The organism is Azospirillum halopraeferens DSM 3675 (assembly GCF_000429625.1).
GTDB lineage: Bacteria > Pseudomonadota > Alphaproteobacteria > Azospirillales > Azospirillaceae > Azospirillum > Azospirillum halopraeferens.
In genome coordinates this window covers 277,133-332,868 of sequence record NZ_KE386927.1, presented here as the reverse complement: position 1 = coordinate 332,868, position 55,736 = coordinate 277,133, and the positions used below count along the sequence as shown (strand labels likewise).

The window sequence follows — 55,736 nt, the reverse complement described above, 5'->3', positions numbered from 1 at the left end:
CATCGCGGCCGGCCGGGTGACGCTGGCGTTCCGCCGCTGGCGGCGGCCGACCGTGCGCGCCGGCGGCACGCTGCGCACGGCGGTCGGCGTCCTCGCCATCGACGCCGTGGACGCGGTGGAGCCGGACGCCGTTGATGAGCGGGACGCGCGCGCCGCCGGCTATGCCGGCCGGGAGGCGCTGCTCGACGACCTGCGCGCCGGCGACGGCACGCTCTACCGCATCGCCCTGCGCCCGGCCGGCCCGGACCCGCGGTGGGACCTGCGTTCCCGTCCCCCGGGGGACGACGAGGCCGAGGCGCTGCGGCAAAGGCTGGAGCGCCTGGACCGCGCCGGCCCCGGCGGCCCCTGGACGGGACCGGCGCTGGCGGCGGTGGCCGACCATCCCGGCCGGCCGGCGGCCGAGCTGGCCGCCGCGATCGGTCTCGCGAAGGACCGCTTCAAGGCCGGGATGCGCCGGCTGAAGGACCTCGGCCTGGTGGAAAGCCTGGCCGTCGGCTACCGCCTGTCACCGCGCGGGCGGAGCTGGCTGGACCGCGGCCGCCTCAATCGAGCTGCAGGACCATCGCCTTGAGGTAGGCGGATTCCGGCAGGTGCGGGTGCACGGGGTGGTCGGGGCCGGCGCCGGCGAAGCGCAGGATGCGGCCGCTGCGGCCGGCGTCCACCAGGCCGCGGGCGACCTGCTCGGCGAAGGTGGGCGGGTCGACGTTGTGGCTGCACGAGCCGGCCAGCAGGATGCCGCCGGGCGCGGTGATGCGGGCGGCCAGCCGCGTCATCTTGCGGTAGGCGCGGCAGCCCACCGCCAGGTCCTTCTTCGATTTCACGAAGGCCGGCGGGTCGGCGATGACCACGTCGAAGGTCTCGCCGGCGTTGGCCAGCCGGTCCAGCTCGTTGAAGGCGTCGGCGCGGCGCGCTTCGAAGGCGCCGGCCACGCCGTTGGCCTCGGCCGCCCGGGCGGCGTTGTCGAGGGCCGGCTGCGAGCGGTCGACGGCGATGACGGAGGCGGCGCCGCTCACCGCGCAGGTGACGGCGAAGCCGCCGTTGTAGCTGAAGAAGTCGATGACCCGGCCGCCCCGCGCCAGCGACGCGACGAAGGCGCGGTTGTCGCGCTGGTCGTAGAACCAGCCGGTCTTCTGGCCGCCCAGCGGATCGGCGAAGAAGGCGGCGCCGTTCTCCTCCAGGCGGATCGGCCCGTCCACGGCGCCCTTGGCCAGCCGGCTTTCCTCCGGCAGCCCTTCCATGGCGCGCTGGGTGCTGTCGTTGCGCAGGATGACCGCGGCGGGGTCCAGCACGTCGTCGAGGGCGGCCAGCACGTCGGGCAGGTGGCGGTCCATGAAGACGGAGTTGGCCTGCACCGTCACCACGTCGCCGTAGCGGTCGACGATCAGCGCCGGCAATCCGTCCGCCTCGGCGTGGACCAGGCGGTAGAAGGGGCGGTCGTAGAGCCGGCTGCGCAGGGCCAGCGCGCTGCGGATGCGGCCGGCGAGGAAGGCGCTGTCGATGGTGGCGCCGGGGTCGCGCGTCAGCACCCGCGCGGCGATCAGCGTGTGCGGGTTGAAGGTGGCGAGGCCCAGCGCGGTGCCGCCGGCGTCGAGCAGGCGGACGACGCTGCCGGGCGGTATCGCCTTGGCCGGCGCGTCCATCTGGACCTCGTTGGAATAGACCCAGGGGTGCCCGAGGCCGATGCGCTTGTGGCGTCCGGGGTGCAGGCGGATGACGGGGAGACGGGGCGTGTCGGTCATGATGGGCGCATCCTACCCGCCCCGGCGCGGCGCGCAACCCGCAAGGGCCCGGTTTGGCACGTCCGGGACCGATCCGCCGACACCCCGGAGATCCCCTTTCCATCGCCTCCGCCTCACAAGCTCGGGCCACCGTCAAGGTTCGGGAGCGTGGGAACGAGCACGCATGGCGCCTCCTCCGTCGGCCATCACGCTGATACATGGCGAACGGTATAGAGGCATTCCAATCGTCCGCTCGACCGTCCCCGCGTGAAGCGATGGATGCGAGGGGTGATTTCCACTCCATCGTTTAGATTGCAAATCCTCCCGGGAAGAGGAGAAAAAAGCGCTGCAGGTGCAAGGTGCGCCGACCGGGTGATATCGTAAGCGCAAGCAGTGCGGGATCGGACGCGTTGTCGACCACCGGCGTCGCGTACCGAGTCGCTGCAGAGAGGGTTTTGCACGCTCGCCTGCAGGGCGCATCGACAGGCGCCGGCTGGCGGAACGGCGGTGTGGCGGAGGGGACGAGGGAGGATGACGGGGCCTGCGTGCAAATGCCGCGCCCCCCGGCCCTTGCCGTCGCCGACCGGCAAACCGGGGTGGGGCGGGGTGGAACCGGCAGCGGCGCGGCACCGGACCGCGAGGCCGGCGCGGCGACGATCAGACCCCGTCGCCGGCCTCGGCCAGGGCATCCGCGGGGCCGGGGGCGGAGGCGCCGGGGGGCTTGCACAGGCGTGCCGCTTCCACCCCGTGCCCCGCCGCCCGGAAGACGCTGAGGATCGATCGGCAATGTTCCGTCGTGCCGCGGCAGCTTTCCGGGAGATCGGTGAAAACAGCGTCGCAGTCCAGGTCGTGCGCAATGGTCTCCATGGCCCGCACAAGCACCGCCGCCGCCGCCGCCGGATCGAATATGTCGAGAACGATGAACATTTCGACTGCCAGCGCCCGGCCGTACCGGAAGTGCTCGGTCACCGAATACGAGAACAGGCCGTGGATATAACCGCGATCGTTCTGTGCGGTGATGATCCCGCAGGCGGGCGAAGTGCCGTCCCCGGGGCCGCACCGGGGTGCGGCGAAGGCACGCCATCGTTCGACCGGCAGCTCCGGCGCGAGGGCGCTGACCAGCGGGAAGGCCTGGTCGATCTGGCGCTCTCCCAGGGGTTTCGCAATGAAGCCGTCGTCCATGCCCGATCCGCTGGCTGAAGCGTCGGCCGAACGATGACAGCGGGTGGTCACAAGGGGCGTTGACGTAGATCAATGTTGCCCCGGCTGGCCCTACACATAGTGGCGATATTGGCGGCAGGCGGTTCGGCGTCTGCTGACGGGCCGTCGTGCGCTCGTCTGCCGCCCTCCTAAACGAAGTACCCACGCGGTGGTGCAACCTCTAGGGAGCGGCCCAAGCCGCCCGGGGCAAACGGGAGAGATTGTATGGCATCAGCGACTCTGACCCCAGGGGCCGCCCTGGGCAGCCAGCGGGTGTCGGAGGACGTCCGGTATTACGAGGACGTCATTCGGCTCTTCACGATCGCGGCAGTGTTCTGGGGCGTGGTCGGCTTCCTGGCCGGCACCTTCATCGCGCTGCAGCTTGCGTTTCCGGCGCTCAACCTGGGCCTTGAGTGGACCAGCTTCGGGCGTCTGCGGCCGGTTCACACGTCGGCCGTGATCTTCGCCTTCGGCGGCAACGTGCTGTTCGCCACCTCGCTGTACGTGGTGCAGCGCACCTGCCGCCAGTTTCTGTTCGGCGGCGAAGGGCTGGCGAAGTTCATCTTCTGGAACTACCAGATCTTCATCGTGCTCGCCGCCCTGTCCTACGTCCTGGGCTACACCCAGGGCAAGGAATACGCCGAGCCCGAGTGGATCCTGGACCTTTACCTGACGGTGATCTGGGTCCTGTACGCGGTGAGCTACATCGGCACGGTGATGACCCGCAAGGAGTCGCACATCTACGTTGCCAACTGGTTCTTCATGGCGTTCATCCTGACCGTCGCCATCCTGCATCTCGGCAACAACGTCAACTGGCCGGTCTCGCTGTTCGGCATGAAGAGCTACACCTTCGTGTCGGGCGTGCAGAGCGCCATGGTGCAGTGGTGGTACGGCCACAACGCCGTCGGCTTCTTCCTGACCGCCGGCTTTCTGGGCATCATGTACTACTTCGTGCCCAAGCGCGCCGAGCGGCCGGTGTATTCGTACCGCCTGTCGATCGTGCACTTCTGGACGCTGATCTTCCTCTACATCTGGGCCGGCCCGCACCACCTGCACTACACCGCTCTCCCGGACTGGGCGCAGACGCTGGGCATGACCTTCTCGGTGATGCTGTGGATGCCGTCGTGGGGCGGCATGATCAACGGCATCATGACCCTGTCGGGTGCCTGGGATAAGCTGCGCACCGACCCGGTCCTGCGCTTCCTGGTGACCTCGGTCGCCTTCTACGGCATGTCGACCTTCGAGGGTCCGCTGATGTCGGTGAAGCCGGTCAACGCCCTGTCGCACTACACCGACTGGACCGTCGGCCACGTGCACTCCGGCGCGCTCGGCTGGGTGGCCTTCGTCAGCTTCGGCGCCATCTACTACCTCGTCCCCGTCCTGTGGAAGCGGGCGCAGCTCTACAGCATGCGTCTGGTCAGCTACCACTTCTGGACCGCCACCATCGGCATCGTCCTCTACATCACCGCCATGTGGGTGTCCGGCATCATGCAGGGCCTGATGTGGCGCGCCTACGACAACCTGGGCTTCCTCCAGTACTCGTTCGTGGAGACGGTGGCAGCGATGCACCCGTTCTACGTGATCCGTGCGCTGGGCGGCGTCCTGTTCGTCGTCGGTTCGCTGATCATGGTCTACAACCTGTGGCGTACGGCCAAGGGCGACGTCCGCATCGAGAAGCCTTACGTCACGGCGCCGCACAAGGCAGCCGTGGGTGCGGCCTGAAGCCGAGAGGACCTGAGATATGGCTGAGGAAAAAAAGGGCTTTAGCCACGACACGATCGAGCGGAACACGCTCCTGCTCGTCGTGCTGATCCTGATCACGGTGTCGATCGGCGGCCTGGTGCAGATCGTTCCCCTGTTCACGATCGAGTCGACGGTGGAGAAGGTGGACGGGGTGCGCCCCTACTCGCCGCTCGAACTGGCCGGCTACAACATCTACGTCCGCGAGGGCTGCTACAACTGCCACAGCCAGATGGTGCGTCCGTTCCGCGACGAGGTGGAGCGCTACGGCCACTACTCGCTGGCGGCGGAGAGCATGCACGACCGGCCGTTCCAGTGGGGCTCCAAGCGCACGGGTCCGGACCTGGCCCGCGTGGGCGGCAAGTATTCCGACGAGTGGCACGTCGCCCACCTGGTCGATCCCCGCGCGGTGGTGCCGGAGTCGATCATGCCGGGCTACGCCTGGATGAAGGACCGTCCGCTGAAGGCCGACGACATCGCCGACCATCTGCGCGCTCTGACCGTCGTCGGTTCCGCCTACACGGCCGACCAGATCGCCAACGCCAAGGCCGATCTGATCGCCCAGCAGAACCCGGACGCCGATCACGACGGTCTGCTGAGCCGCTATCCGAAGGCCGTGGTGAGCAACTTCTCCGGCGACCCCAAGGTCGTCACCGAGATGGACGCGCTGGTGGCCTACCTGCAGGTGCTGGGCACGATGGTGGACTTCACCAAGTACCAGTCGCCCGCACAACTCCAGCAGTGAGCGGGAGGGATCCATGGATTTGGATCAGATCACCGTAGCCCTGCGGTCGTTCTGGACGGTGTGGTTGATGCTGCTGATGACGGGAATCCTGGTCTACGCCATGTGGCCGGGCAACCGCAGCAAGTTCGACGATGCCGCACGGATCCCGCTCAAGGATGATGGTCAGGAGTTTTAGGCCATGGCGAACAAACCGGAAAAGGACGCCCTGTCGGGCGTCGAGACCACGGGCCACGAGTGGGACGGCCTGCGGGAACTGAACAACCCGCTGCCGAAGTGGTGGCTCTACATCTTCTATGTGACGATCGCCTGGTCGCTGGTGTACTACGTGTTCTATCCGGCCTGGCCGCTGGGGACCACCTACACCAAGGGCGTGCTGGGCTGGTCCCAGCGCGAGGAGATCGTCGAGAAGCTGGCCGAGGCGAAGGCGGCCCAGGGCAAGTTCCTGACCGCTATCGCCGCCAAGTCGGTGGACGAGATCCAGAAGGACAAGGAGCTTCTGGCCTTCGCGATGGCCGGCGGCCGCACCATGTTCAACGAGAACTGCGCGGCCTGCCACGGCGCCGGCGGCCAGGGGGCCAAGGGCTTCCCGGCGCTGGCCGACGACGTGTGGCTGTGGGGCGGCACCACCGCCGACATCTACCAGACCATCCGCCACGGCATCCGTGCCGACGACGCAGAGACCCGCGGCGTGGTCGGCATCGGCATGACCGCCTTCGGGCGTGACGGCATCCTCGACCGCACCCAGATCGACCAGGTGGCGGAGTACATCCTGTCGCTCAACGGCAAGCCGTCCGACGCCACCAAGGCGGCCGCCGGCAAGACGGTGTACGAGGAGAACTGCGTGGCCTGCCATGGCGAGAAGGCGGAGGGTTCCCTCGCCGCCGACCTGACCGACATCGGCGCCCCGCCCCTGATCACCGCCAACTGGATCTGGGGCGGCGACAAGGCGTCGCTGGTGGAGACCATCACCAACGGCCGCGCCGGCGTGATGCCCAACTGGGCGGCTCGCCTGGAAGACACCACGATCAAGCAGCTCGCGGTGTACGTCCACAACCTGGGCGGCGGCAAGTAATACAGGCGGTACCTGAAGGCGCCGGGATGGCAACGTCCCGGCGCCTTTGTTTTGCGCGCGATCGGCCGGGCCCGCTTATCGCTTGACTTTTTCCGAACAGGCCATTGATCCATCGCAATGCCCATGCGGCGACATGTCGCCATAGTCGCGCGACCGGTCTCGGGCCATCTCGCCCGACGACGGCTGCGATCCGACCAAGCAAGGCAGGCCCATGAGCATGGCGACCGAGACCCGGGACAAACCCGGCGCCGAACCCTCCCCCGTTCCACCCCCTGCGGCCGACCGGGCGCAGCCGGAGAAGCGGGCCTCCAGCTCCCTCTACGCCAAGCACAGCAAGATCTACCCCAAGTCCGTTGTCGGCCGTTTCCGCAATCTGAAGTGGGCTGCGGTCGCCGTCCTGCTGGGCATCTACTACGCGCTGCCGTGGCTGCGCTGGGACCGCGGGCCCAACGCGCCGGATCAGGCGGTGCTGCTGGACCTGCCGGGTCGCCGTTTCTACCTGTTCTTCATCGAGCTGTGGCCGCAGCAGATCTACTACCTGACCGGCGCCCTGATCGTCGCCTCCATCGGCCTGTTCCTGGCGACGGCCGTGGCCGGTCGCCTGTGGTGCGGCTACGCCTGCCCGCAGACGGTGTGGACCGACCTGTTCGTTTGGGTGGAGCGGCTGGTCGAAGGGGAGCGCGGGGAGCGCATCCGCCTTGACAAGGGCAAATGGACGTTCGACAAGCTGCGCAAGAAGGCGCTGAAGAACCTGATCTGGATCCTGATCTCGCTGGCCACCGGCGGCGCCTGGATCTTCTACTTCGTCGACGCCCCCACCTTCATGGGCGAGCTGCTGCGCTTCGAGGCCAGCTCCACCGCCGTCGGCTTCATCCTGCTGTTCACCGGCACCACCTACCTGCTGGCCGGCTTCGCGCGCGAACAGGTGTGCATTTACATGTGCCCCTGGCCGCGCTTCCAGAGCGCCATGATCGACGAGGACAGCCTCGTGGTCACCTACGAGGAATGGCGCGGCGAGCGGCGCGGCCACGTGCGCAAGTCCCAGACCTGGGAGGAGCGTCAGGCCGAAGGCTACGGCGACTGCATCGACTGCCACGCCTGCTATCACGCCTGCCCCACCGGCGTGGACATCCGCAACGGCTCGCAGCTCGCCTGCATCGGCTGCGGTCTGTGCATCGACGCCTGCGACGAGGTGATGATCAAGATCGGCCGGCCCACCGGGCTGGTCCGCTTCGACACCCACAACAACCAGGTGGCCGCCGCCGCCGGCACCCCGCCGGTGGGCATGCGCCTGCTGCGGCCGCGCACCATCATCTACACGCTGATGCTGACGGTGGTCAGCGCCATGATCGTCGCCGGCCTGGTGTTCAAGCCCAGCCTGGACGTCAGCGTGCTGCGCGACCGCGCACCGCTGTTCGTGGCCCTGTCCGACGGGTCGATCCGCAACGCCTACACCATCAAGATCTCCAACATGACGCGCGACCCGCGCGCCTACACGCTGACCGTCGTCGACCTGGCCGGGGCCCGGCTGGCGGTGGCCGGCGAGGACCAGACCGACGAGGCCGCCGCCGTGCACCTCACCGCCGCCCCCGACACCGTCGCCACCTACAGAATCTTCGTGACCGTGCCGCGCGGTGCTTTGCACGACACGTCGCGTCCCCTTAACTTCACGCTGACCGCCGCATCCGGCGAGGCCGTCACCTACGAGACGGTCTTCATGGGGCCGGGAGGCTGATCCTTTCCCTTCACGCCGAGGATTGAACGGACGATGAGCATGTCCACGGACGTCCGCAATGAACTGCCGTCGCACCGGGGGCGCCGCCGCGCCCCCGGCTGGTACATCCCCTGGCTTTTCGTCGCCTTCTTCGGCCTGGTGTTCACGGCCAACGGGGTGATGGTGTACATCGCCACCTCCACCTACACCGGGCTGGAAACCGAGAACCACTTCATCAAGGGGATCAAGTACAACGATTCCCTGGACGGGGCCCGCGCCCAGAGCGAGCGGGGCTGGCGGGTCGATCTCGGGTTCGAGCGCACGGAGCCGCAGAAGGGCATCGTCGCCGTCACCCTGCACGACAAGCACGGCAACCTGCTGAAGGACAGCACCGTCACCGTGCGCTTCATCCGCCCGACCATGCAGGGCCACGACGTTGAACTGGAACTGCCCTACCTGGGCGAGGGCCGCTACGCCATGCCGGTGGAGCTGCCGCTGCCCGGCCAGTGGGACATGCGCCTGACCATCGCGCACGCCACCGGCGACTACCAGGACCAGCAGCGCATCCACGTGAAGTGAACGGGTCAAGGCCGATGGGCGATTGCCTCCACTGCGGACAGCCGCTTCCCCCCGGCGCGGAGCCGGTGATCGGCGGGGATGGCGGTGCGTTCTGTTGCACCGGCTGCGCCGCCGCCTACGACACGGTGCGCGGGCTGGGACTGGAACGCTATTACGAGCGGCGCTGCGTCGATCCGTCGGCGCGGCCGCTGCGCCCCGATGCCGACGCGCCGGCCATCGACTACGCACCCCACGCCCGGGCGGAGGCGGACGGCACCGCCACCCTGCACCTGATGATCGACGGGCTGCAGTGCGCGGCCTGCGTCTGGCTGATCGAGACGGTGCTCGGCCGCCGGCCGGGCGTGGAGCAGGCCCGCCTCAACATGACGACCCGCCGCCTGACCATCCGCTGGCGGCCGGCGGAGACGGACGCCAACGCCCTGGTCGGCGCCATCACCGGCCTCGGCTACCGCGCCGTGCCCTTTGATCCCGAACGCCTCGGTTCCGCCCAGAAGAAGAGCGAGACCGAACTGCTGCGCGCCATGGCGGTGGCCGGCTTCGCCGCCGGCAACGTCATGCTGCTGTCGGTGTCGGTGTGGGCCGGGCACAGCCAGGGCATGGGCCCGGCGACCCGTGACCTGATGCATTGGCTGTCGGCCCTGATCTGCCTGCCGGCCATCGCCTACGCCATCCGGCCCTTCGCCCGCTCCGCCTTCGCGGCGCTGGCGCGCCGGCGCACCAACATGGACGTGCCGATCACCGTGGGCGTGGTGCTGGCCACGGCCATGAGCCTGTTCGAAACCATCAACAGCGGCCCCCACGCCTATTTCGACGGCGCGGTGATGCTGCTGTTCTTCCTGCTGATCGGCCGCTACCTGGATCAGCGGGCGCGCGGCCGGGCGCGCTCCGCGGCGGAACAACTGCTGGGGCTTCAGGCGACCGCGGTCACCGTGGTGCAGCCCGACGGCCGTACCGCCGTGCTGCCCCCGGAACGGGTGGAGACGGGGGCCACCGTGCTGATCGCGGTGGGCGAGCGCATTCCCGTCGACGGCCGCGTCCTCGACGGCGTCTCGGACCTGGACACCTCGCTGATCACCGGCGAGAGCGTTCCGGGGGCGGTGCGACCCGGCGACGGCGTGTTCGCCGGCATGCTGAACCTCACCGCGCCGCTGCGCCTGACGGTGACGGCGGTGGGCGAGGGCACGCTGCTGGCCGAGATCGTGCGCATGATGGAGGTGGCGGAGCAGGGCCGTGCCCGCTACGTCGCCATCGCCGACCGGGTGTCGCGCGGCTATGCGCCGGTGGTCCATCTGGCGGCCCTGGTCACCTTCCTCGGCTGGACCCTGCTGATGGAGGCGCCCTGGCAGGTGGCCCTGATGAACGCCGTCGCCGTGCTCATCATCACCTGCCCCTGCGCCCTGGCCCTGGCGGTGCCGGTGGTGCAGGTGGTGGCGTCGGGTCGGCTGATGCGCCAGGGCATCCTGATGAAGACGGCGACGGCGCTGGAGCGTCTGGCGACCGTCGACACCGTGGTGTTCGACAAGACCGGTACCCTGACCGAAGGCCGGCCGGTGCCGCGCCTGGCCGGGGTGGCCGAGGCCGACCTGCGGCTGGCGGCGTCGCTGGCCGGGGCCAGCCGCCACCCGCTGGCCCGCGCCCTGTCCGCCGCGGCACCCGCCGTTCCGGTGGCCGTCGGGGTGCGCGAGGTGCCGGGGGCCGGCCTGGCCCTCGACACGCCCGACGGCGAGGTGCGCCTGGGCAGCCGCCGCTTCACCGGCGTCGCCGCCGACACGGCGGTGGCCGACGGCGTGCCGGGGCCGGAGCTGTGGCTGGCCCGGCCGGGCGGCACGCCGGTGCGCATCGGCTTCGTCGACGCGCCGCGCGCCGATGCGGCCGCCGTGGTCGCCGGCCTGAAGGCGCGCGGCATCGCCGTCACGCTGCTGTCGGGCGACCGCCGCGAGGTGGTGGCCGCGGTGGCGGCGAGCCTCGGCATCGCCGACTGGAAGGCGGAGCAGTCGCCGGCCGACAAGTCCGCGGTGCTGGCGGGGATGATGTCCGCCGGGCGGCAGGTGCTGATGGTCGGCGACGGCCTGAACGATGCCCCCGCCCTGGCGGCGGCCACCGTGTCCATGTCGCCGTCCACCGCCGTCGACGTCAGCCAGACCGCCGCCGACGTGGTGTTCCAGGGCGTGCGCCTGCGCCCCATCCTCGAAGCGGTGGAGGTGGCGCGCCGTTCCGGCCGGCTGGTCCGGCAGAACTTCGGCCTTGCCATCCTCTACAACGTCTTCGCCGTGCCGCTGGCCATGGCCGGGATGCTGACGCCGCTGCTGGCGGCGCTGGCCATGTCCTCCTCCTCGCTCATCGTGATCGCCAACGCCCTGCGGCTGGGCCGCGGGGCGGTTGTCAGGGAAACGGCTCATGACCGAACTGCTGTATCTCATCTCCATCGCGCTGACACTGGGCCTGCTGGGCCTCGGGGCGTTCCTGTGGGCTCTGAAGTCCGGTCAGTTTGACGACCTGGACGGCGCCGCCCACCGCATCCTGTTCGACGACGACAGCGCCGCCGGTCCGCGGCGCGGCGGTGACAACCGCGGGACCCGGCGGTAGAATCGGCCGCACGGGCCGCCCCGGCGGAGGCGACCCGTGCGGTTGTGTGCGAGTTCGGTTGCGATCCGTCGGGTTTGTGACCATGATGGGGGCCGTGGACGTCAGGGGCCAAGCCCGCCATGCCTCCCTTTGACCAGGGCCGCGCTCGCGACAAGAGCGCAACGATCGAGATGAATCCTTGCGGTGCCTGCCCCGTGCGCAGCCTGACGGTCTGTGCCGCGCTCGACCCGGAGGAGTTGCGCCGTCTCGCCGACATCCTGCAGACCGTCCGCATCGAGGCCAACCACACCATCTTCGGGGAGGGCGACGCGGCCGACGCCCTCTACAACGTCACGTCGGGAACGGTGAAGCTGTACAAGCTGCTGCCCGACGGTCGGCGCCAGATCACCGGCTTCCTCATCACCGGCGACTTCATCGGCCTGGCGCTGAACGAAAGCTATGCTTACACGGCCGAAACGGTCACCGGCTGCACGCTGTGCCGCTTCCCGCGCAAGAAGCTGGAGGCGCTGCTGGACGAGTTTCCCAAGATGCAGCGGCGGCTGTTCTCCATGGCGTCCAACGAACTGGCGGCCGCCCAGGACCAGATGCTGCTGCTGGGACGCAAGACCGCGAAGGAGAAGATTTGCTCCTTCCTGCTGATGCTGTCCCAGCGCGCCGCCCGGCGCGGCCACAAGGACAACCCGGTCCATGTGCCGATGAGCCGGGCCGACATCGCCGACTATCTGGGCCTGACCACCGAGACGGTGAGTCGGACCTTCACCCAGCTCAAGACCGCCGGCATCATCTCGTTGCAAGAAGGTAACAAGATCCAGATCGCCGGGATGGACGCCCTCTACGACATGGCCGAGGGCTGCTGAGCGGGGGCGCATTCCGTTCCGCTAACGCAACGATCTCCCCGGCGTCGGGCCCCGCCCCGGCCGGCGGCCGGCGCCCTGCGGTCTTGAACTCCCGCCCCGTGCACCGCATCATCCGCGCGAAACAGCCGGGATCGGGGGGAGGACAGGCTATGGCGGGTTGGAACGGCGGGGTGCGGGCGGCGGTGCTGGTTGCCGCGTGGGCCGCGGCGGCGCTGACGGCGGCGCTGCCGGGTGCGGCGGCGGCCGAGGCGCGGCGGGACCTGGTGGTCGGCATGCAGCTCGAACCGCCGCACCTCGACCCGACGGCCGGGGCCGCCGGGGCCATCGACGAGGTGGTCTACGCCAACCTGTTCGAACCGCTGCTGCGAATCGACTCCGACGGCGGCCTCGTCTACGCCTTGGCCGAGGAGTGGGGGGTGTCCGACGACGGCCTCTCCTACACCTTCCGCCTGCGCCCCGGTGCACGCTTCCACGACGGCACCGCCGCCGATTCGGCCGATGTGAAGTTCTCCCTCGACCGCGCCCGGGCCGCCGACTCGGTGAACGCCCAGAAGGGCTATTTCGCCACCATCGACCGGGTGGAGACGCCCGACCCGCTGACCGTGGTGGTGCACCTCACCCGCCCCGACGGCCTGTTCCTCTTCCATATGGCGCAGGGCGACGCGGTGATCGTGGCGCCGGAAAGCGCCGCCACCAACAAGCAGAAGCCGGTGGGCACCGGCCCCTTCCGCTTCGCCCGCTGGGTGGCCGGCGACCGGGTGGAGCTGGAACGCAACCCCGACTATGACGGGCCGGCGCCGGCCCTCGACCGCGTCACCTTCCGCTTCATCGCCGACCCCGCTGCGCAGGTGGCGTCGCTGATGGCCGGCGACGTCGACACGTTTCCCCAGTTCAACACCTTCGAAGCGCTCGATCGTTTCCGCAACGACCAGCGGTTCCGCGTGAAGACGGGCAGCGGCGAGGGGGAGACGCTGATGGCCATCAACAACGCCCGCCCGCCCTTCGACGACGTGCGGGTGCGCCGGGCGCTGGCCCATGCCATCGACCGCGCGGCCGTGATCGAGGCGGTGACCGCCGGCATCGCCCCGCCCATCGGCAGCCACTTCGCGCCGCACCGGGCCGGCTACGTGGATCTCACCGGCCTCTACCCCTACGATCCCGACCGCGCCCGCGCCCTGCTGGCGGAGGCCGGCCATCCCGGGGGTTTCAGCGCGACGCTGAAGCTGCCGCCGCCCATCTACGCCCGGCGCTCCGGCGAACTGATCGCCGCCATGCTCGCCGACGTGGGGGTGCGGGTGTCGGTGGAGAACACGGAGTGGGCGCCCTGGCTGGAGCGGGTGTTCCGCGCCGGCGACTACGACCTCACCGTCATCGCCCACACCGAACCGCTGGACATCGACATCTACGGGCGCCCCGACTATTACTTCGGCTACCGCAGCGCGCGATTCGACGCGCTGATGGCGGAGCTGGAGACCACCCGCGACGAGGGGCACCGCAACGCCCTGTACGGCGACGCCCAGCGGGTGATCGCCGAGGACGCGGTCAACGCCTTCCTGTTCCAGCTCCCCATCGTGACGGTGGAGAAGGCGGGGCTGGAGGGCACCTGGCAGAACCGCCCGCTGCAGGCCAACGACATCACCGGCGTGCGCTGGCGGAACTGAGTCCGCAGTGACCGCCTTCCTCGTCCGCCGCCTGCTGTCGCTGGCCTTCACCGCGTGGCTCGCCACGGTGGCGGTGTTCGTGGTGCTGGAGGTGGTGCCCGGCGACCCGGCCCTGCTGATGCTGGGGACCGAGGCGCGCCCCGACACGCTGGAGGCGCTGCGCGCCCAGCTCGGCCTCGATCGGCCGGCGCCGGTGCGCTACGCGGAGTGGATCGGCGGGCTGCTCACCGGCGATCTCGGCGTCAGCGTCACCTACAACCGCCCGGTGGCGGAGCTGGTGGCGGAGCGGCTGGTGATCACCGTGCCGCTGGCCCTGGGGGCGCTGGCCCTGTCGACGCTGCTGGCGCTGCCGCTCGGCCTGTTCGCGGCGTCCCGGCACGGGCGGGCGGGGGACTGGGCGGTCATGGCGTTCGGCCAGTTGGGCATCGCGGTGCCGGGCTTCTGGTTCGCCATCCTGCTGATCCTGGTCTTCGCCGTGGAGCTGGGATGGCTGCCGGCCGGCGGGTTTCCCGGCTGGTCGGCCGGGGCGGGGCCGGCCCTGACGGCGCTGCTGCTGCCGGCGGTGGCCCTGGCGGTACCGGAGGCGGCGATCCTGGCGCGGGTGACGCGGGCCGCGGTGCTGGACACCCTGCGCGAGGACTATGTGCGCACCGCCCGCGCCAAGGGGCTGGGCCGGCGGGCGGTGCTGGGGCGCCATGTGCTGCCCAACGCCCTGGTGCCGGTGGTGACGATCCTGGGGTTGCAGTTCGCCTTTCTGGTCGGCGGGGCGGTGGTGGTGGAGAACGTCTTCCAGCTACCCGGCCTGGGGCGGCTTGTCTACCAGGCGGTGGGCCAGCGCGACCTGGTGGTGGTGCGCGACGTGGTGGTGCTGCTGGCGCTGTTCGTGGTGGCGGTGAACCTGCTGGTGGACGCCGCCCACGCCGCCATCGACCCGCGGCCGCGGGGGGCGGCGTGACGGCCCCGCCGCGGCGGAGCTGGCCGCCGAGCCTGGTGGCCGGGGGGGTGCTGACCCTGCTGGTGGTCGCGGTGGCGCTGCTGTCGCTGGTCTGGACCCCGCATGAGCCGGAGCGCGTCCGCGTGCTGGCGCGGTTGCGGCCGCCGGGTCCGGGGCACTGGCTGGGCACCGACCACTTCGGGCGCGACGTGCTGTCGATGCTGATGGCGGGGGCGCGCCATTCCCTGGCGGTGGCCGCCGCCGCGGTGGCCGTCGGCCTGGCGGTCGGGGTGCCGCTGGGCCTGGCGGCGGCGGCCCGGCCGGGCTGGGGGGACGAGGCGGTGGCGCGCGGCGCCGACCTGCTGTTCGCCTTTCCCGCCGTGCTCACGGCCATCCTGCTGACGGCGCTGCTGGGGCCGGGGGCGCTGAACGCCGTGCTGGCCATCGGCGCCTTCAACGCGGCGGTGCTGGCCCGCGTCACCCGCGGGGCCGCCCGCCAGGTGTGGCGGCGGGAGTTCGTGCGGGCCGCCCTGGCGCTGGGGCGCGGGCCCGGCGGGGCGACGCTGGTGCATGTGCTGCCCAACGTGGCCGGGGTGATCGTCGTGCAGGCGACCATCCTGTTCGCCGTCGCCATCCTCAACGAGGCGGCCCTGAGCTACCTCGGCCTGGGCGTCCAGCCGCCGGCGCCGAGCTGGGGCCGGATGCTGGGCGACGCCCAGACCCACCTGTTCACCAGCCCGCTCCAGGCGGTGTTTCCCGGTGCGGCCATCGCGGTGGCGGTGCTGGGCCTCAACCTGCTGGGGGACGGGCTGCGCGACCTGCTGGACCCGCGCCACGGCGCGGCGCGGGTGACGTGATGGACCATCACGCGGTCCCCGGTTCCGGAGTCGGTGCCGGTGCCGGTGCCGGCAGCGTCGGGCGGCCGCCCTCGCGGTTCACCACCAGGTTCAGGTGCGGGTAGGGGATGGTGATGCCCACCTCGTCGAAGCGCTTCTTCATGCGCTTGTTGAAGGCGCGCCCCACGTTCCACTGCTTCAGCGGCCGTGTCTTGAAGCGGGCCTTGATGATGACCCCCGATTCCGCGAAGCGGTCGACGCCCAGCACCTCCAGCGGCTCCAGGATGTCGTAGCGGAAGTCCGGATCGTCACGCAGGGCCGCCCCGATCTCCTGCAGCACCTCGATCACCCGGTCGGGGTCCTCGCCGTAGCCGACGCTGACGTCGAACACGGCGAAGGAGAAGTCCTTGGTCAGGTTCTTGATGGTGGTGACCGAGGAGAAGGGGATGGAATGGACGCTGCCCGACAGGTCGCGCAGGCGGATGGTGCGGATGGAGATGGCCTCCACCACGCCCGAATGGCCGTTGCCCACGTCGACCACGTCACCCACCGAGATGGTGTCCTCGAACAGGATGAACAGGCCGGTGATGACGTCCTTGACCAGCGTCTGCGAGCCGAAGCCGATGGCCAGGCCGACCACGCCGGCACCCGCCAGCAGGGGGGCGATGTTGACGCCCAGTTCCGACAGGATGATCAGCCCGACAACGATGACCAGCAGCACCAGGAAGGCGTTGCGCAGCAGCGGCAGCAGGGTGCGCGTGCGGGCCGACCGCTCCACCCGGGTGCCGCGCAGCTCCTGCGGCAGCAGGTAATGCTCGATGGCGGCGCTGACGGTTTCCCAGGCGACGACGGCGCCGAGGAAGACCAGGGCGATGGTGACGACGCTGCCCAGCACCCGCTGCCCGGCCGGGGTGGCCAGCCAGGCGGTGGCGTCGATGCCCCAGGCGTCCAGCAGCGACGCCGCCGCCACCACCCAGATCGCCGTCTTCAGGACCGTGTGCAGGATCGGCACGTAGCGGTTGGCCCGCTCCTCCAGCCCGGGGAACTGCTCCTGCCAGTCCGGCGAGACGCTGAAGCCCCGTTGCAGCAGCCGGTCGACGCCGGTGACCAGCAGGCGCGTGACCGCCAGCACCAGCACCGTCAGCACCGTCGCGTGGGCCAGGAAGGCGAAGCCGTCGTAGACGTTCAGGATCCAGGCGCCGAAGGCGACCAGCACATAGAGGATGGCCAGCACATGCCAGATGTCGGCGAAGCGCCGCCGCGCGCTGCGCAGCACGGCGCGCCCGCCTTCGGATTCGCGCTCCGCCGTGGCATCGGGATCGCCGCCCGACAGCGGGTTGCCGCGCAGCCACTCCGCCACGGCGCTGCGGTTCTGCAGGATCAGGATGATCAGCATCACCGCAATCACCAGCCCCAGCAGCTTCAGCACCGCCCCGTAGGCGCCCAGCGGCAGGCCAAGCACATAGGCGCCCTCGGTGAGGAAATAGCCGAACACCCCCACCGCCAGCAGCCGGCGCACCCAGATGTAGGCGTAGGCCGCGGTCTCGTCGCGCATGCGCAGCAGCCGCAGCCCCGGCGCCGTCGGCGCGAAGACGAAGCTGGCGATCACCAGCGCGGCCTGGACGATCACCGTGGCGTTGATGAAGGCCAGCGCCACCAGCCGCACCCGCGGCGCCGGGGCGCTCACCGTCAGCAGGCCGTAGCCGAGGATGCCGAAGGCCACCACCGGCGCCAGCTCGATCAGGGCGCGCAGCACCAGGAAGGGAATGCGGGCCAGCAGCGAGGCGTGGCGCCGCTGCTCGATGGCCCGGCGCGGGGTGTGCAGCAGCCAGCGGATGAAGCTCTGCACCACCAGGCCCGCGGTCACGATCAGCAGCAGCTCGCCGATGAGCTGCACCCAGCGGTCGCGGGCCGACGGGTCCTCCATCTGGCGCCGGGCCCATTCCAGCACCCCCGGCAGGTCGGCGAAGGCGTTGGACATGGCGACGACCTGGCCGCTCAGCAGATCCAGCCGCTGGGCCAGAAAGGCCAGGGCGCGCGCGCCGAGCGTCTCCGGCGGTGCCTGTGCCGTCTCCGCCGCGGCCACGCCTTCCGCAGCGCCGCGGGCGGCCAGCAGCAGGCGAAGCTGTTCGACCAGCCGGGCGCGCGCCACCGGGTCCTCCAGGGCGCCGATCATCGCCTCGATCTGCAGGACGCCGGGATCGGCCGGGGCCGGGGCCGGTGCGGCCGGCGCCGCCGGCGTTCCGGGCAGGGCGGGCGTCTGCGCCGCGGCCGGCGGCACGGCGAACATCAGGAGGGCGATCACGAAAGCGGCGAAGCCGCTCACCCAGCGGGTGCCGGTGCGTGGCATCGGGTATCCGTCGGCAGTGGCAGGGCAGGATGAGCGGGGAGACTAGTCTGCCCGGCAGGGCTTGCCAACCCGCACTCCGGCATACGCCGGGACGCCACCACCGGATTGGTCGGCGGGGAAACTTGACTCCGTCAACTTTATGGCGCACGCTTCCCGAAGACGACGGCGGAGGCGGTCATGGCGATGATGGCGGACGGACGGGCGGAGACGGGCGATCCGGTGGCGCGGGTGCGGGCGTTCAACCGGTTCTACACGCGCCAGCTCGGCTTCCTGAACGAGGGCCTGCTGAAAAGCCCGTTCTCCCTGACCGAGGCCCGGGTGCTGTACGAGCTGGCCAACCGCGACGGGCTGACGGCCAGCGGCCTGGGGCGGGAACTGGGGCTGGACGCCGGCTATCTCAGCCGCATCCTCAAGGCGTTCGAGGGGCGCGGGCTGCTCACCCGCACGCCGGCCCCGGACGACGCCCGGCAGGCCGTGCTTGCCCTGACCGACGCGGGGCGCGCCGCCTTCGCCCCCCTGGACCTTGCCTCGCGCGAGGAGGTGGCGGCCCTGCTCGGCCGGCTTCCGGCGTCCGGACGGGCGGCCCTGGTCGACGCCATGGCCACCATATGCCGCCTGCTGGAGGAGGGGGCGGGAGAGGTGGCGGCCCCGTTCACGCTGCGGCCCCACCGGGTGGGCGACATCGGCTGGATCACCCACCGCCAGGCCGTTCTCTACGCCGCGGAGTACGGCTGGGACGAGAGCTTCGAGGCGCTGGTGGCGGAGATCCTCGCCGCCTTCGTGCGCAGCCACGACCCGGCGCGCGAACGGTCGTGGATCGCGGAGCGGGACGGGGCGGTGGTCGGCAGCGTCTTCCTGGTGCGTCACACCGACGCCGTGGCCAAGCTGCGCCTGCTCTATGTCGAGCCCACGGCCCGCGGCCTGGGGATCGGGCGGCGCCTGGTGGACGAGTGCATCGCCTTCGCACGGGCCTGCGGCTACCGGACGCTCACCCTGTGGACCAACGACGTGCTGGTGGCGGCCCGGCGCATCTATCAGGCGGCCGGCTTCCGCCTCGTCGCCGAGGAGCCCCACCGCTCCTTCGGCCATGACCTGATCGGCCAGACCTGGGAACTATCCCTGCGGGACGCGGCGGACGACGGGTCCGGCGGTGCGGCGGTGTGATCAATGGTGCGCACCGGTGTTGCCGTGCATCGACCGGCGCCGCACATCACTGTATGATGGCGCCACCGGCAACCGGAGCGCGCCTTGGCCAGTGATGATCTTATGTTTACGTGCGAATCTGCCGCCGACGAGCCGTCGCCGCCCGTCGCCGAGGCGAGGCCGTGGACAATCCTGGTGGTGGACGACGACACGGATGTCCACCGGGCAACCCGCATCCTGCTGCGCGACCGCCGGTTCAGGGGCCGGCCGCTGCGCCTGATATCCGCCCTGTCGGCGCTCGAGGCGCGGGCGGTCATCGCCCGTGAGGACGACATCGCACTCGCCCTGGTCGATGTGGTGATGGAGACGGACACCGCCGGCCTGGACCTGCTGGCCTTCATCCGTTCCGAGGCGGCCAATCCCCACATGCGGGTGGTGCTGCGCACCGGCCAGCCCGGCCATGCGCCGGAGGAGCGGGTGGTCCTCGACTACGACATTGACGGCTATGCGGCCAAGCCGGAGCTGACGTCGCGCAAGCTGTTCTCCATCGTGGTGTCGGCCCTGCGCACCTACGAGGCCCTGCGCGAGCTGGCGCGCCTGAATCGCGAGCTGGAGGCCCGTGTCGCCCAGCGCACCGCCGAGCTGGAGCGGCTGGCGATGATCGACAGCCTGACCGGCCTGCCCAACCGCCGCCATTTCCTGGCGCGGGCGGAGATGGAGGTGGCCGCGGCGCAGCGGGCCGGCCACGCGCTGCACGTTCTGGCCGTCGACCTCGACCATTTCAAGACGGTCAACGACACCTTCGGCCACGGCGGCGGCGACGCCGCGCTGAAGGCGGTGGCCGACGCGCTGACCCGCTGCCTGCGCCCCCTCGATTTCTGCTGCCGCCTGGGTGGGGAGGAGTTCCTGCTGCTGCTGCCGGCGCTGTCCGACGCCGACGCGCGGGCCGTCGCCGACCGCCTGCGCGCCACCATCGCCCACACCCCGGTGGTTCACGATGGCACGACCATCACCATCACGGCCAGCGTCGGCATCAGCCGGCTGGCCGTCGCCGCGCCGAGCGCCGAGACGACCATCGAGCCGGCCCTGGCCCGCGCCGACCGCGCCCTGTTCCGCGCCAAGCGCGCGGGCCGCGACCGGGTGGCGGAGGAGTACTGATCCAGGATCGGCAGGCCGTGCGGACCGGAGCCGGACAGCAAAAAACCCGCCACACGGGCGGGCCGAGCCGGTCGAAGACGGTTGAAGGAAACGAATGGCGCGCCCGAAAGGATTCGAACCTCTGACCCCCAGATTCGTAGTCTGGTGCTCTATCCAGCTGAGCTACGGGCGCGCTGTCTTTCGTATCCGCCGGGGCGTCCCCGTCGGAGGCCGGCACGTTACTCAAAGCCGGGGGGCGGTGCAAGCCCTTTCCGAGTGGCGGCGGCAGGAAAATGAACCCTCCGATGGACTCGCCGGCGGCGCTTGGGTATAAGGCGCTCCACCGGTTTGTGGAGTGTTCCGATCGTGACCGATCAAGTCCCCTTCAATCGCCATTTCCCCGTCTCGTGGGAGGAACTGCACCGCAACGCCAAGGCGCTGGCCTGGCGGCTGATCGACAAGGGACCGTGGAAGGGCATCGTGGCGGTGACCCGCGGCGGCCTGGTGCCGGCCGCCATCATCGCGCGCGAGCTGGAGATCCGCCTGATCGACACGGTCTGCGTCTCCACCTACGATTTCCAGCAGCAGCGCGAGGCGCGCGTGCTGAAGGGCGTGGAGGGCGAAGGCGAGGGCTGGCTGATCATCGACGATCTGGTGGACACCGGCAAGACCGCCCACATCGTGCGCGCCATGCTGCCCAAGGCCCATTTCGCCACCATCTACGCCAAGCCGGCCGGCCGCCCCCTGGTGGACACCTTCATCACCGAGGTGAGCCAGGACACCTGGATCCATTTCCCCTGGGACATCGAGCTGCAATACGCCCGTCCCATCGCCGACCGCCACCGCAACGGCTGAGCGCGACGGGAAAGCGGACCGGCCGGCGGGGCCGGGCCGGGCGAAAGGCGCAACGTTACGGCAAAGTTAACCTTTTTCCGGGCTTCATGCGGATCGCCGCCGCCCCCGCCACGACGCGATCCCCATGGACCTCGACCCGGAAGCCGCCCTGCGGCGCAAGATCGACGAACTCGTCGCCCGTCTGCCGCCCAGCTTCGTCTACAGCCTGCTGAGCGAGATCGAGCAGATGGACCACGAGCCGGCGGAGCGCGTCCGGCTGGTCCGGCAGTACGTGATCGAGTACCTCAACCGCCAGCGCACCAACCGGGCCCGCCGCCTGTTCACCGCGCTGTTCGAGCCGTTCCTGGTGAACGACGAGGCGCTGTTCCACGCCGGCGGCCCCGTGCCGGGGCTGGTGGAGCGGGTCGACGTCGGTGCTCTGTGGGAGGTGCTGAGCCGCGATGCCTTTCCCCTGCTGGCCATCGAGGTGCAGGAGGTGCTGGACGAGGCGGCGGCCGGCGACGTCATCGACCGCGTCCTGCGCACGCCGCGCGCCCTGGACCTGCGCGAGCGCATGCGCGTCGCCGCCGTCCGCCACCTGGACAGCGTGCTGGCCAACCGCAAGACGCTGGATGGCCTGCTGACAACCCTGTCACGCAGCCGGACCCGGCGCACCCGGATGCTGTCGGCCTTCCTCGACAAGCCGGCCCCCTTCGCGGCGGAGACGCTGGAGCTGCTGCGCGACCTGCTGGCCCACGCCGACGGCGCCGTGGCCCTGGCGGCCCGGGCGCTGGAGCGCATGCCGACGGCGTGCGCCGACCAGCGGGAGCGCGACCGGCTGGCCGACGCGCTGGCCGCCGACACCGCGGCCCTGCGCGACCGCCATCCGGAGGCCGACCGGCTGGGCGCGCTCCTGCCCCTGTCGGTCCTCAACGTCCGGCACAACCACGCCGTGGCCGCCCTGTACATCCGGGGGGCCGGCGGTGACGCTGCCGCCGCCGTGGCGCCGGTGGCGGCGCTGAACGCCCACTATCTCGGCAGCCTGCGGGCGCTGACCGCCGGGCTGGCCGGCGTCCTGAAGCTGAACGAGCGGGTGCCGGGGTCGCCGATCCGCCCCACCCCCAAGGATCGCGCCCGGCTGGACGGGCTGGCGCAGCGCATCGCCGGACTGCTGGAGGCACTGAATCTCGCCGGGCTCACCGAGGACCGCCGCACCGAGCCCACCTACCGCCTGGCCTGGGAGGGGGCGGCGCGCGTCATCGCCGGCCGGGTCGCCGGGGTGGCGCTGGAGCGCTGCACCGTCCTCGCCTCCGGCCGCCGCCACGCCGCGTCGGATCATGGGGAGGTGCTGTGGCTCCTGCGCTTCCTGTGGGGCTGGTACGGCATGGCCCGCAGCTTCGAGCTGGAGACCTTCGATCTCCACGCCTGGCGCGAAACGGTGCTGGAGGAGATGCGGGCGCATCTGGAGCGGGCGCTGAAGTTCGAACCGGGGGAGCCGCTCGACGACCGCATGGCGCACATCCTGCGCATCGACGCGGTGTGCACCGTGTTCGACCGGCGGGTCACCGCCTGGATCCCGCCGTCCAGCCACAACATGACCCAACTGGTGGTGCACCGCCTGTCCGCCGGTGCCCCCGCGTCGCCGGAGGAGCGTGCCCTGATCGACGACGTGGTCGCCGGCGCCCGCGCCGAGGTGGCCCGCAACCGCTACTGGAAGAGCCACGAGCTGATGGACCTGATCGAATTGGCGGAGCGGACGGCGGGCTGACCCCGGCGGCGTTCAGCGATCCTCGAACACGAGAGCGTGGACGCTGAACAACCCCCGCTCGTCGGTCCACACGCAGCAGGAGCGCCAGCCCGCATCCGCTGCCAGAGCCTGGAACCCTGAGATCGTGTATTTGCAGGAGATCTCGGTCAGGATCGTCTCCCCGGCGGCGAAGCGGAAGGGCCGGCCGGCCACCGTGGCGGTCTGGGAGACGAGGCTTTCCAGGTGCATCTCGATGCGGCCCTGCGCCTCGGCCCAGACGGCGCGGTGGGCGAAGGCGCCGAGGTTGAAGGTGCCGTCCAGCTCCCGGTTGATGCGGGCCAGCAGGTTCAGGTTGAAGGCGGCGGTGACGCCGCGGGCGTCGTCGTAGGCGGCCTCCAGCACGTCGCGGCGCTTCTTGCGGTCGACGCCGATCACCAGCCGGCTGCCGGCGCCCAGCCGCCGCCCCAGCCCGGCCAGGAAGGTGCGGGAGTCGTCCGGCGTGAAGTTGCCGATGGTGGAGCCGGGAAAGAAGGCCAGAGTGCGCTCCGGCACGGTGCCGACCGGCAGGTCGAAGCCGGCCGCGTAGTCGGCGCTGACCGGCGTCACCGCCAGACCGGGATAGTCGGCGGCCAGCCGCGCCGCGGATTGCACCAGGTGGTCGTGGGAGATGTCGACCGGCACATAGGCCGCCGGCGTCGTCAGCCGGTCCAGCAGCAGCCGCACCTTGACGCTGGAACCGCTGCCCAGTTCGACCACCGTGGCGTCGGGGCCGGCGAAGGCGGCGATCTCGCCGGCGTGGCGGGCCAGCAGCGCCATCTCGGTGCGGGTGGGATAATACTCCTCCAACTCGCAGATCGCGTCGAACAGGGCCGAGCCGCGGGCGTCGTAGAAGTATTTGCTGGGCAGCGTCCGGTCCGGGCGCGACAGGCCGGCCAGCACGTCGGCCAGGAAGCGCGCGTCGGTAACGGCGGCGCGGGAGAGGGATCCGTCCATCATGCATCCTCCGCCAGGCGGACGCCCGAGAACATCCAGCGCTGGTGCGGGTAGAAAAAATTCCGGTAGGTGGCGCGCACATGGCCGTCGGGGGTGACGCAACAGCCGCCGCGCAGGACGAACTGGTTGGCCATGAACTTGCCGTTGTATTCCCCCACGGCGCCGGCCGCCGGGCGGAAGCCGGGGTAACGGGTGTAGGCGCCGGAGGTCCATTCCCAGACGTCGCCGAACATCTGCAGCGGGCGGTCCCCGTCCGGTGCCGGGTCGGCCGCCGGGCGCAGCCGGCCGCTGCCGACCGTATTCCCCGTGCAGGGCAGGCCGGCGGCGGCCGTCTCCCATTCCGCCTCGGTGGGCAGGCGCGCACCGGCCCAGCGGGCGAAGGCGTCCGCCTCGTAGAGGCTGACGTGGGTGACGGGGGCGTCGTCCTCCACCGGCCGTTCGCCGCCCAGCGTCATGACGTGCCAGGCGCCGTCGTGCCGGCGCCAGTAGCCGGGGGCTGTCCAGCCCTGCGCCTGCACCGCGGCCCAGCCGTCCGACAGCCACAGGGTGGGCGTCGTGTAGCCGCCGTCGGCGATGAACGCCTTCCAGGCGCCGCAGGTGACCGGGCGCGAGTGCAGGCGAAAGGGATGCACCAGCACGTCGTGGGCCGGCCCCTCGTTGTCGAAGGCGAAGCCGCCGCCCTCATGCCCGATCCGGCGGATGCCGCCGTCGAAGGACAACCGGCGCCCGCCGCCGCCCGCCTTCGGACCGTCGGGAAGGTCGGTGCGGTAGGCGGGGCGCAGCGGGTTGGCGGCGAACAGGGAGAGGATGTCCATGAGCAGCAGCTCCCGGTGCTGCTCCTCGTGGGCCAGGCCGAGCGCCACCAGGCCGGCCGGCGGCTCCGCCGGCGCCGCGCCGTCGAGCAGGCGCAGCATGGCCGCGTCCACATGGGCCCGGTAGGCCGTCACCTCGGCGACGCCGGGGCGGGTCAGCAGGCCGCGCTGCGGGCGCGGATGGCGCGGCCCGGCGGCCTCGTAATAGGAATTGAAGAGATAGGCGAAGTCCGGATCGAAGACCCGGTAGCCCGGCAGGTAGGGCACCAGCAGGAAGGTCTCGAAGAACCAGGTGGTGTGGGCGCGGTGCCATTTGACCGGGCTGGCGTCCGGCATGGACTGCACGGTCTGGTCCTCGGCGCTCAGGGGGGCGGCCAGCGCCTCGGTGGCGTCACGCACCCGGCGGTAGAATTGCGCGGCTGCGGCGGCGACTGCGGTGTGCCCCATCGGTCCTCCCCGGCGGCGGCGGGACGGGCTGCCGGAATTCCCCGGACGACTCTTCCCCGCGACCTGTCCTTCGATTCCTAACACCGGCGGCGCCTCCGTTTCAGCGTTCCAAACCGGCTAGCGGGCCGGCAATTGGGTTTAGCCGCGGGATTATGCCGATGGTGCGGGAACCCCGTGCCCATCGCCATCAGGCGCACACCGGCACCTGCAGGGCCGGCAGCCCGACCCACAGGATGGACATGAGCCCCAGCCCGGCGAAGCCGGCGGTCAGCCAGCGCACGAAGCGGACGGTCTCGTCCCTGCCCTCGCCGGCCGGACCGCCGCCGCGCCACGCCGCCAGCCAGACGGCGCCGGTGGCAAGCAGGGCGGCCAGGGTCGCCGCGACGATCGCCGCCGGCACCAGCGCCACGCCCAGCAGCGTGGCGCCCCCCAGACCGCGGGCGCAGGCCAGTCCGGTCAGGCCGTAGACCAGGACGAAATGCGCCGCCCAGATCAGCAGCCCGGCGAACATGCCGACCAGCAGGCCGGTGAATCGTCGCGATCCCATGGCGTTCCTACCCCACCGCACGGGGGAACAGGTGGATCAGCCCGATCACCACCAGCCCCTGTCCCACCATGTAGCCCCACATCAGCATCGTGTTGTCGAAGGTCAGCCGGCGTTGCGCATGCAGCCGCCCGCTCAGCGAGCGCGCCAGCGTGTAGAGGACCATCACCGTCAGCACCCCCACGTGGAACCCCTGCCAGGACAGCAGGGCGAAGACGATGGCGGCGTAGGCGTCCTCGGTCGGATCCAGCCCGGCCACACCCCATTGCGGATAGAGGGTGGCGGCATAGGCCGCACCCATCACCCCCAGCCCGGCCAGCAGGGCGAGGCGCAGCATTCCGTGGGCGTTGCGGCGCAGGGCGCGCCGCGCCCACGCGAAGCAGCCGCCGGCGGCGACCCACAGGGCGGCTCCGGCGGCCAGCCACCACAGCGGCGCCATGCGGGCGTCGCCGGCCGGCCACACCTCGGGGCTGACCGTCCACAGGAAGACGTAGGACCAGACCAGCGCGGCGAAGCCGGTGCCGTCCACCAGCAGCAGCGTCACCACCCCCCACCAGGAGTGGGACTGCGGGCCGCTGCGGTCCACCGGCAACCGGATGCCGGCGCCGATGTCCACCGGCGGCTCGTCCTCCCCCTGGTCGGACCCCCACATCCACACGCAGTACAGCACCACCGTCAGCACCCCCGCGACGATGGCGATGGCCACCAGCTTGAACGCCAGCAGCAGGAAGAAGGCCGCCGTGGTCACCGCCGCCAGCAGCGGTACCCACGTCGGGCCGGGCAGGCGCATGACGTACTGCGGTCGGGCGTCGAGGGGGCTCGTAATCAGCGTCTCGCGCCCCGCCGCGGTGACCGGGCCCGGCAGGAAATGGTGGCCGGCGTCCACCTGGCGGGCCAGGTCCGGCTGTTCCCACAGGGGATCGCGGGTGTGGACGAGGGGGATGGAGCGCGTCCCGTAGTTGTCCGACGGCAGCCATTCCAGGGTACCGGCGTCCCACGGGTCGGCGTCCACCCGGCCGCGCAGGCCGAAGCGCCGGAGCATATCGAACAGCACCAGCGCCACCCCCGCCGCCAGGATGAAGGCGCCCAGCGTCGAAATCATGTTCAGCCATTCCCACCCCAGCCCGGCGGGATAGGTGTAGACCCGCCGCGGCATGCCCAGCAGGCCGGTGAGGTGCATGGGGAAGAAGGCGATGTTGAAGCCGGCGAACATCAGCCCGAACGCCCACACCCCCAGACGGTGCGACAGGGTCTGGCCGTTCAGTTGCGGCCACCAATAGTACAGGGCGGCGAACAGCGGGAACACCATGCCGCCGATCAGCACGTAGTGGAAGTGCGCCACCACGAAATAGGTGTCGTGCACCTGCCAGTCGAAGGGGATCACCGCCACCATGACGCCGGTGAGGCCGCCCAGCACGAAGATGAACAGGAACCCCAGGATGAACAGGGACGGCACCGTCCAGGTGATGCGCCCGCGCCCGAAAGTGGCGATCCAGGAAAAGACCTGGATGCCGCTGGGCACCGACACCGCCATGCTGGCGGCGGAGAAGAAGGCGAGCGACAGGGTGGGGATGCCGGTGGTGAACATGTGGTGCACCCACAGCCCGAAGCTGATGAACCCGGTGCCCACGATGGCCAGCACGATCCAGCGGTAGCCGACCAGCGGGTGGCGGGCCAGCGCCGGCACCATCAGCGACACCAGGCCGGCGGCCGGCAGGAAGATGATGTAGACCTCGGGGTGGCCGAAGAACCAGAACAGGTGCTGCCACAGCAGCGGGTCGCCGCCCTTCTCCGCCATGAAGAAGGGCCAGTGGAAGGCGCGCTCCAGTTCCAGCAGGATGGTGGCGACGATGATGGCGGGGAAGGCGAAGATGATCATGCCCGCCAGCACCAGCAGGGCCCAGGCGTAGATGGGCATCTTGTCCAGCGACATGCCGGGTGCCCGGGTGCGCAGGACCCCCACCACCATCTCGATGGCGCCGGCGATGGCGGCGATCTCGATGAAGCCGATGCCCAGCAGCCAGATGTCGGCGTTGACGTCGGGCGAGAAGACGTAGGAGGTGAGCGGCGGGTACATGAACCAGCCGCCGTCCGGCGCCAGGCGGAACAGCAGCGACGCGAAGAAGGCCAGGCCGCCGATCAGGTAGGTCCAGTACGCGTACGCCGACAGGCGCGGAAAGGGCAGGTCGCGGGCCCCCAGGATGGCCGGCAGCAGATAGACGCCGAACGCCTCCATCATCGGCACGGCGAACAGGAACATCATCGCCGTGCCGTGAACGGTGAAGTACTGGTTGAAGGCGGCGTGACCGATCAGATCGTTCTCCGGCACCGCCAGTTGCACCCGGATCAGCAACCCCAGGATGCCCGCCAGGACGAAGAACAGCATGGCCGTGCCGATGTAGATCACACCGACGTAGGAGTTGTTGACGACCGTCAGGAAGCGCCAGCCGGTCGGGCACGCCCAGGCCCGTTCCAGCCGTTGCAGCTCCTCCGGCGGGCGCGGCCCGGGGTTGGCCAGGGTGCCGGGCGGCGGCAGGGGCACCGCGGATTCGTCGCCGCGTTCGGTCATTTCAGCTCCGCGAGGTAGGCGGCGATGGCGCGCAGCGTGACGCCGTCCAGCACGTCGAACGAGGGCATGCGGTTCTCCGGCTTCAGATGCCGGGCGCTCGCGATCCAGCCGGCCAGGGCGCCGACCGAATTGGGGAACACGCCGGCCCCCAGCGTCAGCCGGCTGCCCACGTGGGTCAGGTCCGGCCCGAGCGTCCCGGTGGCGGGGGTGCCGCGCACGGCGTGGCAGGCGCCGCAGCCGGCTTCCAGGAAGGCGTCGCGGCCGCGCGCCGCCAGCTCGTCCCGGGGTTCCGCCGGCGGTTGCAGGCGGTGGCGGACCCAGGCGTCGAAGGCGTCCGGCTCCAGCACGATCACGTCGAAGGCCATCAGGGCGTGCTGGGCCCCGCAGAACTCGGCGCACTGGCCGCGGTAGACGCCGGGGGTGTCGGCGACCAGGGTGAGGCGGTTGACGTGGCCGGGGATCATGTCGAGCTTGCCGGCCAGCGTCGGCATCCAGAAGCTGTGGATCACGTCGCGGGTGGTCAGCACGAACTCCACCCGCCGGCCGGCGGGCACCACGATCTCGTTGGCCGTGCGAAGCTCGCGATTCCCGTCGACCCCGTCGAGCCCGCGCCCGGCGTCGGGGTAGCGCACGTCCCACCACCACATCACGCCGGTGACCTCGATGGTCAGGTCCACCGGGGTGCCGGCGGCGACGATGCGCCGGGTCATGGCGAATTCGTAGACCTGAAGGGCGAACAGCACGACCACGGGGAAGGCGACGCCGCCGCCGAGGATCCAGCCGATGCCGCCGCGGAAGCGCTCCGGCCGCGCCAGCACGGCATAGGCGGCGATGGCCATGACGCCGACGAAGATGAGGGCGCCGCCGATGAACAGGACCAGGGTGATTTCGAAGATGTCGCGCGCCGCGGTGCCGGCGGGGTGCAGCGCCGACTGGGAGCCGCCGCAGGCGGACAGCAGAAACGCCGGGGCCGCCGCCGCGATCATCGCGGCGGGGCGGCGGGCGGGCGGTCGGAGCGGCGGGCGGCGGGGGCGGCTGGCCACGGTCGTCCTCCGGAGGCGTCGAGGCGGGGAGCGGACCGCGGGCGCGGTCAACCGCGGGGGTAACGGCTCAGCTCACGGCTTCGTTCCACCGGTTCGCGTCCGCGGCCGGCCGCCGCACCCGGCGTGCACCGTCACTGTGCCGGCGCGGCTTCCCCCTTTCGGCCCAGGGAGATCATGCTGTCGTCGTAGTCGAAGGCCGGCATCTCCGCCACCTGGTCCCGCGTCACGGTGCGGGCGGTGATCCGGTCCTCTGCCACGTCGAGCAGCGTGTAGTCGACGGCGATGGACTTGCCGGCCTCCTCGGTCTCGATCACCGCCACCTTGGCCCGCTCGGTCTCGGCGTCGAGGATGACGTCGCTGACGCGGCCCAGCGTGTTGCCGTCGCTGCCCGTGACCTCGCGGCCGAGCATGCCCTCCAGGGCCAGCAGGCTGCCCTCGTCGGACGCCGTCGCCGCGGTGTCGGCGGCGGCGCTGCCGGCCGGGCTTGCGGCGGTGCCGGCGGCGTTGTCGGCCAGGGCCGCCGGGGCGGCGCCCAGCAGGAAGGCCGCCGCGGTGGTGAACAGAAGGGTGCGCCGCATGGTGTCCTCCGTGGTTCGGGGTCGCTGGTCGGATCAGCTTGCCTGCCTGCCAACCGCGCACCCGCGGCGGAGGTTCCGCCGTCGGCCTCTATCTCCGGAACCATTGCAGCGTGGGCTTTTCGGGGCTACCTCTTCCGGCATCGCAGTCATCGGCTCGGGTTCGCAGCATGTGGCAGACCTACACGCAGGCCATCATTCTCGCCCTGTCGTTCTCTGTGGTCGCGCTGGGCATCGCCAAGGCGGTCGTCATCATCGGCGAGCGGCGCATCGAGCGCCGCTACGGTCTGGTCGGCATCCGCGACGTGCTCGCCCGTCGGGCCCGGCTGGAACAGGGGCTGGAGGCGCGCCGGACCGAGCGGCTGGCCGAACTGAAGGCGGCCGACGCCGCGGTGCAGGAGGCGATCATGCGCCGCCAGCAGCTCGACCGCCGCCTGTCCGACACCCTGCGCGGCGGCGAACCCGTCATCCGGCTGATCGGCGACGAGGTGGCGGGAAGCCCCTGCTTCGTAGCGCTGGTGGTCAACAAGTACGTGGGCACCGGCACCGGCCCCAGCGCCACCATCGACCCGAGCTGGGCGCAGCCGCAGACCGTGGAGGTCTGGGCCGCCGGCCTTCCCGAGGCGCGCAAGGAGATCGAGCGGCGCTATCCCCAGTCGTTCGGCTACGCCGTGACGCGCATCCAGCAGTACGGCGCCGGGCCGCCGGTCAAGGGGGCCGCCTGAGGATGGTGACCCCATGATGACCTTCGTCTTCGTCGCCGCCGTGACCCTTGCCACCCTGGGCATCGGGCTGCGCCAGGCGTTCCGCCGCCTGGCCGCCACCGAGGAGACGGTGGCCAGGGCCGCGGTGCGCAAGAAGGCGCAGGTGGACCGCATCCGCCGCGCCGCACGCACCACCCTGGACCTGGCCCGCGAGATCCGCGAGACGAAACGGCGCCGGCGCTCCGTCGAGCTGGCCTGCGAGGAGCTGGAGGAACGGCTGGCGGCGACCAACGCGGCGGAACGGCGGCTGTACGTGCTGGACGACCGGCGCACGCCCAGCGATCTCTCGTGGATCGTGCGCATCGCCAACCTGGAGTACGGGACCCGCGTCAACCCCGGCCTGGAGAAGACGGCGCTGAAGGCGTGGAAGAACGGCCGCCGCTTTGTCGTCTGGGCGCTGGACGAACGCAAGGCGCGGGAAAAGGCCCTGGCCCGCTATCCCGAGCACAAGGGCTTCTACATCCAGGGGGTGGCGCGGCACGAAGGCTGAGGCTACCCCCATTGCGCCGCAGCCGGCCTTCGACGCTTTCGGTTCACGGTCGTTATACCCATCAGGAGGACCGACCCATGGAAACTGATCTGCTCGTCCTGACGATGGCGCTGGCACTGGCGGTGGGGGCCGTGGTGCAGGCGAACGCCGGCCGCCGCATCCCGATCCGCATCCGCATCCGCCCCCGCGACGGCCGCCGCCGCACGCCGCGCCGGTAACGCCGGCGGGGCTCAGCGGTCGAGATCGCGGATGGCCCGGTTCAGCGTGCGCTCCTCGGAGGTCACGTAGGTCTCCATGGTGCCGATGCGCTTCTCGAAGTCGCGGAAGCGGTGCGACAGGCCGGCCAGCGTGCGGTCCGGCTTGGTGGTGACGGAGCGCCAGAACACCTCTTCCTCCGGCGTGCGGTACACCTGCGCCGGGCGCCGCGGCAGGGCGAGCGCCGCCACCACATAGGCGGGGAGCACCAGCGGCGTGAAGGCGAACACGCCGACGATGACCGCCAGGCGCACCAGGAACGGCTGCACGCCGAAATAGTCGGCCACGCCGGCGCACACGCCGGCGACGTAGCCGTCCTCCGGGATGCGGTAGAGACGGTGGGGGTTGGGGGAATCGTACGGTGACGGGTTGGTCATCGCTGCTCTCCTCTTACGGCCGGACAATGATCACTTCCATCATTTTCGGGCCGTGAAACCCGGCAGATCAATGCCCGGGCATTGATCGAGAGGGTGATACCGACGGCACCCTTCAGGTGCCGTCGGTATCAGACCTTGCTGCGCCAGTTCGGCGCCTCGGCGTCGAGCACGCGCTCCAGCGCGTGGATGCGCCCTTCCATGCGGTTGGCGGTTTCCCACAGTTCGGCCAGCAGGCGTTCGTCCTGCGCCGACAGGCCACGGGCGGAGCGCCAGCGGGTGATGTAGTGGAAGATGATCCACAGGGGCATCACCACGACGACGAACAGCACCCCCAGCACGAAGACACCGAAGCCGCTCATCACAGGTCAGTCCTTTCGTCCGGTGATCGTCGATCGACGGTGCGGGCGGGGGGCGGCACCCCCCGCCCGCCCGTGCCATCCTACCGTTCCGCCTTGCGGGCGGCGATGCGGGCCTTCAGGGCGGCCAGTTCCTCGTCCATCTTGTGCTCGGCCTCCAGCTCGGCGATCTCCTCGGACAGGGACTTGGTGCGGCCGACGTCGTAGGCGTCGACACGGCCTTCCAGCTCGTCGAGGTTGCGTTCCACCTGCTCGAAGCGGGCAAGCGCGTCGTTGATGCGGCCGTCGTTCAGCTTCTCGCGCACCTTCACGCGGTTGGCCGCGGTCTGCGAGCGGGCGATCAGCGCCTTCTCACGGGTCTTGGCGTCGTTCAGCTTGGCCTGCAGGCGGGTGATGTCGTCGTTGGCCTTGCCCAGCGCCTCGTCCACCTGGGCGAGCTGGCGCGACAGGGTGTCGACCTGTTCCGCAACCCTGGCCTTCGCGGACAGGGCGCCCTTGGCCAGATCCTCACGGTCGCGGGTCAGCGCGATCTCGGCCTTGCGCTCCCACTCGTCCCGCTCGCGGGTGAGGTCGGCGATGCGGCGCTCGATCTCCTTCTTCTCCGCGATGATCTTGACGGTGGAAGAGCGCACCTCGACCAGCGTGTCCTCCATCTCCTGGATGATCAGGCGGATCAGCTTCTCCGGATCTTCGGCCCGGTCGAGCAGCGCGTTGAGGTTGGACTGGATGATGTCGGTCAGGCGGGAAAAGATGCTCATGGATCTCGGGTCCTTGTCAGGGCGGGGCGAAGGCGCGGGGCCGGTCAGCCCAGGATCGCGCCGACCACGATGCCGGCGAAGAAGAACAGCCAGGTCTCCGACGACCGGCCGGCCAGATAGGCGCGCAGGCGCGACATCGTATCGGACATGGACCGATCCGCGCCGGCGCTGCGGTGGGTGCGGTAGAAATCGTCGCTCATTGCGGGCCTCCTTGTTGCCCCGGATGAAGCAACCGTCGTGCCAACCGCCCGGCAACCGCCGCCGGCCACGGATTCCGCGGGGTTCGGGCCGCCCGGCTTGACCCGGCCGGGGGGCGCCCTATAGCCTGCCCAGCCGAAACATCGCCGATTTCACCGAATCATCGCCGGATTGACCATGTCGAACCCGTCCCCCTCCGCCCTGCCGCCGCTGATCGGGCAGGCCCCGGCGTTCCGGTCCATGCTGGAGCACGTGTCGCGGGTGGCGCCGCTGGAACGGCCGCTGCTGGTGATCGGCGAGCGCGGCACCGGCAAGGAGCTGGTGGCGGCGCGCCTGCACTACCTGTCGCGGCGGTGGGACCGGCCCTTCGTCAAGGTCAACTGCGCCGCCCTGCCGGAGACGCTGCTGGACTCCGAACTGTTCGGGCACGAGGCCGGCGCCTTCACCGGCGCGGTGGGCCGCCGCACCGGCCGCATCGAACAGGCCGATGGCGGCACCCTGTTCCTGGACGAGATCGCCACGGCCAGCCCGGCGGTGCAGGAGAAGCTGCTGCGCGCCGTGGAATACGGCGAGATCGAGCGGGTCGGCGGCCGCACGCGCACGGTGGACGTGCGCGTCATCGGCGCCACCAACGCCGATCTGCCGGCGCTGGCCGCCGCCGGGCGCTTCCGCGCCGACCTGCTGGACCGCCTGGCCTTCGACGTGATCACCCTGCCGCCGCTCCGCGCCCGGCCGGAGGACATCCCCGTGCTGGCGGAGCACTTCGCCCTCGCCATGGTGCGCGAGCTGGGGCGCCCCCTGTTCCCCGGCTTCACCCCGGCAGCCCTGGACGCGCTGCTGGCCCACCCCTGGCCGGGCAACGTGCGGGAGCTGCGCAACGCGGTGGAGCGCTCCGTGGCCGCCGCCGATCCCGACGGGCCGGTGGCGGCCGTCATCCTCGACCCCTTCGCCGTGCCCCACCGCCCGGCGGCGCCCGACGGGGCCGCCGCCGCTGCGCCGCCGGTGCCGGCCGATCCGCCGCCGGCACCCGACGGCGGTGCGGACGTCCCCTTCCTCGACCGGGTGCGCGCCTTCGAAGCCGGCCTTCTGAAGGAGGCGCTGGCCCGCCACCGCTTCAACCAGCGCCGGACGGCCGGCGCGCTGGGCCTCGGCTACCACCAGCTCCGCGGCTACCTGCGCAAGCACGGGCTGACCGGCGGGGAAGAGTGAAGCCCGGAGGAGGCAGTGGCGCGCGCGCCACGGGAGTCACCGTTTCGCCACGTTTGCGGGACAAAACGGGGATGGCGCGCCCGCGGTCTTTTGCCGCCATGCGGGAGCGGCGTATATGAGCGGGTGAGTTCGATCCCGCGGGATCGCCAACAACTCTGTGAGCGCACGTGTCGTCGGACCGACCGAAAGACCTGATGGCGGGCCCGCGCCCCATCCGGAGCCACGAACCGGCCCGCCCGCGGCGGAGCTTCCGCATCCGCCCGCCGCAGGGCGGTGCGGCACGGCCGGAACCGCCGGCCGCGCCGCCGCCGCCGCCGCGGCGCCCCGGACCGGCGCGCGGGCGCGGCGGGCGCGGCCCGCGGCGCGGCGGGCTGCTGCGCCGCCTGGCTGCCTGGGGGGCGGTGGCGGCCATCTGGGGCGCCGTCGCGGCCGGGGCGGCGGGCGTCTATTTCGCCTACGACCTGCCCGACGTCACCAGCATGGCGCAGCTCGAACGCCGCCCGACCATCACCGTGCTGGCCGCCGACGGCAGCGAGGTCGCGCGCTTCGGCGACATGCACGGCTCCATCGCCACCGTGCACGACCTGCCGCAGCACCTCGTCGATGCCGTCCTGGCCATCGAGGACCGCCGCTTCCATTACCACTTCGGCGTCGACCCCATCGGTCTGGCGCGGGCGTTCTACGTCAACTGGCAATCGGGCCGGGTGGTTCAGGGCGGTTCCACCATCACCCAGCAGCTCGCCAAGAACCTGTTCCTGACGCCGGAGCGCTCCATGAAGCGCAAGGTGCAGGAGGCGATGCTGGCGCTGTGGCTGGAGTACCGGTTCACCAAGGACGAGATCCTCACCGCCTATCTCAACCGCGTCTATCTCGGGGCCGGCGCCTTCGGCGTCGACGCCGCGGCGCAGACCTATTTCGGCAAGCCGGCACGGCAGGTCGATCTGCGCGAGGCGGCGATCCTGGCCGGGCTGCTGAAGGCGCCGTCGCGCTACTCGCCCTCCTCCAACCCCCACGAGGCGGAGGAGCGCTCGCGTGTGGTGCTGGCCGCCATGGAGAAGGCGGGCTTCATCAGCGAGGCGGAGCGGACGGGTGCCGCGTCTGCCACGCTCTCCGCACGCGCCCGGCCGGGCGGCGACGGGCGCTATTTCGCCGACTGGGTGGCCGAGCTGGTCCCCGGCTTCGTCGGGGCGGAGCACGGCGACGTGGTGGTGGCCACCACCCTGGACGTGGGCCTGCAGAGGGCGGCCGAACAGCGCCTTGAGGAGACGCTGGCCGGGCCCGGCGCCGCGGCCGCCGTCGGCCAGGGGGCGGTCGTCGCGCTGGCCGCCGACGGGGCGGTGCGCGCCCTGGTGGGCGGGCGCAACTACGACACCAGCGAGTTCAACCGCGCCACCCAGGCGCGCCGCCAGCCGGGCTCGGCCTTCAAGCCCTTCGTATTCCTGGCGGCCCTGGAAGCCGGCTGGACGCCCGACCATGTGCTGGACGATGCGCCGGTGCGCGTCGGCAACTGGGCGCCCGGCAATTACGAGAACAAGTTCCGCGGCCCGCTGACGCTGACCCAGGCGCTGGCCCATTCCTCCAACGCCGTGACCGTCCGCCTGATCGAACGGGTGGGGGTGGACCGGGTGCGCCGCGTCGCCTCCCGGCTCGGCATCGGGGCGCCGCTGACGCGCGACCTGTCGCTGTCGCTGGGCACCAGCGAGGTGACGCTGGTGGAGCTGACCGCCGCCTACGCCGGCATCGCCAACCGCGGCGTGCCCGTGCTGCCCTACGCCATCACCGAGATCCGCAGCCGCAGCGGCGCGGTGCTGTACCGCCGCCAGGGCGGCGGCGCCGGCCCCGTGGTGGACCCCGGCAACGCCGCCCGCCTGACCGGCATGATGGCGGCGGTGCTGGACTACGGCACCGGCCGCAACGCCCGCCTGGACCGGCCGGCCGCCGGCAAGACCGGCACCACCCAGGACAACCGCGACGCCTGGTTCGTGGGCTACACCGGCGACCTCATCGCCGGCGTCTGGCTGGGCAACGACAACAACGCCGAGATGAAGCGGGTCACCGGCGGCACCCTGCCGGCGAAGCTGTGGCAGGCCTTCATGACCGATGCCCACCAGGGCCGGCCGGCCCGCCCCCTGCCGGGCTTCGACGGCACGCCGGGACCGGCCTATGTGGCGCTGGACGCCCGGCCGGGGGCGGCCCCCGGCGAGCGCGGCCGGGCCGAGCCGGCCGGCATCGGTGGCCTGATCGACCGCCTGCTCGGCGGCGGGACCGGCGGCGGGGGCGCCGGCTTCAACGGCGACGCCCGCTTCCACGACAATTGACGCGCCGGACCCCTGTGGCGAGGGGTCCGCACCCCCGTCCGACTACTCCGCGGCGCGCAGCATCGGCGCCTCGTCCCGGCGGCGGTCGATCGCCCCGTACTCCCCGCCCAGCCGGTCGAGCAGGGTGAGGATCGCCTCCGATTGCCGCTTCATCTCGGCGGCGTGGCGGTCGGCTGCGGCGCGGTCGCCGGACTGGAGCGCCAGCAGCACCTCGCGCCCCTTCTCGTGGACGATGCGGTGCGGCTCGGCCATGGCCCGGTAGGAGGGGAGGCGCAGGGTCGCCGGATCGTTGACATGGTCGTACCAGCGGCCCAGGCGGCAGGAATGGTGGGTGGACAGGTCGGCGGGCAGCAGCCGGTGCTTGCCGTCCAGGGCTCCCTGGATCTTCTCGACGAAGGCGCGGTGATCGCCCTTGGCCAGGTCGACGATGCGGCCCATGTCCTCCCGGCTGATGCGGTCCACCTCCTGCGCGGTGATCGACGCGTGGTCGAACCGGATGTGCAGGCCGTGGTCGGTGCCGGCCACCACGGTGCCGCGGGCGGCCGGGCGGCCGGGCAGGTCGACCTCGACCGGTGTTCCCTCGCGCAGGGACAGGTCGACCTCGACGTAGCAGCCCTGTTCGGACAGGTCGCGCATGGTGCCCCGGGCGTTGCCGCCGGCGCCGCGCACCGCCGCCTCGTGCAGGGTGGGCCGGCGGCGCACCTTGCGGCGGTTGGCCAGGTCGGACGAGTTGCGGATGGCGCGGGCGAGCAGGGCCGGAAGCTGTTCCAGCGCCTCGCGCATGCGGGCGGCGCTGCCGCCCACGGTCAGGGCGACGTCGGTCGCCGATTTGGTGTCGCTCTTCACCGCGTCCATCAGGGCGCCGACCGACCGGGCGTTGTCCGCGGCCTCGGCGACGTTGCGGGCGATTTCCTGCGTCGCCGCCGACTGTTCCTCGATGGCGGAGGAGATGGAGGCGTTGATCTCTTCCATGTGATGGACGGTGGCGGCCACCCGCTCGATGCCGGCGATGGCCTGTTCGGCCACCTGCTGCATGGCGGCGACCTTCCCCGCGATCTCGTCGGCGGACTGGCCGGACTGGTTGGCCAGGTTCTTCACCTCGGTTGCCACGACCGCGAAGCCGCGCCCCGCCTCGCCGGCGCGCGCCGCCTCGATGGTGGCGTTGAGCGCCAGCAGGTTGGTCTGCTCGGCTATCTTGCGGATGATGTCGAGGATGCCGCCGATCTCATGGGCGGCGGTGCTGAGTTCGCGCATCACCGACTTGGCGCCGTCGGCGTCGCCGACCGCGGCGTGGGCGGTCCGCGCCGCTTCGGTCACCTGGCGGGCGATCTCGGCGATGGACGCGTTCAGCTCCTCCGCGGCGGCCGCGACGGTCTGCGCCGAGGTCAGGGACACATGCGCGGATTCCGTGGCCGTGGTGACCGTGTCGCTGACCGAGGTGCAGACCCGGTCGAGTGCGCCGACCGTGTGCGTGAGGTCGTCGGTGAAGCCCAGCACGCTGGTCACCATGTCCGAGGATTCGTGATCGATGTGGTCGATCATGACGTCCACGGCGTGGATGCGCTCCTCCGTGTACTTCCCCCAGTAGACGGACAGGGCCGCTTCCATGTCGAACATCACCGCGGCGGAGGCGGCCTGCTGCAGGCGCACGATGTCGGCGATGCCGCGGCCCGTGACGACCATGCCGCCGCGGCTCCGGGCGATCAGGGCCAGCAGTTCGCCCAGGATGAAGCTGTAGCCGGCGATGTACCAGCCGGGTGTCAGGCCGATGCGGTGGTGGGTGATGCCGACCGCGCGCACGGACGCCCAGTAGGAGTCGTCGAAGCGCCCCTCGAACAGGCGCCGCCAGTGGGCGGCCTGCGCACGCTTGGCCGCCTCGATGCGTCCGGGGTCGCTGAACAGGCGGGCCATCGCCGGCCGGGCCAGCGTGTGTTCGTAGAATCGGCCGAGGATGTCCGGCAGCGACAGGGATACCAGCGGCTCCATGGCGCGCAGACAGGCCACCGTTTCATCGTTGATCCCGAAATACGCGGACCGGGCGGTCCTCTCTTCGGTGTCGCAGGAACAACCGCCGCCGGAATGGCGATCTGCCGTGGATGACGTCCGTACCTCTTCGAAGCCCATGGGTGATCCTTGTACCTGGTGTTCCCCCGCCGGACATACGACAGCATTCCGCGCCTCCCTCCCGAAGGTTGCGCACTGCCGTTGCGTCCAAGGTGTGTCGGTCGCGGCTGTCCGTTTGCGAATTATTGGCGTCGTTCTTGTTCCGGCTGCCGCACTCGTTGATAATAATCAATACCACGTCCGGTGGAGCCGTGCGAGCCTAATGGACGAGCGTCTCCGTCGAACGCCATGACTCTCCGATCATTGTAATTGTACGAACGAAGTCTCCGACCGGGCGGGACCGGCGGCCACGCAAAAACCCCTCCTCCGCCGGGGGCGGAGGAGGGGCAGCGAGGGTGCCGCGGCGATCCTGAGCGACGGTCCCGGGAGGCGGCCGGTCCGCTCAGCGCTTGGCTTCGGCGGTCTGCATGTTGGCCTTGCGGCGCAGGAAGGTGGTGGTCACCTCCGGGAGCTGGTCGTGCAGCCAGCGCGCCATCTCCTCCTCTTCGCGCAGGTTCTCGGTGCACAGGCGGGCGACCTCCGGCTCGCCGCATTCCTCGGCGGCGCGGATCAGCGCGCGGTAGTTGGCGATTTCCCACTGCTCGAAGGCGTAGCTGAAGATGCCGGCCTTCACGACCTCGTCCCCGGCGAAGATGCCCGACAGCGACTGGGCGTTGCCCAGCAGCATGCCGATGCCGCTCTTGATGGACGAGGTGTCGGTGCCGAGATGCTTCAGGCACTGGCGCACGCGCTCGGCCTGGCGGTCGGTCACGGCCTTGTGCTCGCGCACCTTGGCCAGCAGCTCCGGATAATGTTCGAGGCGCTCGGTCTGGCGCTCCAGCATCTCGATCGCCTGGGTTTCCATGGCGTAGGCGTCGCGCAGCCAATCGATCAGCGTTTCCTTGGTTCCGGCCACGATGTCCTCCGAATGTCCGATTGGTGGTTTCCCCGACGGGAACGAACCGAAACAACAGCGTGGCCGCCCGTCCGTTGCGGCGGGCCTGCGGAACCGGCCCGCGGCCGGCGGGTTTATTCTCGACCGGGGGGCGTCGGCAGAGGGAGGGCGCGCATGTTGGACAAGCTCAGGACCGAGACCGTCGACACGCTGAACGATCTGATCCGCATCGTCGAGGACAGCCACGAAGGCTACCGGCAGGCGGCGGAGACCGGCGAGGACGACGACCTGCGCACCCTGTTCAACGATCTCGCCTCCCAGCGCGGCGCCATCGTGCGCGAGTTGCAGCGTCTGGTGGCCGAACAGGGGGGGGCGCCGGACATCGGCGGCACCGTTCTCGGCGGCGCCCACCGCTTCTTCCTCGGCCTGCGCACCGCGGTAATGGGACGCGACCGCACCGCCGTCCTGGCGGAGGTGGAGCGCGGCGAGGCGGAGTGCGTGCGCCGCTATGAACAGGCCCTGGACAAGGAGCTTTCGGACGGTGTCGGCGACGTCATCGCCGGCCACCTCGCCCGCATCCGCGCCGATTGCAGCCGCATGGCTGCCCTGCGCGGCGAGGCCGTGTGACCCCCTTGCGCGGCTCCGGCCCGGGGGTTTGTGCGGGTCCCGTTGGGGTGGCGCGCGTCATGACACCCGGCATGACGTTTGTGTTGCGGTGCAGCAAAGATCTTGAGCATCACCGGTTATCTCTGCTAAAGGTCAACAAAATCGCCTTCCGTTTCGAGGATGGAACCAATGACCGCCGATGAGTTGACCGTTCGCGGAGCCTTTGCCCTGTACCGGGCGGAGAATCCGCACCGCATCGCCGAACTGCAGAAGGGCAGCGACGCCGAAGCGGCGATCGCCGCCGACTTCGAGACCTATCGCAACCGCTACGTCCGCAAGTTCGCGGACGTCCGCTCCAGCCTGGAAGCGGAAGGCCTGTTCGTCACCCGCGCCGCGTGAACCATGGGCGGGCGCCGGCCGGCCGGCGCCCCTCCAGGTCCCGCACCAGGGCGCGCCGCGCCGCCGCATCCATGCCGCCCCAGGCGCGGATCTCGTCGATGGTGCGCCGGCAGCCGATGCACACCCCCCGCTCATCGAGCGTGCAGACCCGCACGCAGGGCGATTTGACGTAATCCTCGTCGACGCTCATCACGGCTCCGCCCGGCTGGAGATCCCCACCGAGGGGGCTGTTACCACCGGCCGCGGCACCCTGCAACCGCGCCGCGGAGCGGCAGGGCGGGGCTTGGATTCCCTCCGGCCCGCCGGTAGATTGGATCAACGCGTTGATCCTGTCCCCGTCCGTCCTCCCAGCCGTCCGTCCCTTCATCCGTCCACGTGCGCCATGCGGGCCCTCGACGAAGCCGACCTCGCGGGGCGCCTGGCCCTGGACATGCCCTGGCGGGACGCCGCCGCGTCGGCGGGCCCGATTGGCGCGTGGCCGCGGCGGGACTTCCTCGATCCGTTCGTCCGGCTGCTCGACCGGCCCGGCCCGGCACCGCCGGTCCTGCTGGCGGGGCCGCGGCGGACGGGCAAGACGGTGCTGCTCCGCCAGGCCGCCGCCCGCCTGATCGACTCCGGCCTGCCGCCCCGCGCCGTCGCCTACGCCGACCTTGACGCCCCGGCCCTGCAAACGGTCGCCCTCGACACCATCCTGCGCCATCTGCGCGCCGGCGCGCCGGAGGGCCCGGGGGTGGTGCTGCTGGATTCCCTGCACCGCCGGCCCGACACGCCGCGGGCCCTGGCGGTGCTGGCGGCGGCCGAGCCGGGGGTGCGCTTCGCCGCCGCCCTGTCCGCCGGGCCGGCGCCGCTGCGCCGCGGCGGTGGCGAGGGCTGCACCCCGTTCATCCTGCCGCCGCTGACCTTCGGGGAGTATCTGAACCTTTCCGGCAGCGAGCACGGGCTGATCGAGCCCCTGGCCTTCGGCAAGGGCGGCCGGGCGCCGGTGTACGCGGTGCACGACATGGACGCGCTCAACCGGCGCTTCCTGCACTACATCAACGCCGGCGGCTTCCCCGAATCGGTGCTGCTGCCGCCCGGGCACGGCGACGGGGCGGCCCGCCTGCGCGGGCCGGTCCTGGACGCCCTGCTGCACGGCGACCTGCCGGCGCTGGCCGGAATCGGCAGCGGGCCGGAGCTGACGGCCCTGTTCACCCTGCTGGCCCGCAACACCGGGGCGGAGGTGTCCATCGAGGCCATCGCCGTGGGCACGGGTCTGGCCAAGAACACGGTGCGCCGCCATCTGGACTGGCTGGAGGCCGCCTTCCTGATCGTGCGCCAGGGGCGCCTCCACCCCGAAGGCGGACGGCTGAAGCGCATGCGCACCTTCAAGGTGCATCTCGCCACGCCCTGCCTGTACGCCGCCCTGTTCGGGCCGGTCGGCACGGACCACCCCATGCTGGCGCGGCTGGTGCAGAGCGCGGTCATCGGCCAGTGGCTGGCCTCCCCCGACCTGGAGCGCCTGGCCTTCGTCCGCCTGCCCGAGGGCACGGTCGACCTGGTCGGCCTGGACGCCGCCGACGGCCGTCCCGCCTGGGCCTGCGCCCTGACCGGCACCGACGGGCCGTCGGAGGCGGTGGAGGCGCTGCTCCGCTTCGCGCGCCGCACCGGGCCTCTGCGCTGGGTCGGCGCCACCACCCTGACCCGCGCCGCCCTGCGCACCCGCGACGGCGTCGAGGTGTGGCACCGCCCGGCCAGCCAATACGCCTACGAGGTCGGCCGCCGCGTCGCCGCGGAGGCGGGGACGCCTTAGATCGGATCGCGTTAAATCGGAACCGATTTAACGCGTGAATCCGATCGCTTACCAAAATGCTGGAGCAACATGCGTTTCACATAAAACGCATGTTGCTCCAGCCGCCGGCGCGGCGCAGGTCGGTGGTGCGCAGGCAGGTCTCCGGCATCACCCACGCCTCCGGCTCGGGCCGGCAGCCGGTCAGCATCCAGTCGACGCAGGCGGCGATCTGCCAGGCGATCAGCGGCGGCACCGCGTCGCCGATGGCGCGGTAGCGGTTGGCGACCGAGCGCACCGGGAAGCGGTAGCGGAAGGGGAACCCCTGCAGCGTCGCCATCTCGCGCACGGTGAGCAGGCGGTTCTCCTCCGGGTGGGCGTAGCGGCCGTTGCCCACATGGGCGCATTCGCGCTTGATGGTCGGGGCCGGGCGGTCCCACCACAGACGGCCGTAGACGTCGGGGTGCGATCCGGGGTCGCCGGCCGCCCAGCGGCGCCGGCAGTCGTCGGTGCACAGGTGGCGTGTGCGCGGGTCGCGCGCCACGTCGATCCAGCCGCCGCCGTCGCGGGGCGTCGCGGCCAGTCGCGCCGCCACCGCCCGGCCGGTGCCGGGGCAGGCGGCCCCGTCGGGATCGTCGGGATGCTCCGCCAGCCATTCCGCCAGGCGGCCGAGGGCGCTGCGCACGGTCACCGCCTCCGGCGCCACGCTCCAGCCTTCCCACAGGTCTTCCAGCGTGCGCGCCGGCCCGACCCGCGAGGCGACGATCAGGGCGCGCTCGCGCCCCTGCGGCAGGCCGAAGCGGCTCAGCACGTGGACGTCGGCCCGCACGTCATAGCCAAGATTGGCCAGACGGTCGCGCAGCTCCAGCCAGTGCCGGGAATGGTTGCCGGTGATCAGCTCCCGGGCGTTCTCCATCAGGAACACCTCGGGGCGCAGATCGGCGACGAAATCGCCGGACCGCCCGACCAGCGAGTTGCGGGTGCGGTCCTGCCCGTGGTTGGCCGGGTTGGCCCGGGAAAAATCCGTGCAGGGGGCGCAGGAGATCAGGCAGGCGACCGCGCCGGGCTCCAGCCCGGCCATGCGGCGCAGCTCCGCCGGTTCCAGCACCGACAGGTCGGCGGCGATGGGGCGCAGGCCGTGGTTGGCCTCGTAGATGGCGTTGCAGCCGGTCTCGCCGCTGTCCTTTCCCGAGGGCTTGGCGACCTCCAGGTCGACGGCGGCGGCGAGGCGCCAGCCCGGCCGGCCGGCGAAACCGGCGCTCATGCCGCCGCCGCAGGAGAACAGGTCGACGACGGCGCGGCGGCGCTCGCCGCCGGGAGGACCCAGGAAGGCGCGCAGCCGCGTCTCGACCGCCGCCGGGTCGGCCAGTTCGCACTGCCACAGGACGAGCACCGTCCAACCCATCGCCTCCAGAGCCGCGACGTTGCGGGCGTCGCGCGCGGCGTTGCCGTCCAGCTTCGCCTTCCACCAGTCGCGCCGCGTCGCCGGCAGGGTGGCGTGGCGGCATCCGGGATGGGCGTGCCAGAAGCAGCCGCGGATCTCCACCGCCTTCCGGCGGGCGGGAAAGACGATGTCGGGGCGCCCGGGCAGATCGCGGGGATGCAGCCGGTAGCGGTAGCCGAGCCGGTGCAGCAGCCGGCGCACCATCATCTCCGGCTTGGTGTCGCGGCTGCGCACCGCCGCCATGTTGCGGCGGCGGGTGTCGGGAACGTCGCCCGCGACGCGGCTCACCGCATCCTCATGGTCGGTCCGGCGGGGCGGGGACCGCACAACCGTGCGCAAAGGATCGTCATGGCGCGGACGGTAGCCGGTCGCGGCGCGCCGATCAACGCGCCTCAACCGGGTCTGCCCGCGGGCTACGCCGCCGCCGCGGCACCGCTCCGGCCGTCGCGGATGCCGGCGACGAACCGCTCCACCTCCGCCTCCAGGTTGCCGATGTGGCGGCGCAGCTCGTCGGTGGCGTCCTCCACGCTGCGCGCACCGTCCAGCGTCTCGCGCGCGCCGGCCGACACGTCGCGCACATGGTCGGCGACGCCGGTCATGGCCCTGGCCGCTTCCACCGTGTTGCGGGTGACCTCCCGCGTCGTGGTCACCTGCTGCTCCACCGCGCCGGCGATGGCGGTGGTGTTGCCGCTCAGTTCCCGGATCACGCCGGCAATGCCGGTGATGGCGGTGACGACGCCGGCGACCGTCGCCTTCAGGTTGGTGATCTGGCCGGCGATGGCGTCGGTCGCCCGCGCGGTCTCGCCCGCCAGATTCTTCACTTCGGCGGCGACGACGGCGAAGCCGCGGCCGGCCTCCCCGGCGCGCGCCGCCTCGATGGTGGCGTTCAGGGCCAGCAGGTTGGTCTGGGTGGCGATGGCGTTGATCAGGTTGAAGACGTCGGCGATGCGCTCGGCGGCGTCCGACAGCCCCTGCACCGCGGCCAGGGTCGCGTCGGCGTCGCCGGCGGCCCGCTGCATGCCCTGCGACGCCAGCCCCACCTGCCGGCCGATCTCGGCGCTGGACGCGCTCAGCTCCTCCGAGGCGGCGGCGACCGCCTGGATGTTGCCACCGGTCTCCCGCGACGCCGCGGCGACGGCGGCGCTGCGCTCGCTGGTGCGGTCCGCCGTGCCGGCCATGCGGCCGGCCGTGTCGTGCATCGCCGCGATGGAGTCGGAGATGCGCCCGACCAGCGCCCGGATGGTGCGCTCCAGCGCCTCCGCCATGGCGGCCATGGCGGCCTGTCGCTCCTCCTCCGCCCGCCGCTTGGCCTGCGCCTGTTCCTCCTCCATCCGCCGCTTGTCCAGCGCCGCGGCGCGGAAGACCTCCACCGTGGCGGCCATGCCGCCCAGCTCCGTCCGCTCCCCGGCGAAGGGAACGGGGTGCGACAGGTTGCCGGCGGCAACCGCCCCCATCGCCCCGGCCAGGGCGTCCAGGGAGCGGCGGATGCCGCGGCCGATCAGCACGGCCAGCAACGCGCCCAGCCCCATCAGCAGGCCGAGGCTGGCGAGGATGAGGGCGCCGGCGGCCTCCTTGCCCGCGTCGGCGGCGCGGAACACCGCGGCCGTCGCCTCCTCGCCCGCCGCCTGAAGGTCGCCCAGCGCCGTCCGCAGCTCTGTCGTCGCCGACTCGATGCGCAGCGCCGCCTCGATGGCACGGCCGATCTCCGCCTCCAGCCGGTCGGTGGCGGCCCGCAGGTCGGTGAGCACCGCCGGATCGCCCGCGTCGGCGGCGATCCGTTCGCCCTGGCCCAGCATGGCCGCGACCTTGGCCTGGACGTCGCCGATGGTCACCATGTCGCCGCCGCCGGCCAGCCGGGCGCGCAGGGCGTCGGTCTCCGCGATGGCGGTCTGAAGCTGGCGCACCCGGTCCAGCGTGGCCGCCGCGTCGCCGGCCGCGGCTCCTTCACCGGCGTCGCGCATCTGCCGGCGCGCCGTGCGCAGAGCACGGATGGCCACCTGGCCCAGTTCCTTCACCGTGTCCGCCACCCGGCCGGCGGCCTCGCGCCGCTCCTCCTCCACCGCCGCGAGGTCGAGGAAGGCCGCCTCGACCGCGGGCACCAGGGCCAGCCCGGGGGAGTCCGGCGCGATGGCCCGCAAACCGGCGTCGATCTGCGCCAGGTCGGCTTTCAGTTCCGCCACCGCCGCCTCGTTGCCGGCCAGGTCGCGCGGCCGCACGGCCAGCAGGTGTCCCACATGGCGTTCGATGGCCCGCCCGTGCGCCGACTGCGCAACCCGGTCGGAGTAGCGGTGCAGGCTGCCGTAGCCGATGGCGCCGACGGCGAGCGTCAGCAGAAGGACCGCGGCGAATCCCAGCCCGATCTTCGTTGCAATCTTCATGTTGAGCCCTCACCCTGCCTGCCAATTTTGAAGGCGAATGCTTATTTGTTAGACTTATTTGTCTGCTATTTTATGACATTCTTTGAAAAAGGCAAGAATGGCAGCGTTATGACGGCTGAATGGGGGAGGACTGGGCCGGAGATCCGCTGCGGATATTCCGCGCGGGGAGGGTTATTGAACTATTTATTACGGTGAGGCGGCGGTCGGAGCGAAGAAATGGCGCCGGAGAGCGCGCAAACAGCCTTTTGTTGCGCGCTCCGACTCCGTCAGGTCGCCGGCCCCCGTCAGGCCATGGCGTTGAAATCGTCCAGCAGGGTGGCGATGCGGCCGCTGTCGGACTGGTCCATGATGACGCGGGCGCGGCGCGTCGCCTCGATCAGGTCGAGGGTGCGGATGCGGCGCTTGACCGCGGGAATGCCCATGGGGGCCATGGACAGCTCGCGCACGCCCAGCCCCAGCAGCAGGGCGGCGTAGCGCGGGTCGCCGGCGATCTCGCCGCACACCGACACGGGCATGCGGGCGCGCAGGGCCGCCTCCACCGTGAACTGGATCAGGCGCAGGACGGCGGGGTGCAGGGGGTCGTAGAGGGCCGCCACCTGTTCGTCGCCGCGGTCGATGGCCAGTGTGTACTGGGTCAGGTCGTTGGTGCCGATGGCGAAGAAGTCGCAGACGTAGCTCAGCGCGTCCGCCGACAGGGCCGCCCCCGGCACCTCCACCATGACGCCCAGCGGCGGCATGGGATCGGCGACGGCGACGCCGCGGCGGCGCAGGCGGCGGGTCACCTGGGCGATCATGCCGCGCACGGTCTGCACCTCGCTGACCGAACTGATCATGGGCAGCAGCATGCGCACCGGTCCGTGCGCCCCGGCGCGCAGGATGGCGGCGATCTGGGTTTCCAGCAGGCGCGGCTCGCGCAGGCCCAGCCGCACGGCGCGCAGTCCCAGCGCCGGGTTGGCCGGGTCGCCGTAGCGTCCGTGCAGCCCGCCGGCCAGCTTGTCGCCGCCGATGTCCATGGTGCGCACGGTGACCGGACGCCCGCCCATCCCTTCGACGATGGCGCGGATCACCGCGTATTGCTCCTCCTCGTCGGGAAGGTCGTCGCGGTTCATGTAGAGGAACTCGGTGCGCAGCAGGCCGATGCCCTGGGCGTCGTTCTCCAGCGCGTTGTCCAGGTCGCGCGGCAACTCCAGGTTGGCGTGCAGCACGATGGACGTGCCGTCGCGGGTCACCGCCGGCAGGCGCTTGTACGCCTTCAGCGCCTCGCGCTCGCGCTCGCGCGCCTTGCGCCGCCCGCCGTACTCGGCCAGCGTCGCCTCGTCGGGGCCGATGATGACGCGGCCCTCGATGCCGTCGACGATGACCGGCGTGCCGTTGCGCACGCCCGACAGCAGCCCGGCCGCGCCGAGAACCGCCGGCAGCCCCAGCGAGCGCGCCATGATCGCGGTGTGCCCCTCGGCCCCGCCCAGCACCGTGGCGAAGCCGGCCACCCGGCGGGGGTCGAGCAGCGCGGTGTCGGCGGGCGTCAGCTCCTCCGCCAGGATCACCGTGCCGGCGGGCAGCAGCGAGAAGGCGCGGTATTCGTGGCGCATCAGGTTGCGGATCAGCCGGCGCCCCACCTCGCGCACGTCGCCCACCCGGGCCGCCAGATAGGTGTCGTCCATCGCCGCGAAGCTCTGGGCGATGGAGGCGATCTCCGCCTGCACCGCGGCTTCGGCGTTGATGCGGTCGTTGCAGATGCGCCGCTCCACGCCGCGGGTGAGGCGGGAATTGGTCAGCATGGCGAGATGGGCGTCCATCAGGATGCCGATCTCCTCCGACGCCGACTCGGGCAGCACCAGCGCCTTGCTCTTCAGCTTGCGGATCTGCCGGCGCGCCTTGGCCACCGCCTCGCCGAAGCGGGCGACCTCGTGGTCGACCCGGTCGGGGCCGACCGGGTATTCGGGCACGCGGATGGCGCCGGTCTCCACGATGTGGGCCGGACCGATGGCGATGCCGGGCGATACGCCCAGGCCGCGCAGGGTGCGCGGGACCGCCGCGTCCTCAGTCTTCATCGAATTTCCGCCCGACCAGGTCGGCCAGCGCCGCCACCGCCCCCTCGGCCTCCCGGCCGTAGGCGCACAGCTCCACCGTGGTGCCGGGGCCGGCGGCCAGCATCATCAGCCCCATGATCGATTCGCCCGACACCACCGTCTCGCCGCGCCGCACCTCGATCTCGCAATCGAAGCGGGCGGCCAGCTTGACGAACTTGGCGGCGGCGCGGGCGTGCAGGCCGCGCTGGTTGCAGATGGTGACGGTCTGGCAGACCTCCGGGGCGGTCCCCGGGGACGCCCCGTCGCGCCCGCCCGCGGGCGGGGGAGTGTCGTCGTCGCAAGCCATGGGAACCTTATCCGTCGGACAGCAGCGAGGAGGCGACGTTGATGTACTTCTGCCCGGCGTCGCGCGCCGCCGCCACCGCGTGGGCCAGCGTCTCGTGGCCGCGCACGCTGGCCAGCTTGATCAGCATGGGCAGGTTGACACCGGCGATGACCTCCACCCGCGCCTTGTCCATGATGGAAATGGCCAGGTTCGACGGCGTGCCGCCGAACATGTCGGTGAGCACCACCACGCCCGAGCCGTCGTCGACGTCGGCGACGGAGGTGAGGATGTCCTGCCGGCGCTGCTCCATGTCGTCGTCGGGGCCGATGCAGACGGCCCGCACCTGCGCCTGTTCGCCCACGACGTGCTCCAGGGCGGCGATGAACTCCTCCGCCAGCCGTCCGTGGGTCACCAGAACCATGCCGATCATCGGACACCCTTCATGCTGGTTCCCTTTGCGCTCGCGCCCCGTCCGCCGCCGGCCGGGCCGCCCGTCATCCGGGACGCGGTCGTACCCTTCATCCGGGCCGTGGTCCCGACCATCATCCGGGACGGGGTCCCGATCGTTCGAGATCCCGGTGGGTCAGCCCGACCTTGACCCCGAGATCCCTGAGCCACGCCGCCAGCCGCTCCGCCACATAGACCGAACGGTGGCGCCCGCCGGTGCAGCCGACCGCGATGGTCAGATAGCTCTTGCCTTCCTGGTTGTAGCGCGGCAACAGCGGCCGCAACAAGTCCGTCAGGTTCCGGAAGAAGGCGGGAAAGTCGGGATCGCCCGCGACGCGCGCCGCCACCGGCTCGTCCAGGCCGCTCATCGGCCGCAGTTCGGGGTCCCAGTGGGGGTTGGTGAGGAAACGGACGTCGAACACCAGGTCGGCCTCGCGCGGCAGGCCCAGGCGGAACGAGAACGAGGTGATGAACACCTGGAGCGCCGGCTGGGCGTCCAGCGCGAAGTGGCCCGCCAGCAGGCGCCGCAGGTCGTGGATGGAAAGATGGGTGGTGTCGACGGTGACGTCGGCGCGCTCGCGCAGGGGGTTCAGCAGGGCGCGCTCGCGCTGGATGCCGTCGGGGACCGGCCGGTCCACGGCCAGGGGGTGGCGCCGCCGCGTCTCGGTGAAGCGGCGCTGCAACACCTCGTCGCCGCAATCGAGGAACAGCAGCCGCACCTCCAGGTCGGGGTGCGCGGTCAGCGCCTCGATGTGGTCGATGAAGGCGTCGGCGCTGAAGTCGCGGGTGCGGCTGTCGATGACGATGGCCAGCGGCCGCCGGCTCGCCTCCCCCTGCTCCACCAGGGCGGGGACCAGCGACAGGCGCAGGTTGTCCACCGATTCGTAGCCCAGGTCCTCCAGCGCCTTCAGCGCCACGGACATGCCGGCCCCGGACATGCCGGTGACCAGCACCAGGCGGCGCGGTTCCGGCGCGGGAGCGGCGGGGAAGGGGAGATCGCGGGTGCCCGTCATGGCGCCTCCGGGCTCCGGCCGAGGATGCCCGACGCGACGGCCGCGGCGGCGAGCCGCAGCTTGGCCGGCGTCGAAGCGTCGAAGGGGGAAAGGGCCAGGCGGGGTACCGGCGTTCCCACCAGGGTGACGGTTTCCGGTTCGGGCAGCCGTTCGACCGTGTCGCGGCCGACCAGGTCGACCACCAGCCCGACCGCCGCCGCCGGCGCTGCGGGCACCGGCAGGATGCCGACGCCGCGCACCTCCAGCAGGCCGGCCAGCGCCGGCGGGGCCGCGGCGACCGGGCGGCCGCCCTCCAGCCGCAGCGCGACGCGGTCGTCGGCGACCAGCCGGGCGCCGCCGTCGATCAGCCGCAGCGCCACGTCCGACTTGCCGGCGCCCGACGGCCCGCGCAGCAGCACGCCGACCCCGCCCACCTCGACGCAGGTGCCATGAATGGTATCCATGATCCCGCGAAGGTGAGGGTGGCCGGGAGATATGTCAATGGGATAGGGGCGGGATCGCCGCCGCGGACCCTAGAGCGGCAGCACGACGGTGACGCGCAGCCCCCCTTCCGGGCGGTTGGCCAGGGTGATGTCGCCGCCGTGGCCGCGCACGATGGTGCGCGCCGTCGACAGGCCGAGCCCGACGCCGCCGGTATCGCGCGAGCGCGAGCGCTCCAGCCGGTAGAAGGGGGCGAAGACCTTCTCGAACTCCGCCTCGGGAATGCCGGGGCCGTCGTCGTCCAGGATGACGCGGGCCTGGCCGTCCTCCGGCAGCAGCCGCACCCGCACGCCGCCGCCATAGGCGATGGCGTTGTCCATCAGGTTGGCCAGGGCCCGGCGCAGGGCCACCGGCCGGCCCCTGGCGGTGGCATGATGCGGCCCCTCGTAGGCGGCGGCGTGGCCGGCGTCGGTGCGGTCCTCCACCAGGCTTTGCAGCAGGTCGGCCAGGTCCAGGGGCCCGCGCGGCTCCCGCCGGGCGTCGTCGCGGGCGAAGGCGAGGGTGGCGGTGATCATCGCCTGCATCTCGTCCAGGTCGGCCAGCATGCGGCGCTGCGTCTCCGGGTCCTCCACCATCTCGGCGCGCAGGCGCAGGCGCGTCAGCGGCGTGCGCAGGTCGTGGCTGATCGCCGCCAGCATCTGGGTGCGGTCGTCGACGAAGCGGCGCAGCCGCTCCTGCATGCGGTTGAAGGCGCGGGTGGCGGCGCGCAGCTCCCGCGGGCCGGCCTCGCGCAGGGGCGGTGCCTCGGGGTCCACCCCCAGGCGTTCCGCCGCGTCGGCGAAGCGGGCCAGCGGTGCCGTCAGGCGGCGCGCGGCGAACAGCGACAGGGCAACGATCATCGCCACGATGCCGGTCATCCACAGCCCGAAGCGCAGCAGGCGGAACGTCGCCTCCGACGGATCGCCGGAGACGAAGGTCAGCCACGACCCGTCGCCCAGCCGCACCGACAGGCGGGCGTTGCCGTACCAGTGCGGGTCCTCGCGCCGCGGCAGGGGGGCGCCGATGGGCGACGGCGGGCGCGGCGGCAGGGCCACCAGCACCTCGCGCCCCGGGTCGCCCAGGGATTGGCGGATGCGCCGGCGCAGGACCTCGAAGGGGAAGCCGTCCGCCTGGTTGCCGGCGCGCGGGCGGTCGCGGCTCCACTCCACGCCCAGGATGGGGTCGTCCAGGGCGCGCACCAGCCGCGGCCGTTCGTCCGCCGGCGTCCCCTCGACGAGCTGGACGATGGCGGCGATGCGCTGGACCAGCACCCGCGGGTTGTGGGCCGGCGGCCCTTCGCGCCGATCCGCCAGGTAGACCAGGGCGCTGATGACCTGCGTCAGCAGCAGCGCCACCACCACCGTCAGCGCCGTGCGCGCGGCGATGCTGTCCGGCAGCAGCCGCCGGAAGGCGGCGGTCATCGGGCGGTCCCCGCCGTCACCGCGGGGGTGAAGATGTAACCGCCGCCGCGCACCGTCTTGATCAGCGTCGGCTCCGCCGGGTCGGGTTCGATCTTGCGGCGCAGCCGGCTGACCTGGACGTCGACCGAGCGGTCGAAGGGCACCGCCGCCCGCCCGCGCGCCAGGTCCAGCAACTGGTCGCGGGTGAGCACCCGCTGCGGGTGCTCGGCGAAGGCGACCAGCAGGTCGTACTCCCCGGCCGAAAGCTGGACCAGCACGCCGTCGGGGGAGTGCAGCTCCCGCCGGGTGAGGTCGAGCGACCAGCCCTCGAAGCGCAGGACCGCGGCGGGCGCGCCGTCCGCCGTGCCGGGCGGCGCGTTGACGCGCCTCAGCACCGCCTTGATGCGGGCCAGCAGTTCGCGCGGGCTGAAGGGTTTGGCCAGATAGTCGTCGGCCCCCATCTCCAGCCCGACGATGCGGTCGGTCTCCTCCCCCATGGCGGTCAGCATGACGATGGGGATGGCCGAGGTGGCGCGCAGGCGCCGGCACAGGCTCAGCCCGTCCTCGCCGGGCAGCATCAGGTCCAGCACGATCAGGTCGATGCGCGCCGTCTCCAGCGTCTTCAGCATCTCCGCCCCGTCGCGCACGGCGGTCACGCGGTAGCCGTGCCGCGTCAGGAACTGGGCGGTCAGCGTGCGGATGTCGCGGTCGTCGTCGACGACCAGCAGGTGCGGCGTGCGGTCCATGGTGTCCCCGTGGGCGATCCCGTGGGCGTCCTCGTGCGGCCGCGGCGGTGCGGTCCGGCCCATCATCGGCCGGCTCGCCCGGTCGGTTAAGCGGAAATGTGTTACGCCGCGTTACGGCCGCCGCGGCTGTTACACACTGTTACCAAAGACCGTCCCGCCGGACATCAACCGGCAAACCAACGGTCGCAGGATCAGGGTCATCGGGAGCGCCGGACGACGGCAGACCCGACCGGAATACGGACGACCCACACTTCAGACGATCACCAGGGAGTTCCCACGATGAAACGCATCGCCCTCACCGCCGCCGCACTCGGCATCGGCCTGGCCGTCGCCCTGCCGTTCGCCGCCGACGCCCGGCCCGGCGGCATGCACCACGGCTGGGGCCCCGGCGGCTTCGGCGGTCCCGAGCGGATGTGCGAGAACCAGCAGGCCCGCACCGCCGGCATGCTGGCCTTCGCCAAGGAGAAGCTTGCCATCACCCAGCAGCAGGAAGCGGCCTGGACCCGCTTCGCCGAAACCGTGCGCACCAGCCAGCAGCCGGTGGCCGAGGCGTGCGCCCGGCTGAAGGACCAGCCCCGGCCGACCACCCTGCCGGAACGCGCCGAGCGCATGCAGACCATGATGTCCGCCCGCGCCGCCCAGTTCGAGGCGGTCGTCCCGGCGCTGAAGGAGATGTACGGCCAGCTCACGCCCGAGCAGCAGACCATCGCCAACGAGATGATGAACCGCGGCCGCCCCGGCGGCCCCGGCGCCGGTCCGGGCGGCCCCGGCCAGGGTCCGGGTCAGGGCCAGGGTCCGGGTCAGGGCCAGGGTCCGGGTTCCGGCCCCGGCCGTCAGGGCGGCTGACGGTCCGCGCCGCAAGGGCCGCTCCCGGAAGGGGGCGGCCTTCGCGATTCCGGCGCCGCCCCCGGAAGGGGGCGGCTTTTGCGATTCCGGCGCCTACTCCGCCCCCGGCACGCCCTTGCTGGTGGAATACTCGAAGTGCAGGGCCTCGCCGGGGTGGATCAGCGGGTGGATGGCGTGCGCCGCCTGGGCGGCCTCGGCAAAGCCGCAGAGGATCAGCTTCAGCTTGCCCGGATAGGCCGCGATGTCGCCGATGGCGAAGACGCCGGGCACGCTGGTGGCCGCGGTCGCCGGCTCCACCGCGATGTGGTTGCGCTCCAGGTTCAGCCCCCATTGGGCGATGGGGCCGAGGTTCATGGACAGGCCGAAGAAGGCCAGCATGGCGTCGGCCGGCAGGGCCTTCTCCTCGCCGTCCAGGGTGGCGACGCGCACCGCCGTCAGCAGGCCGTCGGCACCTTCCAGGCCGGAGAGCTGGTAGGGCACCACCATCTCCACCCGCCCGTCGCGCGCCAGCGCCTCCATGCGCGCCACGCTCTCCGGTGCCGCGCGGAACTTGGCCCGGCGGTGCACCACATAGACCTTCTCCGCGATGTCGGCCAGCGACAGGGTCCAGTCCACCGCGGAATCGCCGCCGCCGGCGATCACCACCCGCTTGCCGGCGAAGTCCTGGCGGCGGCGCACCATGTAGAAGACCGACTTGCCCTCGAACGACTCCAGCCCGTCCAGCGGCGGCCGGTTGGGCCCGAAAGCGCCGGCCCCGGCGGCGATGATCACCGCGCCCGCGTCGATGCGGGTGCCGATGCTCGTCTCCAGCAGCCAGCGCCCCTCGTCCGTGCGGGTCAGCGTCTCCACCTGCTGGCCCAGGTGGTAGGTGGGCGCGAAGGGGGCGGCCTGGGCGGCCAGCCGGTCGATCAGGTCGGCGGCGTCGATGGAGGGGTGGCCGGGGATGTCGTAGATCGGCTTTTCCGGATAGAGCGCCGCGCACTGGCCACCCACCATGTCGAGCGCGTCGATGACATGGCAGCTCATCTTCAGCATGCCGCATTCGAAGACGGCGAAGAGGCCGGTCGGGCCGGCACCGATGACGGCGACGTCGGTGCGGTGGGGGGCTGCGGACATGGGAACTCCGGAATGGGCGGCGGGTGGATCAATGGCGCCTTACATGTCCGGTTTCGCGCAAGGGATCAACCCCGCTCGGTGCGGGGGCGGGTGCGTGCGGGCTCCGTCATCGCGCGATGATCCCGTGCGCGATCCGGCCGAGCCGCGTCTCCACGTCGCGGGCGCCTTCATCGGTATCCAGCAGGTCGAGCGGGCGCTTGCCTCCGAGCGCTGCGGTGGGGCGGTGCAACCATGCGCCGGCCTTGGGGGCTGCCCCGAAGGTGTCCTGCGCCAGTGCCATGATGCGCGCGGCCCGCAGCCGACGGTCCGACGGCTCGGGCGTCATCGAGTTGATTCCACCACCGGAGCACCGCCGACCACTGCAATGGTTCGTGCCGGATCGATCACGCCATGCCTCCCCCGGATGGACCGGGCAATTGTCCATGGAGTATCGGCGTTCGGCCGGGTCCGGGCAAGACGCCGGATGCGTCGGCGGAGGCCACCCCGGGGCGAAGGGGGGTGTGACATCGGGTCCGACCTGCGTATACCCCGATTGATTTATGCCGAATGAGAGACAATTATCGGGAAAACGGCGCCACCCCGCTGCGGCGGTTCGGTGGTGCCGGTCGAACTCCGGCCGGGACACCGCCATGAAGGAATGCCGCTGCCTCGTCTTCACCGAACAGGAGGTGGCCCGCGCGGTGCTGGATCGCCGGCGCAAGCGGCGCGAGGAGCTGCCGACGGGCACGGTGCAGGGCGTCACCTACGACGCCACCGACGGCGTGCGCACGACCATCGCCGTGATCGACGATTACGGCGTCGGGACGCCCATGGTGCTGGGGGAAGGGGAAGTGGCGGCGGCGCTGGTGGCCTATTGCATGGACCGCAGGATCCCGCTGCCCGTCGACGGGGACAAGACGCTGCACCTGATCGGCGGCGCGCTGTCGCTGATGATCACCATCAACTTCAACAAGCCGCCGCGCCTGGTGGAAGGGCACCCCGCCCCGCGGCGCGCCGCCGCGGGACGCCGGATGCCGCTGCCGGCCGCCTGAGCCCGGGTCAGCGCTCCACGAACGCCTTCTCGATGACGAAGTGGCCGGGCTCGCCGTGATTGCCCATGACGAAGCCGCGCTCCTCCAGCAGCGCCGTGGAGTCCGCCAGCATGTCGGGGCTGCCGCAGATCATCACCCGGTCGTTCTCCCGGTCCAGCGGTGGCAGGCCGAT

Annotated in this window: 55 protein-coding genes and 1 tRNA gene (2 of these 56 running past the window's edge); 27 read left to right on the top strand and 29 right to left on the bottom strand. The window is 71.6% G+C overall.

All coding sequences use genetic code 11. The features are described 5' to 3' along the window. Positions 1-571, top strand: partial view of an ASCH domain-containing protein gene (locus tag G472_RS0126145; protein ID WP_029010734.1) — the 3' portion only. 29 nt of this gene lie to the left of the window's left edge; only the last 571 of its 600 coding nucleotides appear in the window; the start codon falls outside the window, past its left edge; it ends in the stop codon at positions 569-571. Here the strand turns inward: G472_RS0126145 and G472_RS0126140 are convergent. Together G472_RS0126140 and G472_RS0126135 are read right to left on the bottom strand one after the other, a co-directional pair. Then, positions 543-1,739 (bottom strand): class I SAM-dependent rRNA methyltransferase, encoded by a 1,197-nt coding sequence (locus G472_RS0126140; protein WP_029010733.1) that lies wholly within the window; start codon positions 1,737-1,739, stop codon positions 543-545. The genes G472_RS0126145 and G472_RS0126140 overlap by 29 nt on opposite strands. Before the next feature lie 636 nt (positions 1,740-2,375). Continuing rightward, positions 2,376-2,900: a hypothetical protein gene (locus tag G472_RS0126135; protein ID WP_029010732.1), complete on the bottom strand. Its 525-nt coding sequence runs from the start codon at positions 2,898-2,900 to the stop codon at positions 2,376-2,378. A 243-nt stretch (positions 2,901-3,143) separates the two neighbouring features. Between G472_RS0126135 and ccoN the strand changes: the two genes are divergently transcribed. The 12 genes from ccoN to G472_RS39890 all read left to right on the top strand — a co-directional run bounded on the left by ccoN (position 3,144) and on the right by G472_RS39890 (position 15,663). Continuing rightward, on the top strand, positions 3,144-4,640 hold the full coding sequence (ccoN, locus tag G472_RS0126130) for a cytochrome-c oxidase, cbb3-type subunit I (RefSeq protein WP_029010731.1): 1,497 nt from the start codon (positions 3,144-3,146) through the stop codon (positions 4,638-4,640). Between the two features lie 19 nt (positions 4,641-4,659). After that, the gene (gene ccoO, locus G472_RS0126125; RefSeq protein ID WP_029010730.1) at positions 4,660-5,403 is read left to right on the top strand and encodes a cytochrome-c oxidase, cbb3-type subunit II; all 744 of its coding nucleotides are present in this window, start codon (positions 4,660-4,662) and stop codon (positions 5,401-5,403) included. 13 nt (positions 5,404-5,416) lie between these two features. Continuing rightward, on the top strand, positions 5,417-5,578 hold the full coding sequence (locus tag G472_RS0126120; protein ID WP_029010729.1) for a cbb3-type cytochrome c oxidase subunit 3: 162 nt from the start codon (positions 5,417-5,419) through the stop codon (positions 5,576-5,578). 3 nt (positions 5,579-5,581) lie between these two features. Further along, on the top strand, positions 5,582-6,475 hold the full coding sequence (gene ccoP, locus G472_RS0126115; RefSeq protein WP_029010728.1) for a cytochrome-c oxidase, cbb3-type subunit III: 894 nt from the start codon (positions 5,582-5,584) through the stop codon (positions 6,473-6,475). 211 nt (positions 6,476-6,686) lie between these two features. Beyond that, positions 6,687-8,210: a cytochrome c oxidase accessory protein CcoG gene (gene ccoG / locus G472_RS35770; protein ID WP_051341335.1), complete on the top strand. Its 1,524-nt coding sequence runs from the start codon at positions 6,687-6,689 to the stop codon at positions 8,208-8,210. Between the two features lie 33 nt (positions 8,211-8,243). Next, positions 8,244-8,768 carry a FixH family protein gene (locus G472_RS35765; RefSeq protein WP_029010727.1) on the top strand — a complete coding sequence of 175 codons (525 nt, stop codon included), beginning with the start codon at positions 8,244-8,246 and terminating at the stop codon, positions 8,766-8,768. Positions 8,769-8,782: 14 nt separating this feature from the next. Continuing rightward, entirely contained in the window at positions 8,783-11,260 is a 2,478-nt protein-coding gene (locus G472_RS0126100) for a heavy metal translocating P-type ATPase (RefSeq protein WP_029010726.1), read from the top strand. Further along, entirely contained in the window at positions 11,175-11,354 is a 180-nt protein-coding gene (ccoS, locus tag G472_RS40410) for a cbb3-type cytochrome oxidase assembly protein CcoS (protein ID WP_245593601.1), read from the top strand. Before G472_RS0126100 ends, ccoS begins: the two co-directional genes overlap by 86 nt. 170 nt (positions 11,355-11,524) lie before the next feature. After that, positions 11,525-12,211, top strand: coding sequence for a Crp/Fnr family transcriptional regulator (locus tag G472_RS0126095; protein WP_035693745.1), 687 nt, complete (start codon positions 11,525-11,527; stop codon positions 12,209-12,211). 149 nt (positions 12,212-12,360) lie between these two features. Next, a complete protein-coding gene (locus G472_RS0126090; RefSeq protein ID WP_035693743.1) occupies positions 12,361-13,872 on the top strand; it encodes an ABC transporter substrate-binding protein in 1,512 nt (503 codons plus the stop codon). Positions 13,873-13,879: 7 nt separating this feature from the next. After that, positions 13,880-14,827: an ABC transporter permease gene (locus tag G472_RS39895; RefSeq protein WP_029010723.1), complete on the top strand. Its 948-nt coding sequence runs from the start codon at positions 13,880-13,882 to the stop codon at positions 14,825-14,827. After that, positions 14,824-15,663: an ABC transporter permease gene (locus G472_RS39890; protein WP_029010722.1), complete on the top strand. Its 840-nt coding sequence runs from the start codon at positions 14,824-14,826 to the stop codon at positions 15,661-15,663. Before G472_RS39895 ends, G472_RS39890 begins: the two co-directional genes overlap by 4 nt. Before the next feature lie 7 nt (positions 15,664-15,670). Here the strand turns inward: G472_RS39890 and G472_RS35760 are convergent, their stop codons facing one another. Continuing rightward, positions 15,671-17,992: a mechanosensitive ion channel domain-containing protein gene (locus G472_RS35760; protein ID WP_051341333.1), complete on the bottom strand. Its 2,322-nt coding sequence runs from the start codon at positions 17,990-17,992 to the stop codon at positions 15,671-15,673. Positions 17,993-18,169: 177 nt separating this feature from the next. Here G472_RS35760 and G472_RS35755 point away from each other — a divergent pair, with 177 nt between their 5' ends. Beyond that, a complete protein-coding gene (locus tag G472_RS35755; protein WP_245593586.1) occupies positions 18,170-19,156 on the top strand; it encodes a bifunctional helix-turn-helix transcriptional regulator/GNAT family N-acetyltransferase in 987 nt (328 codons plus the stop codon). A 177-nt stretch (positions 19,157-19,333) separates the two neighbouring features. Next, a complete protein-coding gene (locus G472_RS37660) occupies positions 19,334-20,293 on the top strand; it encodes a GGDEF domain-containing protein (RefSeq protein WP_245593585.1) in 960 nt (319 codons plus the stop codon). Between the two features lie 95 nt (positions 20,294-20,388). Here the strand turns inward: G472_RS37660 and G472_RS0126060 are convergent. Next, positions 20,389-20,465 (bottom strand) — tRNA-Arg (locus tag G472_RS0126060). A gap of 173 nt (positions 20,466-20,638) precedes the next feature. On the opposite strand from G472_RS0126060, the gene gpt reads away from it, so the two are divergent. Both gpt and G472_RS0126050 read left to right on the top strand, forming a co-directional pair. Continuing rightward, positions 20,639-21,127, top strand: coding sequence for a xanthine phosphoribosyltransferase (gene gpt / locus G472_RS0126055; protein ID WP_029010721.1), 489 nt, complete (start codon positions 20,639-20,641; stop codon positions 21,125-21,127). Positions 21,128-21,251: 124 nt separating this feature from the next. Continuing rightward, positions 21,252-22,874 carry a hypothetical protein gene (locus G472_RS0126050; protein WP_035693742.1) on the top strand — a complete coding sequence of 541 codons (1,623 nt, stop codon included), beginning with the start codon at positions 21,252-21,254 and terminating at the stop codon, positions 22,872-22,874. A gap of 12 nt (positions 22,875-22,886) precedes the next feature. Here G472_RS0126050 and egtD read toward each other — a convergent pair whose 3' ends face one another. The 6 genes from egtD to G472_RS37655 all read right to left on the bottom strand — a co-directional run bounded on the left by egtD (position 22,887) and on the right by G472_RS37655 (position 29,839). After that, a complete protein-coding gene (egtD, locus tag G472_RS35745; protein WP_051341329.1) occupies positions 22,887-23,849 on the bottom strand; it encodes an L-histidine N(alpha)-methyltransferase in 963 nt (320 codons plus the stop codon). Continuing rightward, the gene (egtB, locus tag G472_RS0126040; RefSeq protein ID WP_029010719.1) at positions 23,846-25,105 is read right to left on the bottom strand and encodes an ergothioneine biosynthesis protein EgtB; all 1,260 of its coding nucleotides are present in this window, start codon (positions 25,103-25,105) and stop codon (positions 23,846-23,848) included. Before egtB ends, egtD begins: the two co-directional genes overlap by 4 nt. A gap of 187 nt (positions 25,106-25,292) precedes the next feature. Beyond that, the gene (locus G472_RS35740) at positions 25,293-25,652 is read right to left on the bottom strand and encodes a hypothetical protein (RefSeq protein ID WP_035693740.1); all 360 of its coding nucleotides are present in this window, start codon (positions 25,650-25,652) and stop codon (positions 25,293-25,295) included. Positions 25,653-25,659: 7 nt separating this feature from the next. Further along, positions 25,660-28,218 carry a cytochrome c oxidase subunit I gene (ctaD, locus tag G472_RS0126030; RefSeq protein ID WP_051341327.1) on the bottom strand — a complete coding sequence of 853 codons (2,559 nt, stop codon included), beginning with the start codon at positions 28,216-28,218 and terminating at the stop codon, positions 25,660-25,662. Then, the gene (gene coxB, locus G472_RS0126025) at positions 28,215-29,261 is read right to left on the bottom strand and encodes a cytochrome c oxidase subunit II (RefSeq protein WP_245593584.1); all 1,047 of its coding nucleotides are present in this window, start codon (positions 29,259-29,261) and stop codon (positions 28,215-28,217) included. Before coxB ends, ctaD begins: the two co-directional genes overlap by 4 nt. A 131-nt stretch (positions 29,262-29,392) precedes the next feature. After that, positions 29,393-29,839, bottom strand: a complete 447-nt coding sequence (locus G472_RS37655) for a PRC-barrel domain-containing protein (RefSeq protein WP_051341325.1) — start codon at positions 29,837-29,839, stop codon at positions 29,393-29,395. 167 nt (positions 29,840-30,006) lie between these two features. Between G472_RS37655 and G472_RS0126015 the strand changes: the two genes are divergently transcribed. The 3 genes from G472_RS0126015 (at position 30,007) to G472_RS39200 (ending at position 31,308) form a co-directional block, all read left to right on the top strand. Continuing rightward, positions 30,007-30,561: a hypothetical protein gene (locus G472_RS0126015; protein ID WP_029010716.1), complete on the top strand. Its 555-nt coding sequence runs from the start codon at positions 30,007-30,009 to the stop codon at positions 30,559-30,561. 13 nt (positions 30,562-30,574) lie between these two features. After that, positions 30,575-31,090, top strand: coding sequence for a hypothetical protein (locus tag G472_RS0126010; RefSeq protein ID WP_029010715.1), 516 nt, complete (start codon positions 30,575-30,577; stop codon positions 31,088-31,090). Positions 31,091-31,167: 77 nt separating this feature from the next. Beyond that, entirely contained in the window at positions 31,168-31,308 is a 141-nt protein-coding gene (locus G472_RS39200; RefSeq protein ID WP_156927261.1) for a hypothetical protein, read from the top strand. Between the two features lie 12 nt (positions 31,309-31,320). Here G472_RS39200 and pspC read toward each other — a convergent pair whose 3' ends face one another. The 4 genes from pspC to G472_RS39195 all read right to left on the bottom strand — a co-directional run bounded on the left by pspC (position 31,321) and on the right by G472_RS39195 (position 33,036). Then, positions 31,321-31,722, bottom strand: coding sequence for an envelope stress response membrane protein PspC (gene pspC / locus G472_RS0126000; RefSeq protein ID WP_029010714.1), 402 nt, complete (start codon positions 31,720-31,722; stop codon positions 31,321-31,323). 128 nt (positions 31,723-31,850) lie between these two features. Beyond that, on the bottom strand, positions 31,851-32,081 hold the full coding sequence (pspB, locus tag G472_RS0125995) for an envelope stress response membrane protein PspB (RefSeq protein ID WP_029010713.1): 231 nt from the start codon (positions 32,079-32,081) through the stop codon (positions 31,851-31,853). A gap of 80 nt (positions 32,082-32,161) precedes the next feature. After that, on the bottom strand, positions 32,162-32,836 hold the full coding sequence (pspA, locus tag G472_RS0125990; protein ID WP_029010712.1) for a phage shock protein PspA: 675 nt from the start codon (positions 32,834-32,836) through the stop codon (positions 32,162-32,164). A gap of 44 nt (positions 32,837-32,880) precedes the next feature. Continuing rightward, positions 32,881-33,036, bottom strand: a complete 156-nt coding sequence (locus G472_RS39195; RefSeq protein WP_156927260.1) for a hypothetical protein — start codon at positions 33,034-33,036, stop codon at positions 32,881-32,883. A gap of 175 nt (positions 33,037-33,211) precedes the next feature. Between G472_RS39195 and pspF the strand changes: the two genes are divergently transcribed. After that, positions 33,212-34,243 carry a phage shock protein operon transcriptional activator gene (pspF, locus tag G472_RS0125980; RefSeq protein WP_029010711.1) on the top strand — a complete coding sequence of 344 codons (1,032 nt, stop codon included), beginning with the start codon at positions 33,212-33,214 and terminating at the stop codon, positions 34,241-34,243. A 194-nt stretch (positions 34,244-34,437) separates the two neighbouring features. Further along, a complete protein-coding gene (locus G472_RS35730; protein ID WP_084536910.1) occupies positions 34,438-36,561 on the top strand; it encodes a transglycosylase domain-containing protein in 2,124 nt (707 codons plus the stop codon). A gap of 42 nt (positions 36,562-36,603) precedes the next feature. On the opposite strand, the gene G472_RS37650 is transcribed toward G472_RS35730, so the two are convergent. Together G472_RS37650 and G472_RS0125965 are read right to left on the bottom strand one after the other, a co-directional pair. Continuing rightward, a complete protein-coding gene (locus G472_RS37650; protein WP_051341320.1) occupies positions 36,604-38,685 on the bottom strand; it encodes a protoglobin domain-containing protein in 2,082 nt (693 codons plus the stop codon). 382 nt (positions 38,686-39,067) lie between these two features. Then, positions 39,068-39,580 (bottom strand): YciE/YciF ferroxidase family protein, encoded by a 513-nt coding sequence (locus tag G472_RS0125965; protein ID WP_029010710.1) that lies wholly within the window; start codon positions 39,578-39,580, stop codon positions 39,068-39,070. Between the two features lie 153 nt (positions 39,581-39,733). On the opposite strand from G472_RS0125965, the gene G472_RS0125960 reads away from it, so the two are divergent. Next, positions 39,734-40,186 (top strand): ferritin-like domain-containing protein, encoded by a 453-nt coding sequence (locus G472_RS0125960; protein WP_035693737.1) that lies wholly within the window; start codon positions 39,734-39,736, stop codon positions 40,184-40,186. 168 nt (positions 40,187-40,354) lie between these two features. Further along, positions 40,355-40,564: a hypothetical protein gene (locus G472_RS0125955; RefSeq protein WP_029010708.1), complete on the top strand. Its 210-nt coding sequence runs from the start codon at positions 40,355-40,357 to the stop codon at positions 40,562-40,564. Here the strand turns inward: G472_RS0125955 and G472_RS0125950 are convergent. After that, a complete protein-coding gene (locus tag G472_RS0125950; protein ID WP_029010707.1) occupies positions 40,548-40,754 on the bottom strand; it encodes a DUF1289 domain-containing protein in 207 nt (68 codons plus the stop codon). The genes G472_RS0125955 and G472_RS0125950 overlap by 17 nt on opposite strands. Positions 40,755-40,946: 192 nt before the next feature. Between G472_RS0125950 and G472_RS35720 the strand changes: the two genes are divergently transcribed. Continuing rightward, positions 40,947-42,353, top strand: coding sequence for an ATP-binding protein (locus G472_RS35720; RefSeq protein ID WP_035693735.1), 1,407 nt, complete (start codon positions 40,947-40,949; stop codon positions 42,351-42,353). Between the two features lie 76 nt (positions 42,354-42,429). Here the strand turns inward: G472_RS35720 and vsr are convergent, their stop codons facing one another. The 9 genes from vsr to G472_RS0125900 form a co-directional block, all read right to left on the bottom strand. Further along, on the bottom strand, positions 42,430-44,061 hold the full coding sequence (gene vsr / locus G472_RS0125940) for a DNA mismatch endonuclease Vsr (protein ID WP_211100257.1): 1,632 nt from the start codon (positions 44,059-44,061) through the stop codon (positions 42,430-42,432). 125 nt (positions 44,062-44,186) lie between these two features. After that, positions 44,187-46,151 carry a HAMP domain-containing methyl-accepting chemotaxis protein gene (locus G472_RS37645; protein WP_051341318.1) on the bottom strand — a complete coding sequence of 655 codons (1,965 nt, stop codon included), beginning with the start codon at positions 46,149-46,151 and terminating at the stop codon, positions 44,187-44,189. 284 nt (positions 46,152-46,435) lie between these two features. Beyond that, on the bottom strand, positions 46,436-48,202 hold the full coding sequence (gene ptsP / locus G472_RS0125930) for a phosphoenolpyruvate--protein phosphotransferase (RefSeq protein ID WP_029010705.1): 1,767 nt from the start codon (positions 48,200-48,202) through the stop codon (positions 46,436-46,438). Next, on the bottom strand, positions 48,192-48,527 hold the full coding sequence (locus tag G472_RS0125925; RefSeq protein ID WP_029010704.1) for an HPr family phosphocarrier protein: 336 nt from the start codon (positions 48,525-48,527) through the stop codon (positions 48,192-48,194). The genes ptsP and G472_RS0125925 overlap by 11 nt, the downstream gene beginning before the upstream one ends. 7 nt (positions 48,528-48,534) lie before the next feature. After that, complete coding sequence (locus G472_RS0125920) at positions 48,535-48,936, bottom strand: PTS sugar transporter subunit IIA (protein WP_029010703.1); 402 nt, start codon at positions 48,934-48,936, stop codon at positions 48,535-48,537. A 112-nt stretch (positions 48,937-49,048) separates the two neighbouring features. Then, positions 49,049-49,966 (bottom strand): RNase adapter RapZ, encoded by a 918-nt coding sequence (gene rapZ, locus G472_RS35710; protein ID WP_051341316.1) that lies wholly within the window; start codon positions 49,964-49,966, stop codon positions 49,049-49,051. Then, positions 49,963-50,409 (bottom strand): HPr kinase/phosphorylase, encoded by a 447-nt coding sequence (locus G472_RS35705; RefSeq protein WP_035693733.1) that lies wholly within the window; start codon positions 50,407-50,409, stop codon positions 49,963-49,965. The genes rapZ and G472_RS35705 overlap by 4 nt, the downstream gene beginning before the upstream one ends. A gap of 69 nt (positions 50,410-50,478) precedes the next feature. After that, positions 50,479-51,846, bottom strand: a complete 1,368-nt coding sequence (locus G472_RS0125905) for an ATP-binding protein (RefSeq protein WP_029010702.1) — start codon at positions 51,844-51,846, stop codon at positions 50,479-50,481. After that, a complete protein-coding gene (locus G472_RS0125900) occupies positions 51,843-52,571 on the bottom strand; it encodes a response regulator (protein WP_029010701.1) in 729 nt (242 codons plus the stop codon). The genes G472_RS0125905 and G472_RS0125900 overlap by 4 nt, the downstream gene beginning before the upstream one ends. Before the next feature lie 279 nt (positions 52,572-52,850). Between G472_RS0125900 and G472_RS0125895 the strand changes: the two genes are divergently transcribed. Then, a complete protein-coding gene (locus tag G472_RS0125895; protein WP_029010700.1) occupies positions 52,851-53,417 on the top strand; it encodes a Spy/CpxP family protein refolding chaperone in 567 nt (188 codons plus the stop codon). A 93-nt stretch (positions 53,418-53,510) separates the two neighbouring features. Here G472_RS0125895 and G472_RS0125890 read toward each other — a convergent pair whose 3' ends face one another. Then, positions 53,511-54,533, bottom strand: coding sequence for an NAD(P)/FAD-dependent oxidoreductase (locus G472_RS0125890; protein ID WP_029010699.1), 1,023 nt, complete (start codon positions 54,531-54,533; stop codon positions 53,511-53,513). Between the two features lie 106 nt (positions 54,534-54,639). After that, positions 54,640-54,858, bottom strand: coding sequence for an antitoxin Xre/MbcA/ParS toxin-binding domain-containing protein (locus G472_RS35700; protein ID WP_051341314.1), 219 nt, complete (start codon positions 54,856-54,858; stop codon positions 54,640-54,642). A 304-nt stretch (positions 54,859-55,162) separates the two neighbouring features. Between G472_RS35700 and G472_RS35695 the strand changes: the two genes are divergently transcribed. Then, positions 55,163-55,564: a hypothetical protein gene (locus G472_RS35695; protein ID WP_051341312.1), complete on the top strand. Its 402-nt coding sequence runs from the start codon at positions 55,163-55,165 to the stop codon at positions 55,562-55,564. 7 nt (positions 55,565-55,571) lie between these two features. Here the strand turns inward: G472_RS35695 and G472_RS0125875 are convergent, their stop codons facing one another. Beyond that, positions 55,572-55,736, bottom strand: partial view of a ferredoxin--NADP reductase gene (locus tag G472_RS0125875; protein WP_029010698.1) — the final stretch only. It continues 609 nt past the right edge of the window; 165 of the gene's 774 nt are visible here — the last part of the coding sequence; its start codon lies beyond the right edge, outside the window — the gene reads right to left on this strand; its stop codon occupies positions 55,572-55,574.

Coding starts and splice junctions, on each gene's coding strand:
- G472_RS0125890 (WP_029010699.1), bottom strand. CDS start 54,533: ATGTCCGCAGCCCCCCACCGCACCGACGTCGCCGTCATCGGTGCCGGC.
- ccoN (WP_029010731.1), top strand. CDS start 3,144: ATGGCATCAGCGACTCTGACCCCAGGGGCCGCCCTGGGCAGCCAGCGG.
- G472_RS0125905 (WP_029010702.1), bottom strand. CDS start 51,846: ATGACCGCCGCCTTCCGGCGGCTGCTGCCGGACAGCATCGCCGCGCGC.
- pspA (WP_029010712.1), bottom strand. CDS start 32,836: ATGAGCATCTTTTCCCGCCTGACCGACATCATCCAGTCCAACCTCAAC.
- G472_RS37650 (WP_051341320.1), bottom strand. CDS start 38,685: ATGGGCTTCGAAGAGGTACGGACGTCATCCACGGCAGATCGCCATTCC.
- egtD (WP_051341329.1), bottom strand. CDS start 23,849: ATGATGGACGGATCCCTCTCCCGCGCCGCCGTTACCGACGCGCGCTTC.
- pspF (WP_029010711.1), top strand. CDS start 33,212: ATGTCGAACCCGTCCCCCTCCGCCCTGCCGCCGCTGATCGGGCAGGCC.
- G472_RS35720 (WP_035693735.1), top strand. CDS start 40,947: ATGCGGGCCCTCGACGAAGCCGACCTCGCGGGGCGCCTGGCCCTGGAC.
- pspB (WP_029010713.1), bottom strand. CDS start 32,081: ATGAGCGGCTTCGGTGTCTTCGTGCTGGGGGTGCTGTTCGTCGTCGTG.
- G472_RS0126135 (WP_029010732.1), bottom strand. CDS start 2,900: ATGGACGACGGCTTCATTGCGAAACCCCTGGGAGAGCGCCAGATCGAC.
- rapZ (WP_051341316.1), bottom strand. CDS start 49,966: ATGACGGGCACCCGCGATCTCCCCTTCCCCGCCGCTCCCGCGCCGGAA.
- G472_RS0126140 (WP_029010733.1), bottom strand. CDS start 1,739: ATGACCGACACGCCCCGTCTCCCCGTCATCCGCCTGCACCCCGGACGC.
- G472_RS35760 (WP_051341333.1), bottom strand. CDS start 17,992: ATGCCACGCACCGGCACCCGCTGGGTGAGCGGCTTCGCCGCTTTCGTG.
- G472_RS35705 (WP_035693733.1), bottom strand. CDS start 50,409: ATGGATACCATTCATGGCACCTGCGTCGAGGTGGGCGGGGTCGGCGTG.
- egtB (WP_029010719.1), bottom strand. CDS start 25,105: ATGGGGCACACCGCAGTCGCCGCCGCAGCCGCGCAATTCTACCGCCGG.
- G472_RS35730 (WP_084536910.1), top strand. CDS start 34,438: ATGGCGGGCCCGCGCCCCATCCGGAGCCACGAACCGGCCCGCCCGCGG.
- G472_RS35765 (WP_029010727.1), top strand. CDS start 8,244: ATGAGCATGTCCACGGACGTCCGCAATGAACTGCCGTCGCACCGGGGG.
- G472_RS35700 (WP_051341314.1), bottom strand. CDS start 54,858: ATGACGCCCGAGCCGTCGGACCGTCGGCTGCGGGCCGCGCGCATCATG.
- G472_RS0126015 (WP_029010716.1), top strand. CDS start 30,007: ATGTGGCAGACCTACACGCAGGCCATCATTCTCGCCCTGTCGTTCTCT.
- ctaD (WP_051341327.1), bottom strand. CDS start 28,218: ATGACCGAACGCGGCGACGAATCCGCGGTGCCCCTGCCGCCGCCCGGC.
- G472_RS0125950 (WP_029010707.1), bottom strand. CDS start 40,754: ATGAGCGTCGACGAGGATTACGTCAAATCGCCCTGCGTGCGGGTCTGC.
- G472_RS0126100 (WP_029010726.1), top strand. CDS start 8,783: ATGGGCGATTGCCTCCACTGCGGACAGCCGCTTCCCCCCGGCGCGGAG.
- ccoG (WP_051341335.1), top strand. CDS start 6,687: ATGAGCATGGCGACCGAGACCCGGGACAAACCCGGCGCCGAACCCTCC.
- G472_RS35740 (WP_035693740.1), bottom strand. CDS start 25,652: ATGGGATCGCGACGATTCACCGGCCTGCTGGTCGGCATGTTCGCCGGG.
- G472_RS0125960 (WP_035693737.1), top strand. CDS start 39,734: ATGTTGGACAAGCTCAGGACCGAGACCGTCGACACGCTGAACGATCTG.
- G472_RS0126090 (WP_035693743.1), top strand. CDS start 12,361: ATGGCGGGTTGGAACGGCGGGGTGCGGGCGGCGGTGCTGGTTGCCGCG.
- G472_RS39195 (WP_156927260.1), bottom strand. CDS start 33,036: ATGAGCGACGATTTCTACCGCACCCACCGCAGCGCCGGCGCGGATCGG.
- G472_RS35695 (WP_051341312.1), top strand. CDS start 55,163: ATGAAGGAATGCCGCTGCCTCGTCTTCACCGAACAGGAGGTGGCCCGC.
- G472_RS0125895 (WP_029010700.1), top strand. CDS start 52,851: ATGAAACGCATCGCCCTCACCGCCGCCGCACTCGGCATCGGCCTGGCC.
- G472_RS0126120 (WP_029010729.1), top strand. CDS start 5,417: ATGGATTTGGATCAGATCACCGTAGCCCTGCGGTCGTTCTGGACGGTG.
- G472_RS0125920 (WP_029010703.1), bottom strand. CDS start 48,936: ATGATCGGCATGGTTCTGGTGACCCACGGACGGCTGGCGGAGGAGTTC.
- G472_RS37655 (WP_051341325.1), bottom strand. CDS start 29,839: ATGCGGCGCACCCTTCTGTTCACCACCGCGGCGGCCTTCCTGCTGGGC.
- G472_RS35755 (WP_245593586.1), top strand. CDS start 18,170: ATGGCGATGATGGCGGACGGACGGGCGGAGACGGGCGATCCGGTGGCG.
- G472_RS0126050 (WP_035693742.1), top strand. CDS start 21,252: ATGGACCTCGACCCGGAAGCCGCCCTGCGGCGCAAGATCGACGAACTC.
- G472_RS0125925 (WP_029010704.1), bottom strand. CDS start 48,527: ATGGCTTGCGACGACGACACTCCCCCGCCCGCGGGCGGGCGCGACGGG.
- ccoO (WP_029010730.1), top strand. CDS start 4,660: ATGGCTGAGGAAAAAAAGGGCTTTAGCCACGACACGATCGAGCGGAAC.
- ptsP (WP_029010705.1), bottom strand. CDS start 48,202: ATGAAGACTGAGGACGCGGCGGTCCCGCGCACCCTGCGCGGCCTGGGC.
- G472_RS0126010 (WP_029010715.1), top strand. CDS start 30,575: ATGATGACCTTCGTCTTCGTCGCCGCCGTGACCCTTGCCACCCTGGGC.
- G472_RS39200 (WP_156927261.1), top strand. CDS start 31,168: ATGGAAACTGATCTGCTCGTCCTGACGATGGCGCTGGCACTGGCGGTG.
- G472_RS0125955 (WP_029010708.1), top strand. CDS start 40,355: ATGACCGCCGATGAGTTGACCGTTCGCGGAGCCTTTGCCCTGTACCGG.
- G472_RS37645 (WP_051341318.1), bottom strand. CDS start 46,151: ATGAAGATTGCAACGAAGATCGGGCTGGGATTCGCCGCGGTCCTTCTG.
- G472_RS0125900 (WP_029010701.1), bottom strand. CDS start 52,571: ATGGACCGCACGCCGCACCTGCTGGTCGTCGACGACGACCGCGACATC.
- pspC (WP_029010714.1), bottom strand. CDS start 31,722: ATGACCAACCCGTCACCGTACGATTCCCCCAACCCCCACCGTCTCTAC.
- G472_RS0126095 (WP_035693745.1), top strand. CDS start 11,525: ATGAATCCTTGCGGTGCCTGCCCCGTGCGCAGCCTGACGGTCTGTGCC.
- ccoP (WP_029010728.1), top strand. CDS start 5,582: ATGGCGAACAAACCGGAAAAGGACGCCCTGTCGGGCGTCGAGACCACG.